Consider the following 57671-nt stretch of genomic DNA (forward strand, 5'->3'; position numbering starts at 1 on the left):
ATACAACTTTGGTATCTATGTGTTAAAAGGTAAAAAGTTTAATGCGTTTGCCCTGTCAGAGCCTATAAAAGTTTTGTTCAGAGCCTATAAAAGTTCCGTTCAAAGCCTTTGAATGTGCGTTCAAAGCCTTTGAATGTCCGTTCAGAGCCTTTGAATGTCCGTTCAAAGCCTTTGAACAGAGATTTTAATGTGGTTTAACGATTTTAAAGTAACTACTTATGGCTATAGGGGGTGCTGAGTAGTTACTTTATTTCGCAACAACGTGAATTAAATATAATCATCGTTCAGAAAATAAAAATATTCTCTTTTTCTTTTCGCAAACTCAGAAAAATGCATTATCTTTGCATAAGATATATTAATTATTATCATGTCGATTCATTTAAACCAATAATAGCTTATGAGTGATAGTGTTGTAATTATTCCTACTTATAATGAAAAGGAGAATATCGAGAAGATTATCCGGGCCGTGTTCGGTCTGGAAAAAGACTTTGATATCCTTGTTATTGATGACGGAAGCCCCGACGGTACTGCTGCCATCGTGAAGGAACTGATGGCTGGTGAGTTTGCCTCCCGTCTCCATATCCTTGAGCGAAAGGGTAAGTTGGGACTGGGTACAGCCTATATCACTGGCTTCAAATGGGCGCTTGAGAAGGGGTATGAGTTTATCTTCGAGATGGACGCAGACTTCAGTCATGATCCCAATGACCTGCCACGACTCTACGCCGCGACTCACGACGAGGGATTCGATGTGGCTGTGGGCTCGCGCTATGTCTCGGGTGTCAACGTGGTGAACTGGCCCATTGGTCGTGTGCTGATGAGCTATTTCGCCTCGAAGTATGTGAGAATGGTCACGGGATTCAAGGTGAATGATACTACGGCAGGTTTCGTATGTTACCGCCGCAAGGTGCTGGAAACCATAAATCTTGACGAGATCCGTTTCAAGGGTTATGCCTTCCAGATAGAGATGAAATACACTGCCCACAAGATTGGCTTCAAGATCAAGGAAGTGCCCGTAATCTTCGTCAACCGACGTGAGGGTACGAGCAAGATGAGCGGTGGAATCTTTGGTGAGGCTTTCTTTGGTGTGATGCGCCTGCGCTGGGATGGATGGTTTAAGAAATATCCCAAGAAGGTGTAGGGGGCGAAGACTGAAGAGAAGTGGAAATACAGGAAATAGTACATATTTTTGAGCGGTCGCCCCAGGCGAAGGCGCTCCTGAAATTATTGGATAGAAAAACGCAGAAGACCGTTTTCCTCAGTGGATTGGTGTGCTCTTCTGCGCCTTTGTTTTTTGCCGCTGTCAAAGAGCGGTTGGCACGCCCGGTGCTCTTTGTGCTCAATGATGCCGACGAGGCGGGTTACTTCTATCACGACCTGGTGCAGATACTGGGGCAGGATCAGGCTTTCTTCTTTCCTTCTTCCTATAGGCGTGCCGTGAAATATGGGCAGAAAGACGCTGCCAACGAGATATTGCGTACCGAGGTGCTGGCACGACTGGCATCCTCGCAGCCACTCTATGTCGTTACTTACCCCGATGCTCTGGCAGAAATGGTGGTGTCGAAGAAGAATCTCGACGAGCGTATCATTAAGCTCGCAGTGGGAGACCAGGTGTCGCTGATGGACATCTCGCATCAATTGCGCGACTTCGACTTCATGGAGACAGATTATGTCTACGAGCCTGGTCAGTTTGCCATTCGAGGCAGCATTCTCGATATTTATTCCTACAGCTGCGAGTTTCCTTTCCGCATCGACTTCTTCGGTGACGAGATAGACACCATACGTACTTTCAGCATTGAGGACCAGTTGTCGCGCGACCGGCGTGAGAGTGTGGAGATTGTGCCCGAACTCTCGCTTGCTGAGGGTGAGAAACTGCCCTTCCTGCATTTCCTCGACAAGCGGGCTGTGGTGGCGATGAAGGACTTTATGTTCGTCTATGACCGTATAGACCAGATATACAAGGAGGGCTTCTCCTCGCAGAGCATGGTGGAACAGATGGAGGGAGCCACCGAGGTGGAGGCGGAACGGATAAGACGCGCCATGAAGAAAGAGCTGAACCTGTCATCGGCCCTGCAGTTTCAGCAGGGGGTGGCGGAGCGCCAGCGCATAGAGTTTGGCATCGCCGAACAGGGTGTGGCGGAGCGCAAGACAGAGGAGGCTGCCGACGTGGTGCCGTTCCATATCGTGCCTCAGCCCCTGTTCCATAAGAATTTCGACCTGATAGGCCAGATGATGGAAGACTATCTTCTGCAGCAGTACACCTTATATATATTGGCCGACAGCAGCAAGCAGCAACAGCGACTCAAGGATATTTTTGAGAGTGAGGAACTGAAGCGCTATCAGGTGAGGTTTGTGCCCGTGGACAAGACCCTACACGAGGGCTTCGTCGACAACGACAAGAAATGCTGTTTCTTTACCGACCATCAGATCTTCGACCGATTCCATAAGTACAGTCTGCGATCGGACTCAGCACGTGCCGGCAAGATGGCGCTCACGATGAAGGAGTTGCTGGAGATGGAGCCGGGCGACTATATCGTGCACGTGGATTTCGGCATCGGAAAGTTTGGCGGACTGGTGCGTGTGCCGGTGGGCAACAGCTATCAAGAGATGATACGCATCGTCTACACGAACAACGACAAGGTGGATGTATCCATCCACTCGCTCTATAAGATCAGCAAATACCGTAGCGGCGATACGGGCGAGCCGCCCCGACTGTCGACCCTCGGCACGGGTGCCTGGGACCGACTGAAGGAGAAGGCGAAGAAGCGCATCAAGGACATCGCGCGCGACCTGATCAAACTCTATGCCCGCCGCCGTAGGGAGAAGGGATTCGCCTTCAGCGCCGATTCCTATCTGCAACATGAGTTGGAGGCCTCGTTCCTATACGAGGACACGCCCGACCAGAACAAAGCCACCATGGACGTAAAGGCCGACATGGAGAGCGCACGACCCATGGACCGACTGGTGTGCGGCGATGTGGGCTTCGGAAAGACGGAGGTGGCGATACGCGCAGCCTTCAAGGCGGCATGCGACAGCAAGCAGGTGGCTGTGCTGGTGCCTACCACGGTGCTGGCTTTTCAGCACTACCAGACTTTCAGAAACCGACTGGAGGGAATGCCGGTAAAGGTGGACTACCTGAGTAGGGCACGCTCCGCCAAGGAGACCAGACAGTTGCTGGAAGACCTCAAGGAGGGCAGGACAGACATTGTAGTGGGGACACACAAGCTGATTTCCAAGACAGTGAAATGGCATGACCTCGGTCTGCTCATCATCGACGAGGAACAGAAGTTCGGTGTCAGCACCAAGGAGAAGCTGCGCCAGCTGAAGGTGAATGTCGACACGCTGACGATGAGTGCCACACCTATTCCCCGCACTCTGCAGTTCTCGCTGATGGGTGCACGCGACATGAGCATCATGCGCACGCCGCCGCCCAACCGATACCCGATACAAACAGAGGTGGTGACCTTCAGCGGTGATACTATGGCAGATGCCATCAACTTCGAGATGAGCCGTAACGGACAGGCGTATGTCGTCGTCGACCGTATATCGAAGCTCATGGAGTTGAAACTGATGATAGAAAAGTACGTGCCCGACTGCCGCGTGGCGATAGGACACGGACAGATGAAGCCCGAGGAACTGGAGAAGGTCATTATGGGATTCATGAACTACGACTACGATGTGCTGCTCTCGACAACCATTGTGGAGAACGGTATCGACATATCGAACGCCAATACCATCATCATCATCAATGCCCATCACTTCGGTCTTAGCGACCTGCACCAAATGAGAGGCAGGGTAGGGCGTAGCAACAAGAAGGCTTTCTGTTATCTCGTGGCTCCGCCGAAGAGTACACTGACACTCGATGCTCGCCGCCGACTGGAGGCATTGGAGACCTTCTGCGATCTGGGAAGCGGGTTCAACCTCGCCATGCAGGACCTCGACATTCGCGGTGCCGGCAACCTGCTTGGCTCGGAGCAGAGCGGATTCATGGAAGACCTGGGGTATGAAACCTATCAGAAGATTCTGTCGCAGGCTGTCACCGAACTGAAGAATGAGGAGTTTGGCGACCTGTATCAGGAGGAGATGGATGAGGGACAGCAGCTCACGGGTGACGACTTCGTGGACGACTGTTCTATCGAGAGCGACTTAGAGATGTATTTCCCCGACACCTATGTGCCGGGAAGCAGCGAGCGAATGTTGCTCTACAGGGAACTGGACCGCATAGAGAATGACGACGACCTGGCTGCTTACCGAAAGCGAATCATCGACCGCTTTGGACCTGTGCCCCGTGAGGGTGAGGAACTGATGCACGTGGTGAGCTTGCGACGCCTCGGCAAACGCCTGGGCTGCGAGAAGATCATGCTCAAACAGGGTACTATGCAAATGCAGTTTGTAAGCAACGTACAGAGTCCGTTCTATCGCAGCACGATGTTCTCGAAGGTTCTCAACTATGCCACGAGTCACGTACAGCAATGTGCGTTGAAAGAGAAGAACAACAAGCGATTCCTTCGTATCGCCCGCATCACGAGTGTGGAACAGGCTGTCGCCATTCTCCAGGAAATACAAAAGTAAAATCAAGAATACAAGAATAAGATAAAGTGTAAGACTAAGACTAAGAATAACAATAACAATCAATATCAACTTAAAAATTATGAGACAGAAAAAGTTCATCCTACAGGAAAAAGACATTCCTACACAGTGGTACAACATTCAGGCAGAAATGCCCAACAAGCCATTGCCACCACTTAATCCGCAGACCCACAAGCCCATGACGGCTGAGGACTTGTCCCACGTGTTCAACCTGGAGTGTGCCAAGCAGGAGCTCGATACAGAACATGCCTGGATCGACATCCCTGAGGACGTGCAGGAGAAGTACACCTACTATCGTTCCACTCCGCTGGTGCGTGCCTACGGTCTGGAGGAGGCACTGGGTACTACTGCCCACATCTATTTCAAGAACGAGAGTGTCAATCCTTTAGGCTCTCATAAGATCAATTCGGCCTTGCCACAGTGTTACTACTGCAAGCAGGAGGGCGACACCAACGTCACCACCGAGACGGGTGCAGGACAGTGGGGCGCAGCCTTGTCGTATGCAGCCAAACTCTACGGACTGGAGGCGGCTGTGTATCAGGTGAAGATCACCATGCGTCAGAAACCTTATCGCTCCAGCATCATGCGTACCTTTGGCGCTACTGTGGAGGGTTCTCCATCAATGAGTACACGTGCCGGAAAGAACATCATCACACGCGACCCTAATCATCCTGGTTCACTCGGTACTGCTATCAGCGAGGCTGTCGAACTGGCTACTACCACTCCGGGCTGTAAGTACACACTGGGTTCGGTGCTCAACCATGTGGCTCTGCATCAGACGATCATCGGACTGGAGGCAGAAAAGCAGATGCAGATGGCTGGCGAATATCCCGATCAGGTGATTGCTTGCTTCGGTGGCGGAAGCAATTTCGGCGGACTGGCTTTCCCATTCATGCGTCATAATCTGAGCGGAGAGAAGAACACTGAGTTTATCGCAGCCGAGCCAGAGAGCTGTCCTAAGCTGACAAGGGGTAAGTTCGAATATGACTTCGGCGATGAGGCTGGCTACACTCCGCTGCTGCCGATGTTCACCCTGGGTCATGACTTCAAGCCTGCCAACATTCATGCTGGTGGTCTGCGTTATCATGGTGCCGGTATGATCATCTCGCAGTTGCTCAAGGACGGATATCTGCACGGTGTGGACATTCCACAGTTGGAGTCGTTCCAGGCTGGTATGCTCTTTGCCCGTACCGAGGGAATCATTCCTGCTCCAGAGAGCTGTCATGCCATCGCTGCCACTATCCGTGAGGCGCTCAAGGCGAAGGAGAAGGGCGAGGAGAAGGTCATCCTCTTCTGTCTGTCTGGTCATGGTCTCATCGATATGCCTTCATACGACAGCTATATCAATGGTGACTTGCAAAACTATTCTGTCAGCGATGAAGAAATAGGAAAATTCCTCAAGGATGTGCCACAGGTAGAGATGTAGGCCAAGGCGTAAGTGTGCTTATGCTGATTTTTCAATATATATATGTGAGAGAAGGCGCAACTTCATCAGGCAATGATGCGCCTTCTCTTTCTGCTTCTAATAACTTGTTATAACTTGAAATTTTGAATCATTAGACTTATATTTATGTTTAGTAAAGAAAAAATACTGTTATTGCTGCTCGTTGTGATGTGCAACTTGGGCAGTCTGTCTGCTGTCCATGCCGCAACAGATCCAACCATGACGTCAGCTTTGAAACCATCGGGGACTTTACCCGTCATGTATGTTAACACTCAGGATGCACAGCCTATCACTTCCAAAGAAACTTATGTGTCAGCCACGGCCTATATTGATGCCTTGGGATTGGAGGGGTATGAGAATATGGCTTCTGCAGATAAACCAGAAACCTTGATAATTAAAGGACGTGGTAACTGGACGTGGAAAGGGTTTGACAAGAAACCTTATCGCTTGAAGTTTGATAGTAAGGTGAACCCTGTGGGTATGGTGAAGAGCAAGCACTTCTTGCTCATGGCTGGTGCCGATGATGATTTGGGTTTTCTCCGCAATCTGGTAGGCTATGAATTGAGCCGTCGTGTGGGCTTGCCTTATACCACAGATTCACAACCTGTTGAATTGGTGCTCAATGGAAAATATCAGGGCTTGTATTTCGTAACCGAAAAGATACGTGTTGATAAAAAACGAGTTAACATCGTAGAGCAGGCTGACAAGGCGACTGATCCTGAGGCTATCACGGGCGGATGGCTCGTGGAGATAGACAATTATGATACAGATCCTCATATCAATGTGAAGTTGGGCAGCCAGAACATGGTGCTTACTTATCATACCCCAGAGGCGCTCTCCGCAGAGCAAGAGAACTATTTGCAGACACAGTGGAATGCCATCGCCAAGGCTATCTGTAGCAATAATGAAAACGATACGGAATGGGAAAAGTATGTAGACATCGAGTCTTTGGCAAAGGTGTATATCGTGCGTGAGCTGTTGCAAGATGAGGAGGGATTTCATGGCAGTTGCTATCTCTACAAGGAACAAGGTGCAGATACCAAGTGGACTTTTGGCCCTGTATGGGACTTTGGTAATGCTTATAATGAAACCAATTTCCGTCATTTTATCTTCCAGGGAGATAAGTTTGAGCAGTTTATCATTGATTGTGCCTGGAATTTTAAGCACTTCCGCGACAAGGTGAAGGAGGTATGGCAGGAGTTTTATGCCAATCAATATGCAGAGATGAACGCTTATATTGATGGTGTGGCGGCAAAGATTTCCGATGCTGCAGCTAACGACTATCTATGTTGGAAGAATAGCAGCAATGTCGCCAAGAACCAAGATGAACTGGCCAAGGCTGCCGTTTTTAAGAACTATATGCGCCAAAAGGCCACATGGCTTGTTGAGCAATGGGGTGGTGGCGAGGCTCCTTCTGACAAGATGAACATCTATGTGACTTGCGACGAGGATCGTGTGCCTTACCTCTTTGCTTGGGGTGAAGGAAACAACGGAGGATGGCCAGGCAATCAACTGACCGATACCAGGATGATAGGTGGCAAACTCTTCTATCATATTTCTTTGCCTTATGGAACCAATATCATCTTCAGCTATGGTGATCAGGAAACGCAGACGGAGGATATCTTGAATGTGTCTCGCGACACCTATTATCGCTTCTATCAAGCTCCAAAGAGTGAGCATAAGGAGAAGAAAAATGGCCGTTTCGAAGATATCACACAGAAAGTGCTCACAGGCATCAGTGCAATAGTTACGTCAAAGCCGCAGCCCGCGAAAGCTGCGATATACAATATGAACGGACAGCGTGTGGATGATAGCTATCATGGTCTTGTCATCTGCAATGGTAGGAAATATATATCCAAATGAGGTCTGTAAATTCTGTGGTGTGATTCTTCTGTATTGACAGCCATGTGGCAAGAGATATGTAAATAGAAAAGCCAAATGTTTCATGCAAGTAAAACATTTGGCTTTTTTGATGTTTGAGGGATAGATTCCTACAAACGATGATGGCGATATCAGAAAGTAGCGATATTGCACATATTCGTTGATTCTTATGAATTCAGAAGTTCCTCTATTTGCTTGGCGATATTCTCAAACTTCTCGGTAGGCTCAAAGCGGGCAACAACCTGACCTTTCTTGTTGATGAGGAACTTGGTGAAGTTCCACTTGATGTCGGCACTCTCCTTGTAGTTGGGGTCGGCCTCGCTCAGCATCTTGTCGAGGACAGGGTAAAGAGGGTGTGACTCGTCCCAGCCAGCGAAACCTTTCACCTCCTTGAGGAACTTGTAAAGAGGAGCGGCGTCATCACCGTTTACCTTTATCTTCTTGAAGCGTGAAAACTCTGTGCCGTAAGTAAGCTTGCAGAATTGATGAATACTCTCGTCGGTACCGGGTGCCTGCTGACCAAACTGGTTGCAAGGGAAATCGAGGATTTCAAAACCTTGTGAGTGATATTTCTCATAGAGATTTTCCAGTTCCTCATACTGTGGGGTGAAGCCACACTTCGTGGCTGTGTTGACGATGAGCAGCACCTCGTTGGCATACTCCTTGAGGGAAACGTCCTTTCCCTTTCTGTCCTTGACAGAGAATTCGTAAACGGTTCTCATTTTCTTTATGTATCTTTTTATAGTTTTAATCTCAGTTATCGTATCTTTAACGAGTGCAAAGATACGATTTTTCTTTCATATGTGTCTATAGTTACTGATATTTTTTTATAAAAAAATCCGGGAATTTCACAATCCCCGGATCACTTTGAATATTCCTTTCGTTGTTGAAGGAAAGGAGTATTCAAGAATTAAACTATCATTTAACTTTTCTAAGAACTGGTGCAAAGGTACTGCTTTCGTACAGAATCAAGGTGTAAATTCTCGTTTTTTTCGTGCACCAGGTATAAAAAAGTGTTATTACTTTGAATTTTCTCTATATTCGCTTGGAATGATACCCATTTCCTTTTTGAATACCTTCGAGAAATACTTAGGATCGCTGAAGCCCAAAGAGTAGGCGATGCTGCTAAGTGTTTCGTCGGTATTGCAGAGCAACTCGGTGGCACGCATGATGCGGATGTGGCGTACGAAGTCGATAGGCTTCATGCCCACAGCATTCTTGATCTTGCCGTAGAGCACGCTGCGGCTCATACCCATGGCTACGGCGATGTCATCGATTTTGAGGTCGGGATTGCTCATGTTCTCATTAATGAACTGTACGATCTTCTCGGTCAGAGCGTCCTCTTCCGTCATGCGCTTATTAGTAGCCGGGCTTCTGTTGTCGCCCTGTCCGGATGCTGTCTGTGGATATTCGTGCGTGATATGGAATTCGGCACCCTCGGCTCGTTGTATCTGTTTCAGCATGTCTTGCTGCAGGGCATGACGCTGATTGATGACAGCCTCGATGCGTCCCTTGAGGTAGGTGGCCGAGAACGGCTTGGTGAGATAACCGTCCACACCTTCCTCGAAGCCTCGCAGGTGGTCTTCCACACTGGCTTTAGCCGACAGTACGATGATAGGAATATGGGCGGTGTTGGTGTCCTGCTTGATGTAGTGTACCATCGTGAAACCGTCCATCACAGGCATGGTGACGTCGGTAAGGATGAAGTCGGGCATCTTGTTTCTTGCCATTACCAAGCCTTCCTTGCCGTTTTCGGCAAGCAGTACATTATAGTCTGTCTTGAGGATGGTGAAGAGGAACTGGCGCAGGTCGGGGTTGTCTTCTACGACGAGGATGGTGATGTCCTTTTCTGCCTGTTCAGTTTTGTCGTCCTCTTCTGTCTCTTCTACTTCCTTGAGATAGCCTTTGGCTGTCTTGTCGCTGATGCTGCCGTTGTTCTCGCTTGACACGAATGCCTGATCGCTTCCTTCGTCAAGATAGAAGTCGCTTCCGTTGTCAAACTTCAGCATCTTGTTGAGCATATTGAGCATCTCCTTGGCATTGCGCTGAACCATCTGCAGCAGGCTGCGGCTCTCGGTAGAGAGGTTGTCCTCCTTCTCTAACACCTCGTCTATCGGACCTCCGATGAGCGTGAGTGGAGTGCGAAGCTTGTGTGAAGCCTTGCTGAAGAACCTGTTCTTCATCTCGTTCATCTCGTGGTTGATGCGTTCCTTCTGCTGCTTGTTGTATGTGATGAAACACAAAGCCGTAACACCGGCAATGATGAGGATGATGAGCAGCTTGCCCCAGATGCTTTCCCAGAACGTCGGTTGCACGTCGAGTTCCAGCGAAGCCACGTGTTTGCTCCATTTGCCATGCGTATTGGTGGCGATGACCTTGAGCACATAGTTGCCATGTGAGATTCGGTTGAAGCCGATGCGGTTCTGTCCTCGAAGGTCGATCCATACGCCTTCGGGGGTATTTCCGTCGATGCGGTATTTATAGTACTGCTGGTACTTGCGTGTATAGTCGAGTGCGGCAAAGCTGATGGACAGGTTGCGTTTGTTGGCTGGGATGACTATCTTCTTCTGGTGCAGGATAGGTATGTACTCGTTGCTTCCGTTGTAGTGCAGCTCAGTGAAGATAATGCGGGGCTGATAGTCGGTCTGCTTCAGTCTCGCGGGGTTGAACGTCAGGCTGCCCGTAGCAGTGCCTACTGTGATGTTGTCGGTTACAGGGTCGTGAATGGGGCGTGCCTCCGAGAAGGTCATGTTGAGGTCGAAGTCGTTGGGACCGAAGACGGTCAGTTTCCTTGTCTTGGGGTTGTATTTATCGACACTCGACTCCCTGATGAGCCAGATGTTGCCACTGTTGTCCTCTATCATGCTCTGCACATTTCCCTCGCTGGTATTGATGAAATTGCTGTATCTCACCTTCAGATTGTCCTGCAGCAGGTTTTCGCTTGTTATCATGTCGAGGGTTCCTCCGATGCTCGATACATAGGTGTCGCCGTTGGAACGCATCAGGATGTAGTTGATGTCTGATGCGGTGAGCGATGTTGTGTCGTTCTCCCTGTAGGAAGTGGTATGGAATTGTATGTTTTTGGAAGGGTGCTTTTCTTCCTTGAAGGTGACGAGGCCGGCTGTGGTTCCGATGAGCATTTCGCCACTGGCGGTACAGGTGATTCTACGTACTTTACTGTAATGTTCCTTTGGCCATCTCAGTCCGTTACGAGAAGTAAGGAATGTGATGTTGCCCTGTGGGTCTTCACGCATAAGTGCCAAGCCTCCTCCGTATGTGGCTACCCAGATGTTGCCCTGTCGGTCGCTCACCACATCATAGATGCTGTTGCCCGGGAGGGAATTTCTGTCGGATGCATTGTAGCAGAAATGGCGCATGGTGTTTCGGTCATACAGATACAGTCCGTCGCCGTCTGTGCCTATCCACATTCTGTCCTTCATGTCTTGATAGATGGCATAAATACCTGTGCGTGAGAAGGGTGTCTGCTTCTGGCTGATCTGTCCGTTGGACTGCAGATAACCAATCTTTTTGAAGTGGCTGTCGCTGATCTTGAGGTGTCCCGACTTGAAACCATCCCAGTGGAATCCGTTGTTAGTGTAAGCCATGGCTCTTACTTCCGATTCTCCTTCTTCGAGCTTGGTCATGTTGTAGTTGTGGAACTTGAAGTTCACCTGCGTCAGGTCGTGTATGCCTATCAGCCAGAGTATGCCTTGATCTGAAACGACATATTTCGAGATATAAGGTATATAGAAGTTGCCTGACGAGTTGCTTTTCAGCATATAGGGAACGAGCTTTCCCGTCTTGCGGTCGTAGTAGCTGAAGGTGCCATAGTTGGGAATAGTCCACAGCGTGCCGTGCTCGTCTTCCATGATAAAGAAGCTGTTGCTTGTGGTACGGTCGGCTGGCGTTGGAGTGTCGGCATAGAGCCATCGGGCGGTCATTGTCTGAGGATTGATTACCGTCACGCCCTGTCCTTCGGTAAATGCCCATACCATGTTGTGCCCGTCTACGTAGGCTTTCTTCACTTCTGCTACGGGCTGGTTGGGATTCTGCACACTGATGACGTCGGTCTTGAATGTGCGTGGATTGTACACTACGAGTCCTATGTTGGTAGCGATAATCAACTGATAACCAGTATTCTTCAGCTCGTTGATGCGAGTGACGCCTGCTGGCATGGGAATCCAGGAGAGATGGTTTTGCTTGTCGTAGACAGCCACCTTGCCATCAGTCGTGGCGAGGAAGATGGTGTTGCCCACTTCTCTGAACCACTTGAAGGGCGTAGAGGTATGGAAGTTCTTGCCGTAGATGAATGTTCCCTTGTCGGTGAGAATCCACTCACGGCCTTGCTTGTCTTGCTTGATAAACCATACGTTGCCGCTTTGCAGTCCTTTTTCGCCCACCTTGATGAGCTCGGGCTTCATGCTCTCTATGTCCTTTCCTTGACCTACACGAATCAGGAAGTTCTGTTTGTGAGTCGTAATCCAGGTGTGTCCATTGGCGAGTGGATATATCTGGCTCGACTCCAAATGGATGCCGAAACGCTTGCAGAGCATTGTGCCAACCTTGATAAACTGGCATTGCTCTGTATCGAAGATGTATAGCTTGCGGTCGAAGGTGACTACCCACACATTGTTGTCTGGGCTTGGGAAGATGGCGAGTATGCGGTTGGTACTCATGATGTCGATGTCGTCGGGCTCGTCACGGAAAGTCTTGAAATGATAGCCGTCGTAATAGGACAGACCATTCAAGGTGCCAAACCACATCATATTGTCGTAGCCTTGTGCCAAATCGGAAATGGAGTTGGCTGCAAGTCCATCGAGGATTGAAAACTTTCTGACATCGCAAAAGGGTTCTGCTGATGAAAAGATTGTTATAAATGATAGTATAATTAAAAAATGTAAGCGTTTCATGCTTTTTTTAATAAAGTTTGGTACAAAGTTAGGCATTAAACTTGATATTTCCAAACATTTTAGGGAAAATCCGCTTTTTAATAGGGATTTTTCCTTAAAATAATCTACTATTCCCTTTGCCCTAAGAAAAGAATAAGGTATCTTTGCACCAGAATTTAACGAAAATATTAACTTATAAACAAAAGCGATATGAAAAAGATTACTTATTACTTCTCAATGATATTCATGGCTGTCATGATGCTCTCGCTCACTTCATGTGATGAGGATGCCGAAATTGCCTATGCCCTCAATGGTACATGGAGGGGAAATATGCAGACGCAGCTGGATTATGAAGGACGTTATTATCAGTCTAATATGTCTGAGGTAACTTTCAATTCGGGTTACGATTCTGGCGACGGTTACTGGATAGACTATTACAGCAATGCGCCCTGGGACTATGTAGCCAACCGCATTTACTGGAAGGTGAGTGGCACAACCATTTACATTACATTCCGTGACACACAGGAGAAGGCTGTCATCCGCAACTATCACCTTGACGACAATGGTTACTTCTGTGGCGATATAGATTTCAACAGTACGAACAGATGGATCAGCTTCGAGTTCTACAAGGTAGATACGCCCGATTGGGACAATTATTACTGGTATGATTCCGACGGCTGGAATAATTCTTGGGGAAATTACGGCTACGCCAAGACACGCAGTAATAACAAGGAAGAACAGCAGGAGAGTGCTCAGGAGCAGAACGACAGCACCATGCTACCGAAGCGATTCTTCCCGGAAAACAAATAAATTCTGATTAAACTACTATTGATATGAAAAAAGTATATTCTTTGCTGACAATGGCTGTGATAGCTGCCATGTCGCTTACAATGACCAGCTGCGATGGTGATGATTATTGGTATGATCCTTATGGCTGGTACGACCATTATGATGATTGGGGATGGAGCAACAATGATTGGAATAATGGTTGGCAAGGAGGTTCGCAGAATAATGGACTTGTTGATATGGCACGGTTGCTTACAGGCGAATGGTATGGACCAGTAACCTATTCTTATCTTTCAGATGATGGGCAGTCACGACAGACTAATGAGTTCTATGCCGATATGAAGTTCTTCCAATATGCTAACACTCGTGATGCTTTGAGTGGAGAGGGCGTGGAGACTGACTATAAGTATAACGATGATGGTTCTGTCGCGGATCAACAGACCTTGGAGTTTAAATGGTATATTGATGATAATTACGATATTTATATCCAGTATAAGAACTCTGGGGCTACGTTTGTCATGGACCATGGCTCTTCACAGGCAGGCTTCCACTTAGGGGCAGAAAAGGGATATGACGTGGATACTTTCTGGGGCTATATGATAGGTACTGGTAAGGTGAAGGGTGATGTGATACATATTGACTTAAAGCGTGTCAACCCAACCAGTCAGGCCAAGGCCTTCGGTTCTTCTAAAACCAATGAGAAGACCATTAAGAAGTCGTTTGGCATGGGTGCGACCATCAAGCCTCTCAAGGCAGACTCTTCTCGACTGAATAATCGGAGATAACGAAGGATGTTACGATAAATACAAAGTTGCCTTATAAAAAATCGCATGTTTCGGCAGTTCTGTAATGAACTTTTGAAACATGCGATTTTTTTTTGTCTTACTGAAGTATTACTTGTGTATAGGAAATCCAAGCTAAATGGCTATTATCCTTTGATTTCTTATTTTTCTATACTTCCCCAGTCGCTAAGTATTTTTTTGCTTTCAACATCCCGCTCGATATCGTCGGGAAGATTGCAGAAGAAGTCTATACCAGTCTTTGCTTCCAGATCCTTGATACTCATGGCGTAATCAGACAGTTTGTCGTCTCCATGATATACATTGGTGTGTGGGAACCACATACCGATAGACTTGTAGTAAGCCTGTCCGTTGACCATCTTCTTGACGAGGACTGCCACAAAGAAATACTTCGGTACGATGAGCTTTCCCTTTATACGGGTTAGAATGTGTTCCTCCTTATCGATAGTTCCGCCCTTGCAAACATACATCGTGTCTTTATCGTAGAGTTTGAAGTTATGTAGATAGTTCTCCATCTTGATCCAAATACCTGAATATGGATGGTCTTTATGGCTTCCGTTAAACACAGCATATTGTGGCTGCATATTGGTGAGATAGAAAGTTTGATAGTTGACTTTGGAATTATACATACGATCGTTCGAAGGACAGATGTGTCCGTGGTCAAAGCCAGAACTGTAGATGTAGTCTTTCTCCCATCTGTTAGAAGCTGCCAAATCTGGGTCGTAGGGATATTGGTTGTCCTGGCTGTAATAACGTTTTATATTATCGGGATTGCCGCTGTTCTGTTTGGTGATGATGTAGCAAGACCAGCGCTGCGATTTCTTGTCGCAATCCCATTCTACTGAATAGTTTACGTTGTCCGGGTCGTACTGCTTGCTGTTGCCGTCACGATAAACACGGATAATGCTGTTTCCGCCTTTCAGTTTAGGAAACTCCAGTCGGGTGACAGCCTTGTCGGTTGTTACCTCGTTCTTGTTGGTGTTGATTTCATTCGAACCATTTCCGTCTCCGTCGTCGCTGCTTCCGCAGGCTGTCATAGAGAGCACAGCGAGGAGAGCGAATAAATAAATCTTGATTTGTTTCATAACATAGTGAATGTTAAATGATAAAATAGATAATAAGATGTTAGGATGAATCTTATAAGAAAGAGTGGGGTGATAAAGAAAAGGTAAAAGGTGCGCACTAACGCATATGCAACTACGTTAGAACGCACCTTCTATCTCGTATTGATAATATATCCTTATATATAAAAAGGTATATTACTTCTTCAACTTGCCGTAACGGTTCATGAAGCGGTCAACGCGACCTGCTGTATCAACGAGCTTGCTCTTACCTGTATAGAATGGGTGAGAGGTGCTTGAGATTTCAATCTTTACTACTGGGTAAGTCTCGCCTTCGAACTCAACAGTGTCGTTGGTCTTGCAAGTTGACTGTGAGAGGAACATGTCGCCATTAGACATATCCTTGAATACTACTGGACGATAGTTCTCTGGATGAATACCTTTTTTCATTTTGTTTTTACTTTTATTTGGGTTATTAAAATTAGACGTTATGGGGATGTTGCCATCATTTCATGTCCTTGCGGTGCATGCCCATTATAGCCTTTTGACTTAACAGGGTGCAAAGTTACGACTTTTTCTCCTTACTGCCAAATATTTCCAGATGTTTTTCTCTCTTTCCCTCTCTTTTCCTGTAAATTACTCCACTTTCTCCAGTTGTTCAAGTACGGGCTGAAGACCTCATATTATCAGCACGCCCTGAATGGGCAGAAGCTCTTAGCCCAGGGCAACGCCCTGGGTTATCATATTCGCAAACTTGTCGCCCTGTAAGGGCAAAAGCTTAAAAAAATGCCTGAGTTTTAAAGCTTTTGCCCTTACAGGGCGCCTTGCTGATTGCCTTTATACCCAGGGCGTTGCCCTGGGCTAAGAGCTTCTGCCCCTTCAGGGCGTGCTGCTGCAATGAACTGCTCTTTTCTTTGCGTTGCCCTGGGCTAAGAGCTTCTGCCTTTTCCCTTTGCTTTACCCTTCGGCCTGCGATTTTCAATTCTCTTTGGCCGGTGACCGTTGGTTCTGGGCGTGTGGCTCTTGCATGCGAAAGTTGAGTAATTTAGCAACCAAATGAAATAAAAATCCCCATTGCCTGATGAGAGGCAATGGGGATAGTTAAAGTTATTTGTAATTGAGTGGATTACTTGGCATAAACAATTTCGATTGACTTGATGCGAAGTTGTACACCACCACCTGTTGTACCTGTAAACACATTGGTGTAGGTTGCAGTCTTGCCCGAGAAGTTTATGGTTGCAGTTTCGTTACCAACACAGTCTGTGTTCTTGTTGTTGTCATGAGTGCAAGTCAAGATGATTTTAGCAATGTTTTTGGAGCCTGTTATGGTCATTATGTTGTTGGCATAAATGCGAAGTTCTTTTGCTTTTTCGTTGTAAGCTGGCTTTGTCTTGTTGCCATTTGAATCCAATTTGAAAATAGTGCCGTCAGAGAGTGTGAACTCTGTTGGGTTTGCATCTAACTTCAATGTACTAAGATCTTCTACTTTTAAGCTTTCTCCAGCTGTGGCTCCACTATTCGTCAATGTAACAGTAAGTCCATTTACTGAGATACCTTCGGTTGTAGAAGGTGTATCTGGAGTTCCCGGCTCTACAGTAGGAGTACCTTCCTTAACAGTCAATTCCTTTATCTGCCATGTACCTGATTTAGCCTCGCATGCATAGTGTAAAGCGATAACGATATCCTTCTTACCCTTGTAAGGAGTAAGGTCGTAGGTATATGTAGACCAAGTTTTCCAGTCAGTTCCTTCGGTTAGAGTACCAGTGATATCGGTCCATTTTGTTGTTGTAGGATCGCCAGTGTAGTTCTCTGTAATGAGCACCTGGTTCTTCACGCCTTCTGTAGGAACACCATTGAACGTTGCATAACGCAAGATATAAGAGAATTTCAAGGTTGCGCCCTTTGATGTAGAGAGGTCAATAGCTTTTGAAACGAGGTAGCTCTCTGAAGGTGTTATTACCTTACTTACGTTCTCATAACCTGTAGCCTTAGCATAGCCGTAAGAATCAATCACCCATGGGGTACCCTTAATGTTCTTCAGAGTAAATGTACCGAAGTTCTTGCTGAATGTCTCATTGATGTAGCCATCAGTTGGAGTATCAGGAGTGGTAGCTCCACCTACGCCATTAAGAGAAACAATGTAGTTGCCTATTTGGAACTCTTTGGTTCCGCTATATACGACAAGGTTACCGCAGATAACCACTTCATCGCCCTGCTTCAAAGCATCTTCGCCAGAGAACTTAGTGCGGTTAGGACCAGCATAGCCATTGTAAACATAGAACTGGTTGGTAGGAGTACCGTCGTCTGAAATGTAATATTTCAAGCTACCGTAATTTGCATCGAAACTGCCCTGTTCTACAGAAACAACTTTACCTTTAACGTATTTCAACTCAGATTCGCTTCCACCATCTTCGATGTACTTTACTGCACCTGCCACATTGAAAGGGTCGGCAGCAGTACCAGTACCTGAAGGCAGAACTTTCTGAGATTCATCCTCTGTAGGCATATTGTAAGGAGCAGGAACGTCCTCGCAGCTGCTGAATGTTATGGCTGCCATAGCCAAGAACAAGCATGAATAAATGAACTTTTTCATATTGATTATTCTTTTTATAGTTTTCTACTTGAGTTAGTTTTATTTGATGGAAACGATATAGTTTCCACTGTCGATTTCCGGAGTTACACCTAGGTAGAGTATGAGCTTGCCGCAGATGACAACTTTCTGTCCCTTCTTGATCAAGTCCTTGTTGGCCTCGGTGTACTTCTCGTTGTTGAGATAATAGTTGCGGAATACCTTGATGGTCTTGGCAGGATCGCCAGTTCCGTCAGCATTCATACCCTTGCCGTCTACAGAGATGTAGAATTCTGCATTACCATACTGTAGATTTACCTTTGGCTCAGAACAGATGACGCCTTCTGTATAGACCATAGCATCGGTAGTCTTTCCGTCGTTTATCAATTTGAGAGCTTCCTCCACGGTGTAAGGGCATTGCTCTGTACCCTTGAGTAACTGCACGTCGTCAATTGTACGGATAAGAATCTGCCATGTATCGTTCTTGCTTCCTGCATAACGTGTGAAGATACCTGTAACACTCTGTATACCTTCTGGCAGGAGAGCATTGGCAAACTTGGCATAGGCAGAAGTGCGAATCACCAGGTTGTTGGTGCTGATGCCAGAGAATCCGCGGTTTACGCAGTTGGCATTGTCTTTATCTGCCGTAGCGGCAAACACCTTCTTGCCGGCATCGGCGAAGGTTACACCCTCTATTCTCATCAGCTTGCCTGAGCAAGACTTCAGATAGTCGGCATCCTTGATCTTAGTCTGGTCGAACACCTCAACCATTGCCTCAGCCTTGGCCTCGTCGGCCTCGCCGATAATCTTGTAGTGCTTCTCCCATACGTAGCGGTCTACCTTACCGATAGACTGTGAGCCCTTGTTGGTGTTGGTATAGACACCGCCCAACTCAGCCTGCTTGCCGTAGCCACCGATGTAGAGGCCCTTGCAGTCGATAAGCACTTGCTGACCTACAGGCAGTTCGCCATAGAGTCCGCTCTTGCCGATGCAAACCAAGATACCGCCCGTCTTGTCCTGCAGGCAAATCTGGTTGTAGAGGTTGCCTCCGAGGTCGTTACCAGTAACGATACCCAATATCTTGATGTCCTCGTCCACCTGCTTGTACAGGCCACGTTCTATCTGTGTAGCATATTTCTCCTTCAGTTCGGAGATGGTGATGACATTGGTAGCCTCCAGTTTGTTGTTGCCGATGGCAGGGCCGGTATAATCCTTTTCTCCCACGGAATCAGCATAACCGTCGCCCATGCATGAAGCCAAGAGCAGGGCAGCAAATGCCATTGCGATATATTTTAACTTTTTCATATCTTTCTCTTCTTTTAGAATCTGTATGATACCTGGAACATTCCGTTGGTTCCGAATACGTAATACTTCTTAGGGTTCTTAGAGAACTTGTAGACGCGATCCTTGGCCTCGTTTTCCTTGTTGAGGGTGTAGTCGCTTCGGCTCTGCTCGTAACCACCTGAAACAATCTTGCGGTTGTTGAGGATGTTGGTTACCATGAGGTTGAAGTTCAGACTACCATGCTTGAGGCGGATACTCTTGCCGATGCTTCCGTCTACCATCCATCCGCCGTGGCCCTTAGCCTGGTCAACAGAACCAGGGAGAGGCTCGTCGTTGAAGAGCATGTCGCGGTTCTTCAGAGAAGACTTGTAGCGATAGCTTGGTGAGTATGACAAATAGATGCGGTCGTACCAGTTGGCGTTGAGGTTGACGAACCAGCCGCTCTTATGGAAGTCGAGTGCAAGGCTACCGATAGTAAGAGGAGTTCCGCTTTCGCGCATGTCCTTAATATATGCGTAGTCCTTAACCACCTCTGCCGACTTGGAGAGCATGTAGTTCACGTTGGCATTGTTGATGTTCTTGGCGTCGCTGATGGTTCCGATGGCCTTGAAGTTAAGGAAAGAAGCCACCTTGAAGTCGAGACCTGCCTCGATACCATAGTATTCTTTCTCCAATCCTGTCATGCTGAGGTAGGTGAAAGAGTTCTCGTCATCGTTGTAGAAGTTCTGCCACTCAGTGACGTGGTCGAGGCGGCTATAGTATGCGTTGACGTTGGCGTGTACCCAGGCATTCTGATACTGATAGCTGAACTCGCTGCTGAAGACATGTTCGTCGCCAAGGTTGAGCACGTAGTCGTTGCAAATCTCAGGAGAGATGAATGCTGTGTTGGCCATTGGTGGACGCCACTCGTAACCTACACCAATCTTGAATACATGACCCTTGCCGGCATCGAAGTTGATGCTACCCTTGGCACCGCCCTCACCGAAGCGTGCGATGCGGCTATTGCCCTCAGAGTTGTTGGGGGCCATACCATTGCGCATATATCCATGGCGACGCATATTGGTCTGTCCGAGCTTAGCGCTGATCATGGTCTGGAAACGTCCCATCTCAGCAGTGTAGGAAGTCCAGAGCAAGCCCTTCATTACCTCAATCTTATAGTCGTAACCGAACTTGTCGCCTTCGTAAACGAGAGAGCCGAGGTTGTTAGGTCCGGCAGTGTTGAGGTCGTATTGTACTCTTGGGTCGCTGGCAGGATAGGTGCCGAGCGCATAAGTATTGATGTTATGGAAGAAAGAAGCACCCAGCAAGTCATCCATGGTCTGATAGTGACGGTTGCTGTTGCTGCCCAATACCAGTCCGCCTACGAGCGTAGAGCGCTTGGTAACCTTAGCCGACAGGGTGGAAGCCATGTTGAACATCAGGTTGTCGCTGTGCTTGGCCTGGATGAAGTAGAGTGCATCATGGCCCTGGTTGGCAGCCTGAGTGTTGGCATAATAGAGGCGTTCCCAGTTAATCTGTCGGTTGGCCTTGCTTGCTGTCCAATAGTTGTAAGAGTTCTGCCAGCTTTCGAGTGCATACTGATTGTTGCCAACAGCGTCTGGATTCCATACATTGAAGTAGCTACTTGGCAGATTCTTCCAGTAGTCTGGCTGTGGGTTCTCAGCGTTGGCGTAGTTGAGCTTGGTGCTCTTGTACATAGAGTACTTGCCAAAGACAGAGGTGGTGAGCTTCATCTTGTCGTTGATGTTCCAGTCCCATGTGGCGATGGCTGATGGCGCAAAGTCGTTCACAATGCGTGAGTTGCGCTTGTGGCCATTGTAGTAGCCCCAGTATGGGTTGTAATAGTAGTCGTTGGCGAGCCAGTAAGTCTCGTCGGTTGCTGCTCCCTGTGTAGAGCGCTCTGTAGGATTGCCCCATGTGGTGAAGCTTAGGGAGTGACCGTTGTCCCACTTCTTCTGCACACCGAAGTAGTAAGACAGCGCATTGTAGAAGGTTCCCTCTACATAACCGCGGTTTGCCCAACGATAGGTAAGACCCGCTGAGATGGCCCATCCCTTGTCGTTGAATCCACTGCTATAGGTATAAAGACCACGAAGCGTGTAGTTGCGGTTGGCAACTCCCACAGAAGCATAGTGGCCAGTCTGCATGCTTCCGGCACGGAAGTCATAGTTGTTGCTGCCTCCCATACCTGTCATGGAGTAGTTGTTGCCCTCGAAAGGCAAGGCAAAGTCAACGTTTCTTGAGAATCGGTTCAGACCTCCGATGTTAGAGAAGCGGAACTGACCAGACTCCATGTCGTTCATGGGAGCACCATTGATGTACACATCATTGTACTTCTGATTGAAGGCACGATAACGGAAACGCACTGGCGAGAACAGGTAGCCTGCCTCTGATGCGTAAACATTTGAGTTAGAATTCAGAATGGTGACGTTCTGTGACATATCGTCATCCTCACCCAACTGTGCTTCGGTGAATGTGAATGCATTCTCGTCCAATCCCTTTGCTATCTTCTGCTCGGTGGCGTTCTGAGCGAAGAGCAATGGACTGTAGCAGAGTGCAATCATTGCTAATTTTACCTTTTGTTGCATAGTCAATAGTTTAATTAATATAATGTGTGTGCAAAGTAAATAAATAAATTTTAAAAAAGAAAGTTTTTTTGATTAAATTTTCATTAAAAATTCACTTTTTCCACTTTTCTTACTGATAATTACAATTTAATAGCTACTTTTGCAGTAAACAAATTTTAAAACTATAAATAATGAAACGACATTTGCTATTCTTGGCGGCTCTTTTGATAGTCAATTTGGCTGCCTCTGCCCAGAAGAAGTTCTCGGTTTACGCCGTTGGTTTTTACAATCAGGAGAATCTCTTTGACACCTGTCACGACGAGGGAAAGAAAGATTACGAGTATTTGCCTAACAAGGGCTGGAACGGCATGAAGTACACCAATAAGTTGCGTAATATGTCGAAGGCTTTGGCGGATATGGGAACAGACGTGCTTCCTAATGTGGGGTGTGCCTTCATCGGACTTTCCGAGGTGGAGAACCATAAGGTGCTTGATGCCTTGGTAGACCAGGCACCTCTTAAGGCCCGCAATATGAAATATGTACATATCGAGGGTCCCGACCGTCGTGGCATCGACTGTGCGCTGCTCTATAATCCTTCGCTCTTCAGTGTGAAGAATGTGAAGCTGTTGCCTTATGTGCAGGAGTTGGCAAAGGACAGCGCCTTCTTCACCCGTGGCTTCCTCACCGTAAGGGGAGAGATGGCTGGTGATGATGTGGCGGTGATCGTATGCCACTGGCCAAGCCGTTTCTCAGGTCCTTTCTATCGTGAGTCGGCTGCGCGACAGGTGAAGGTGATCAAGGACAGTCTTCTGAATGTGAACCAAGAGATGAAGATCTTTGTGATGGGCGATATGAACGACGATCCAGTGAACAAGAGCATGCACGTCTATCTGCAGGCTAAGCCCGAAATCAGTCAGGTGGGAGCTGGCGATATGTACAACCCCTGGTACAACGTTCTGGCAAAGGAAGGCAAGGGCACCTTATTCTATAGTGGCAACTGGAACCTCTTCGACCAGATAGTGATTACTCCTAATCTGCTCAACAAGGATGCCAAGAAGAAGGACTACTCTTCGCTGAAATACTGGAAGAGCCATATCTTCCGTCGCGATTACCTCATCCAGCAGGAAGGTCAGTACAAGGGAGCTCCGCTGCGTACCACAGCGGGCGGACGCTGGCTCAATGGCTACAGCGACCACTTGCCTGTAGTGATGTATCTCGTGAAGGAGAAGAAGTAACTTTTTACGGTAAAAAAGTAAAAAGGTAAAAAAGTAAAAAGGTAAAAAATGATAGAAAATCATCCTTTTGAGCCGTGGCTGCCATCGAATGCCCATCTGCTGATGCTCGGCACTTTCCCGCCTTCGCCCAAGCGCTGGTGCATTCCTTGGTATTATCCTAACTATCAGAACGATATGTGGCGCATCTTCGGGCTTATCTTCTTCGGAGATAAACTTCATTTTGTCGATGCAGAGAACAAACGCTATCGTGAGGCAGAACTGAAGAGCTTTCTGCAGGAGAAAGGTGTGGCTATCTACGACACGGCTCAGAAGGTGATACGTACCAAGAATACGGCTTCAGACAAAGACCTACAGGTGGTGGAGCCCTCCGACCTTGATGGTATGCTCAGAGCATTGCCCCAATGCAGGGCTGTGCTTACTGCAGGACAGTTGGCTACCCGCATCTTCTCCGAGCATTACGGCATTACAGCCACTCCGCCTATGGGAGGCTATGTGGAGTTCGGTTTCGATGGACGTATTCTCAGACTCTATCGCATGCCGAGCAGCAGCAGGGCTTATCCCTTAGCCGTGGAAAAGAAGGCTGAATATTATCGCAAAATGTTCGAAGATGTGCTCTAAGTGTATGTGCTACCAAAGTGTAGCTCTTTTAACTTCTATAACTTCAGAACCTGATAAAGTTCAATAAAAATTAAAACTATGGATAAAGACAAAATAACCATCATCGGTATAGCCGGAGGAACCGGCTCGGGCAAAACCACGGTAGTGAGAAAAATTGTTGAGGCTTTGCCTCCTCACTTTGTGGCTGTAGTGCCTCTTGACTCTTACTATAACGACACAACGGGCATGACAGACGAGGAGCGTCATGCCATCAACTTCGACCATCCTGATGCTTTCGACTGGAAGTTGTTGCACAAGCAACTCAACGATTTGCGTAACGGAAAGGCTATCGAGCAGCCTACCTACAGTTACCTCAAGTGCAACCGTGAGGCAGAGACGATTCATGTAGAGCCCAAGCCTGTCATTATTATAGAGGGTATTATGACGCTGCTCAACAAAAAGTTACGCGATTTGATGGATCTAAAGGTTTTTGTGGATGCCGATCCCGACGAGCGGCTGATCAGAAACATTCAGCGCGATACTATCGACCGCGGACGCACGGTCTCTATGGTCGTAGACCGCTATCTGAAAGTGCTCAAGCCCATGCACGAGCAGTTTATTGAACCTACCAAGCGCTATGCCGACATTATTATTCCTGAGGGCGGTGAGAATGTGAAGGGTATCAATATTCTTTGCCGCTATGTGGAAGGTTTGGTGAAAGATATAGAAGCTAAGTAATTTGTCTGTATTTTTATGCTGTATATTCATACGGTAATAGCCAAAAAAACGTTTCCCAGTTAGGTTTTTTAATCCGCCTAATTGGGAAAATATTTTTTCCTAACTATGAATTTTTTTTTCATAGTTAACTAAGCTATGGCTGTGAATATATATGCAAAAGTATTCTTGCTGTCTTATTCTTGTTTTATAGCAAGAAATAGAACGTGCAGCACAAATAATAACCTCCGCTTTAGCGACTGTGAAAGCGGAGTTTAACATATTATTTCCCTTTGCCGTAGAATTGTGCAAAGATACAAAATACAATTTGTGGGAATGTCGAAGAGTGTTGCAGACTGTCGTTAAGTACATGACCTAAAGAAGCGCTTCCTTAGACCCTAAAGAAGCGCTTCGTTACACCTTAAGGAAGCGCTTCGTTAACACCTAATAAAGCGCTTCGTTAAGTCTCATAGAAGCGCATCATCAGAATGGATGCTTGCGCTTCCTTAAAATTGCCTTATTTTATCACCACTTTCTTCTTGCCGATGATGTAGATTCCCTTCGTCAATTTGCTTGCATCATTGCCGAGGTAACGACCATCGAGGGAGAAGATCTGCTTTGTAGTCATATCAGTTTCATCTACAGAAGGGAGCTGGATGGCGCTGATATTATTAAGATAGTCGAAGGTGATGACTCCATTTTCTTCCTTGATATTATAGATAGGCTTCTCTAAGGTGCTGTTGTTGAGTACGACACTCAAAAGTTCGGTCTTATTTGTAGCACCTGGGAAAGGATCGCCTTGGAGACTTTCCTTGTACTGATCGTCTGTCCATTGTTTGCCATCACCATGGTTGTAGTCAGAGATTACATAACCATCAGCTGGAACAATCATAACTTTTGGCTTGCCTATAGTGTTATTTGGATTGTCAAAGAGGTTGACATCTTTGTTGTTATAGTCAATTCGCCAAACCAACATACCTGTTTTGTAAACTAATGCTACACCTGTCCACCATCCGCCTATCTGGATGTTTTGTAACAAGAGGTACTCATTGTTTTCTCCCTTTATTTTATAAGCTACCCTTTCTTTGCCGTATGATTTGAGAGTAACAGTCTGCTTTTCATCGCTCAGTTCTATAGGTGTAGCCCATCCCATGGCATCCATTTCCCAAGGTGAATAAGGAGTGGGGCAGTAGCCGCCATTATAAGTATATTCTCCTCCATCCATCAAATCCCACATTTCTGGGTTTTGGTTATCTACTTTTGATGCGTCAACAGTAGGGTAAAGGTCGGGCAGACCGAGCGTATGAGAGAATTCATGGCAGAACAGTCCGATTCCGCTAAGTAAGAAACCGTTCTTTTGGTTCAATTCCCGTCCAAAGTTGAGTTCTGCATGAACTCCATATCTGCAGACCTTTTTGCCGTCATAGGTTCCGAAACTGTCATTACCAGGTCCAGACTTTGGCCAAATGTCATTTGGATTGCCCGACATGCTGGCAGGATAACCTGCATAGATGAGATACACGAGATCTACCATTCCGTCACCGTCTGCATCATATCGTGAAAAGTCAACATCTTTATCGGCTGCTTTACAGGCATCGCTGACAAGGGCATAGGTGTTGTCTTTGTCACCTTGTCCATAGTAAAGAGAAGAATGATTGAGTTTATACGGACCTACAACATCAAACTTTGGAGTGTATGTGCCCTTACTCATGTCGTAAAAATAGTCAGAAACACTTCCTTTGTTGCGTAACTTATTATTCTTGTATGAACCTGTATATGCCTCATAACCATCAGGTAAGTTGTTCTCATCCTTTCCTTTAAGAAAGTGCTCAAAAACATTCTTGGCTTTCTCTCCACTTTGGAAGGGTGTGTCAGAAAACTCAACCAGAATAACCAATGCTTTTGGACTGCCACTATGTGGGAAATACTTCACTCCGCTGTTTCCGGTACCCATTGCTTTTGCTGGTGATGCCTTTTTAATGGCATAACTTCTAAAGCGTGAAAGGTCTTGCTTTTTGATGGCTTTGATTTCTGCAGGCACACGTTTGTTGGCATTATGGGCAATATAGTTTGTTGCTTTCAATGTGCCGTATGAGGTAGTTTCTGCAATATAGTAGTTGTTTCCTTCTTGTACAAGAAGAACTCCATCCTCTGTGGTGAGCCAATTGAAATGTTCGTCACCGTATATTCTGACGTTTAATTCTGTTCCGTCGCTCTGTGTGACAGTGACTATGCCTGGGTATGCTTTTGCCGCAAATCCGCTAACGATGCCCATCAGAGCAAATGTGATGCTAAGTAAAATCTTCTTCATTTGTCTATAGAATTATTTAGTTATTATTCAAGTTTTGGTAGGTGATAGACAGTTACACCTATTTATAATAATATTGTCCTTTCTTCTGTGTCTGTCTGCCAAACTCGATGGCATGATGTGGACAATGATGATAGCAAGAGAAACAGGTGAGGCAGTCGTCGTGGTGGAGCCATACGGGTTGCTTGCCTTTGCCTCCAGAGATGTCACCCACAGGGCAGACGTTGGCACAGATGCCGCATTTCACGCATCGCTCTTCCACTACATGGAAACGCTTGTCGGTGATGAGCACATGCTCGAAGAATCCTCCTACTATGTGGGTGAAGAACCAGGGAAGCGGACCTTCCGTCAGATGGCTGATACCGGTCTTTCGCTCTCTCAGGTCTTCGCAGATGGCTTTCAGCTGCTGTGCTGCCTTCTCCTTCTTGCGCTTCTCCTTCTCGGAAGGATCTACATCCATGAATGGTAAGCCCACATACGACTCAGGCATGATGAGCGAATAAGCTGAGTCGGGCTGGCTGATGCCCATCGCCTGCAACTGATGGTTGGCCTGCAGGCATTTGTTGAGTGTGTCGATCGTTTTCCCGATGCTGTCGCCTGCAGTGCATACTGCATAGCAGAAAGGTTTGCTGTCAGGAGAAATACCATCGCCGAAGGGTTTCAGTCTCAGTCGGCTGACGAACGAACGCACCAGTCTTGGCACTCTCCAGCCATGAACGGGGAAAACGAAACCAAGCCGTTCACCTTCTTTCAAGGCAAACGGCTCGATGTCTTTATCGGCTGAAAGATAGTCGGAATAGTCGGCTATGTTGATCAGTCGTTCTTGCGTGGCAGCCCCAATCTGAATGGCGGCCCAGCGTGTATTTCCTGTTCCTGAGAAATAGAATATCATTACTACTTCTTGACTTCGGTCATGACACCTTCTATATACAGACGAGTCATCTCTACAGTGCCGTTGGTACGTACGGTGATGCTCTTCTTGAAGTGACCGGGCCATGTGCCGTCGCTTTTGTAAGTTACCTCAATCTGGCCCTTCTGACCAGGAGCTATTGGAGCCTTGGTGTACTTGGGCACGGTGCAGCCGCAGCTTGCCAATGCCTGATTGATGATAAGAGGCTTGTTGCCTACATTGGTAAATGTGAATGTAGTCTTGTGGATCTTCTCTGTCTCAGGGAATGAGCCAAAGTTGTGAGTCTGCTTGTCAAACTTGATTTGAGCCTGTGCGTTGGCGCTCAGAGCGCAGCAAACTGTCATACATATAAAGAGTACAAACTTTTTCATTTTCTTTCTTTTTTAAAAATGTAACGTTTTCTGTTCTTTTAAGTTTTGGATGCAAAATTACACATAAAGTTTAGTATGTCTCTACTTTTTTACATCTTTTAGCATCTCTTGTGGCGTATTTACCTCAGTTTAATAGCTTTTCGCCTTATTTTGGCAGATATTTCTTCAGAAATTGTCCTGTGATGCTGCCTGGGCAGGCTGCCACTTGCTGAGGTGTACCGCAGGCTACCAGGTTGCCACCCTTGTCTCCTCCGTCGGGGCCTAAGTCTATGATATAGTCTGCACACTTGATGACATCGAGGTTATGCTCGATAACCACCAGTGAGTGTCCGCGCTCTATCAGGGCGTTGAAGGCATGGAGCAGACGTCGGATGTCGTGGAAGTGAAGACCGGTGGTAGGCTCGTCGAAGATGAAGAGTGTGGGTTCCTGTTCCTCCTTGCCGATGAAGTAGGCGAGTTTGACACGCTGGTTCTCACCTCCCGACAGGGTGCTTGAGCTCTGACCGAGCTTGATATAGCCCAGGCCCACTTCCTGCAGAGGCAGAAGTTTTCGTACGATGATGCGGCACTGGTCGAAGTCGTCGTCGCTATGCGAGTTTTTCTCGTCGCTGAAGAACTCGATGGCTTCGTTCACAGTCATGTTGAGCACATCGTTGATGTCCTTTCCTCCATATCTCACGTCCAGTATGTCGTGCTTGAAGCGCTTGCCGTGGCATGCTTCGCAGGTCAGGGTGAGGTCTGCCATAAACTGCATCTCGATGGTGACATATCCGGCACCCTTGCATTCCTCGCATCGTCCGCCTTCGGTATTAAAGGAGAAATACTGTGCTGTAAAGCCCATCTGTTTAGCCAGAGGCTGGGCGGCAAAGAGCGTGCGGATGGCATCGTAGGCTTTCAGATAAGTGGCAGGATTGCTGCGTGTACTCTTGCCTATAGGGTTCTGGTCGACAAACTCGATGTGTCGGATGCTCTTCCAGTCGCCTTCCAATGAGGCAAACTCGCCAGGAGCATCAGCCACGAGGTCGAGTCGGCGGCGGAGGGCAGGGTAGAGTATGCCCTTGATGAGCGACGACTTGCCCGAGCCCGACACACCTGTCACTACTGTAAAGACATTGAGAGGTATCTCCACATCAATGCCTCGCAGGTTGTTCATGCGAGCCCCTCGGATGGTGATGCACATGTTCCATGCCCTTTGTGAGGCAGGACATTCTATCTCCTCGTCGTGGGTGAGGTAGCGTATGGTGTAGCTCTTGGGGTAGCGGTCCAACAGTTTCTGTTGGGCGGCCTTGTCGGTAGTATCGTACTCGGAGGCAGGTCCGGCATAGACCACCTCGCCACCTAAGCGTCCTGCATCGGGACCTATATCTATGAGATAGTCGGCAGCCCGCATGATTTCCTCATCGTGTTCCACGACAACCACGGTGTTGCCCAACTGTTGCAGTTCGCGAAGTACCTTGATGAGGCGGTCGGTGTCACGGCTGTGCAGTCCGATACTTGGCTCGTCGAGGATGTACACACTGCCCACGAGCGAAGAACCCAGGCTCGTGGTCAGGTTGATGCGTTGGCTCTCACCACCCGACAGACTGTTGCTGAGTCGGCCTAAGGTGAGGTAACCCAATCCTACATCGAGCAGGAACTGCAGGCGGTTGTTGATTTCGGTAAGCAGTCGTTTGCCGATGCTCTGCTCGTGTTCTGTAAGCTCCAACTTGTCGAACCAAGCTTTCAGATTGGTAATCGACATTTCCACCAGTTCGGTAATGCTTCTTCCGCCTATCTTCACATAGGTGGCTTCCTTCTTGAGTCGTGTGCCATGGCAGTCGGGACAAACTGTCTTTCCACGGAAACGGCTCAGCATCACTCGGTATTGTATCTTGTACTGGTTCTCTTTCACCATTTGGAAGAAGGCTTCGATACTCACCTGCTCGTGGATGTCCTTTTTGCGGTCGCAAGGCAATCCGTGCCAGAGCATATCCTTCTGTTTCTGTGTCAGATTAAAGTAAGGCTCGAAGATTGGGAAGTCGTACTGTGCAGCACGGCGGATGAACTCTTTTTGCCACATGCCCATCTTCTCGCCACGCCAACAAACCACGCACCCATCATACACACTCATTGAGGTGTTGGGGATGACGAGTTTCTCGTCGATACCTATCACACTTCCGAAGCCCTCGCAGGTAGGACAGGCCCCTAAGGGAGAGTTGAAGGCAAACATATTGTCGGAAGGATCTTCGAAGGTGATGCCGTCTGCCTCGAAGCGGGTAGAGAAGTCGTAGCAGATATGGCTGGGAAGGAACAGAAGGCGGCAGGCACCATCGCCCTCATAGAAGGCAGTCTCAGTAGAGTCGGTGAGTCGGCTGATGTCGCTCTTCTCCTCGCTTACCGATGAGCGGTCGATAACAAGGTAGATGTCCTGAGCTTCGGCTTTTCCGTCGAAGTCCTCGATACGTACGAACTCATCTTTCACCAAGATGCGCGAGTAACCTTCCTGCAGATACATCTCCAACTGGCGGTCAAGAGTGCGTCCTTCTGCCACATGGATAGGGGCAAGAATCACAAACTTGGTGCCAGGAGAATACTGTCGGGTGCAGGCCAGGACGTCTTCAGTGGTATGTCGCTTCACCTCCTCGCCGCTGATGGGTGAGAAGGTTCTTCCTATGCGTGCATAGAGCAGGCGCAGGTATTCGTAGATCTCGGTAGTGGTTCCTACTGTGGAGCGAGGATTGCGCGAGATGACTTTCTGCTCGATAGCAATAGCTGGCGGCAAGCCTTTGATGAAATCACATTCGGGTTTGCTCATTCTGCCCAAGAACTGGCGGGCATAGCTTGACAATGACTCTACATAGCGACGCTGGCCTTCGGCATAAAGAGTGTCGAAAGCCAATGACGACTTGCCCGATCCCGATACGCCTGTTATGGCTACAAACTTGCCCTGAGGAATCTTGATGTCGATATTCTTCAGGTTGTTGGCCCTGGCTCCTTTGATCTCAATATATTTTTCTTTTGCCATTTAGTAACTTTTTTTATTTCCTCCTTTTTTACCTTTTTACCCTTTTACTTTTTTACCCTTTTACTTTTTTACCTTTTTACCTTTTTACCTTTATTCATGATGATATGGCTCACCTTTTATAATAGTGCATACCCGATAGAGGGCTTCGGTGAAGATAAGTCTTACCATCTGATGGGAGAAGGTCATCTTGGATAGCGAAATCTTCTCGTTGGCACGGTCGTATACCGCCTGAGAGAATCCATACGGACCACCAATGACGAAGACGAGTCTTCGTGAAGTAGCCTGCTTGCGCTCTATCCATTTGGCAAACTCGATGCTGCGAAACTCCTGTCCATGTTCGTCCATCAGCACTACTGTGTCAGAAGGCTGCAGCTGTTTCAGTATCAGTTCGCCTTCGCGCTCTTTCTGTTGCTGTTCACTCAGACTCTTTGTGTTTTTGAGTTCGGGAATGGTGGTGATGGTGAAAGGCATGTAATGGGTGATACGCTCGGCATAATCCTTGATGCCAGCAATGAAATGCTTGTTGATGGTTTTGCCCACCAGTATGAGTTCAGTCTTCATTTTCCGTCTTTTACTTTCGTTCTTCGTCCTTCACCTCATCCTTATAATAACCCTTGCCGATGCGCTTGGGATTTTTAGGAAACCATCCTTTCTCGCAACGTTGTTTCTGCTCGAAGAGCTCACCGATACTCCAAAGACAGGAGGCTCCCAAAACGCCATGAATAGCCGACAGAAGAACGTCCTCTATCAGGAATGCCGCAGCGATGGTGGCTAATCCCAGAACGAGAAATACCCACCAGTAGCGGGTGCCAGTGTAGTATTCGGTCTTGATGACAATAGGGTGGAAGATTCCTATAATGAGAAATGTGCTGACGGCAATGATGATGCCTGTGAAATGTAATTCCATGTTTAATATTTTTATTGTTACTGATATTGTTACTGAAAATGGTACAATCTTGTCCAAAAGATGACCAAATATATTTTAGAATGCAAAAATACAAAAAAATCTTCAATCTTGCTTTTGTTTCTCGGATATTTTATATATCTTTGCAAAAAGAACTAAAATAACAATTATATAATACCATTAACTATGGCTAATAACACAGAATTAATTAAGCAGTGTGAAGAAAGAGCTCAGCAGTGGCTCACACCTTCATTCGATGAAGAAACCCGTAAGGAAGTAAAGGCAATGCTCGACGCAGAGGACAAGTCTTCTCTCGTTGATGCATTCTATCAGAACTTGGAGTTCGGTACTGGTGGTTTGCGCGGTATCATGGGCGCAGGTACCAACCGCATGAACAAGTATATCGTCGGCATGGCTACCCAGGGCTTTGCTAACTACATCCTCAAGGCTTTCCCTGGTGAGGAGAATCTGTCGGTAGTGGTAGGTCACGACTGTCGTAACAACTCTCGTCTCTTCGCTGAGACCGTAGCTGCCATCTTCTCTGCCAATGGCATCAAGGCTTATCTCTTCGAGAGCCTCCGTCCTACACCAGAGATTTCTTTCGCTATCCGCGAGCTCGGTGCCAAGGCTGGTGTCAACGTAACAGCTTCTCACAACCCTAAGGAGTACAACGGTTACAAGGCTTACTGGAGCGACGGTGCTCAGGTTCTGGCTCCACACGATACAGGTATCATCGAGGAGGTAAACAAGGTTACTATTGACCAGGTGAAGTTTGAGGCTAACTGGGATAAGATCAAGATTATCGGTGGTGAGATGGATTACGACTACATGACAGCCGTTCATTCTGCTATGATTGACCAGGATGTCATCAACCGTCAGAAAGACCTCAACATCGTTTATTCAGCTATGCACGGTACAGGTCGTGTCATCGTACCTCTCTGTCTGCGTTCTTGGGGCTTCCAGAATATCAATGTAGTTCCTGAGCAGATGGTTGTAGATGGTAACTTCCCAACAGTAGTTTCTCCTAACCCAGAGAATGCAGAGGCTATGACCCTCGGTATGAAACTCGGTACTAAGTTGAATGCTGACCTCGTGGTTGCTACCGACCCTGATGCTGACCGTCTGGCTATCGTTTGCCGTGACGATAAGGGTGAGTGGATGATTATCAATGGTAACCAGACCTGCATGATGTTCTGCTACTACATCATCGAGAACAAGAAGAAGTTGGGCAAGTTGAAGCCAACAGACTTCCTCGTGAAGACCATCGTAACTACAGAGGTTATCGCTGAGATTGCCAAGAAGAACAACGTAGAGTTGCGCGACTGCTACACTGGCTTCAAGTGGATTGCACGCGAGATTGCTATCTCTGAGGGCAAGCAGCAGTATATCGGTGGTGGTGAGGAGAGCTTCGGTTTCTTGCCATACGACAAGGTTCGTGATAAGGATGCTCCTGCTTCTATCTGCCTGATTTGCGAGATTGCAGCCTGGGCTAAGGACCATGGCAAGACTCTCTACGACCTCTTGATGCAGATTTATGCAGAGTATGGCTTCAGTAAGGAGTTTACCGTCAACGTGGTTCGCCCTGGCAAGACTGGTGCTGACGAGATTAAGCAGATGATGGCTGATTTCCGTGCCAACCCTCCAAAGGAGTTGGGTGGCAGCAAGGTGGTTACCTGGAAAGACTATCAGACATTGGAAGAAAAGCATGCTGACGGCAGTGTGGAGAAACTCAACATGCCGACAACAAGCAATGTGTTGCAGTGGTTCTGTGATGACAATACTAAGGTAAGTGTTCGTCCTTCAGGTACAGAGCCAAAGATTAAGTTCTATATTGAGGTGAAGGATTCTACCTTCAAGTGTGCTGGTTGTTACAACCGTTGTACAGCAGCTGCTATGGAGAAGATCGAGGCTATCAAGAAGAGCTTGAACTTGGAATAGACAGGTTTTTAGTTATGGAGGTAATACCTCTATAGTATCTCTTATTTATAACTGCGGGTGACTGAGAAGTTGCCTGCAGTTCTTATTTTGTATAAAAGACTGAACTTTAGCAAGTTTAGAAGTTGTAGAAGTTAAAGAAGTTATCACGTTAAACCACACTCCCTTCGGTTTTGAATAGAAAAGCTTCGAAAAATGAAAGCGGCTTCGATAGTCAATAAAGCCTATTGCGTAGAGCAATGAAAGCGGCTTCGTAAGCAGTTGAAGCCTATTGCATTATTCTGATATTTTGCGAAAGTTGAGTAAAAGAAATAACCCAGGGCGGAAAGCCCTGGGTTTATTGTTGTACTTTGGGTGCTTTTGCAGCTATCCCATTGTGAGGTCTTTGCTCTTTACTCAGACTTAATCGAAAAGTTCGGCAAAGGCTTCTGCTGTCTTTCCTTCGTAAACCACCATGTCGGTAACAGGTTTGTAGCTGAAGTCGACAAAGCGAAGCAGCTGGGCTCCTACAAACTGATGGTCTTTAGAGATGCAGGTGTCCAATCGCATGTTGCCCATATCGCTCTTGCTGTACTTCTTGCCCTTGTTGCGCTGTTCCATAATGGTGTTGTTGCCGCCATTGAGCAGTTTCTCTAATTGTCCGCCTACTTCTACCGAGTATTCATTCTGGTTAACTTTGATGACACTCTGTGAAGGTTTATAGACAGCCTGAGTGAAAAGTCCGAAGCATGTTTTCTTTATTTCGATTTCTGGAAGCGCCTTCAGTTGGTCGCACATTTCCAAATGGTTGATACTTGCCATAATTTAAGTTGTTTATATATTGTCTGTTTTTTTTGAATTTGATATAACTCACCAGTCCTATGCCCGTCTTCGAACATAGGTAAACAGTGAGGTTGATGACTTCCCGAAAAGGAAAAACTCGTGATTCTTTTTTGTACAGGCAAGTGTCAGCAAAGAAGATGCCGCAGGCAAATGACATAATATTTGCTTGCAACATCAAAATGGATAGGCGCCGATTCCTGGCGCTCGTGTCCACGGTAGGTGGTTAAAAGAAAATGATAAAAATGATTCTTGAGTGGTAGCTTGTTGGGCGTTGATGTTTCGGAAGCCCAGCATGGTATCACTCTCTGTGGTCGGGCGTTACAGATGCGATAAATGTTGCTCGAATCGGTAAGTACCGCCTGTTGTTGAGGCTTATGCTCTTCTACTTTCTGCAGTCTGTCTTTAGTGACAGGCGCAGCATGGCTCTCTCCATAGCTTCCGAAAGCCATGGCAAGTACCAGTGTGATGAAAAGTAGAATGCGTCTTAGCATATATTGTTCTTTCTATTCTATACTTTATATATAGGCACTTCGCCTACACATTATATTATATATAATCCACAAAGCCTATATCTTTTTATATATAGCTTCTTAGGGTACATTGGTTTATAGTGTGATTTCACCCGCAAGCGATTGTTGTAACTTCTCACGTACTATCTTGTTGTCGCTGTATCGGCCTTGCAGGTACATCAGCTTGGTGACAGCTGCTTCCACGGTACTGTCGCGTCCACTGATAACGTGGGCTATCTTTAGCTGGAAGCCGGCTCCGTATCTGCTCATTTCCACACTTCCCGTAAGACATTGACTGATATTGATGATGTTGACACCGCGATGGGCAGCCTGGTCGAGCAGACGCATAATCCAAGGTGCCTGAGGAGCATTGCCCGAGCCGTAAGTTCGCATCACAATGCCTCGTAGAGTAGGTGACTCGAGTACATGACGCACGATGGCATCCTGTATGCCTGGAAAGAGACTGAAGACGATGACGTTCGGATCGAGCTTCAGGTGTGGAACCATAGGCTTGTCATAGTCTGGCGTCAGGATGTGATGGTCGTGGAAGGAGAAGTTGATGCCCACATCGCAGAGATGGGGATGGTTGAAGGAGTCGAAGGCATGAAAACCTTCCGCATTAATCTTGATGGCTCGGTTGCCTCGCAGCAGTCTGCCATTAAAGAAGATGCATACCTCTGGAACCATAGGTCTTCCTTCCTTGTTCTTCATCGAAGCCAATTCTATAGCAGTCATGAGGTTCTCCTTTCCGTCGGTTCGCAACTCACCAATAGGCAGCTGGCTTCCTGTGAGGATGACAGGTTTGGTGAGGTTTTCCAACATAAAGGAAAGGGCTGATGCTGTATAGGCCATGGTGTCGGTTCCATGCAGGATGACAAAACCGTCATATTCTTCGTAATTATTGGCTATCAGTCCTACTAATTCTGCCCACCGCATAGGATCCATATCACTGGAGTCGATAGGTGGGTCGAATTTACGTACATCGATGTCGGCTTGTATGAGCTGGAATTCGGGCATTGAGGAAACTAAATGGTTGAAGTCAAGAGGCTCAAGGATACCAGTCTCGACATTTTTTCCCATGCCGATGGTTCCTCCTGTGTATATAATCAAAATCCGAGCTGCCGCCATATCTTGTACTTTTAATCTTTTTATTCCTTAAACTTATTGTAGGGTTATGCATTTTTTTTGTTTCTACCTCCTCTTTTAGTGTAGAGATGGTGAAAATAAATGTTTCCTGTCTGCAAAAATACAATAAAAAATAGTCAGAACAAAAAAAAGTTGGAAAAATATGTGCGTCGTATGCAAAAAAGCATTACTTTTGCATTTGATTTAATAAAAATACTAAGTTGTTATGGTAAAAATCACATTCCCAGACGGATCTGTTCGTGAGTATGAGCAGGGCGTAACTGGTTTACAAATCGCCGAGAGTATCTCACCGGCTCTCGCTCGCAACGTTGTATCTTGCGGTGTAAATGGTGAGACAGTAGAGTTGAACCGTCCTATCAATGAGGATGCTAATGTAGAACTCTATAAGTTTGAAGATGAGCAGGGCAAGCATACCTTCTGGCATACTTCTGCCCACTTGCTCGCAGAGGCTCTTCAGGAGCTTTATCCAGGCATCCAGTTTGGTTTCGGTCCAGCCGTAGAGAGCGGTTTCTTCTACGATGTGATGCCAGCTGAGGGTCAGGTGATTTCTGAGAATGACTTCGCTAAGATTGAGGCTAAGATGATGGAGCTTGCCAAGAAGAACGAGCCTGTGGTTCGTAAGGAGATTGCTAAGGCTGATGCACTCGCTGAGTTCAAGGCCGACGGTCAGCAGTACAAGTGCGAGCACATTGAGCAGGACTTGGAGGATGGCACCATCACCACATATACCCAAGGTAACTTCACCGACCTCTGCCGTGGTCCTCACTTGATGAGCACTGGTCTTATCAAGGCCGTGAAGATTACAAGTGTGGCTGGTGCTTTCTGGCGCGGTGATGCCAAGCGTGAGCAGATGACCCGTATCTACGGTATCAGCTTCCCTAAGAAGAAGATGCTCGATGAGTACCTCGTGGTTCTCGAAGAGGCTAAGAAGCGCGACCACCGTAAGATCGGTAAGGAGATGGAACTCTTCATGTTCTCTGAGCGTGTAGGTAAGGGTCTTCCTATCTGGTTGCCAAAGGGTACACAGCTCCGTCTGCGTCTGCAGGAGTTGCTCCGTTCTCTCCTGAAACCTTATAACTATCAGGAGGTTATCTGTCCAGGTATTGGTGGCAAGAGCCTCTATGTGACATCTGGTCACTATGCTCATTATGGCAAGGATGCATTCCAGCCTATCCAGACTCCTGAGGAGGATGAGGAGTATATGCTTAAGCCAATGAACTGTCCTCACCACTGCGAGATCTATGCTCGTAAGCCTCGTTCTTACAAGGATCTTCCTTTGCGTATTGCAGAGTTCGGTACCGTGTTCCGCTATGAGAAGAGCGGTGAGCTCCACGGTTTGACTCGTGTCCGTACATTTACTCAGGATGATGCCCACATCTTCGTCCGTTCAGATCAGGTGAAGTCTGAGTTCGAGAATGTAATCGACGTAATCTTGAAGGTATTCAAGATCTTCGGTTTCGAGAACTACGAGGCGCAGATTTCACTCCACGATCCTAAGGATACCGAGAAGTACATCGGTTCTGAGGAGATTTGGGCAGAGAGCGAGAACGCTATCCGCGAGGCTTGCAAGGAGAAGGGTCTTGAGACTCGTGAGGAGGTTGGCGAGGCTGCCTTCTATGGTCCTAAGCTCGACTTTATGGTAAAGGATGCCATCGGTCGTCGCTGGCAGTTGGGTACTATCCAGGTGGATTACAACTTGCCAGAGCGTTTCAAGCTGGAATATACCGCTGAGGATAACTCAAAGAAGACTCCTGTGATGATCCACCGTGCACCATTCGGTTCATTGGAGCGTTTCACAGCCGTTCTCATCGAGCATACAGCCGGTCACTTCCCATTGTGGTTGACTCCAGACCAGGTTGCTATTCTTCCTATCTCAGAGAAGTTCAACGATTATGCCCAGAAGGTACGTCAGTACTTCGACAAGCAGGGCGTTCGTGCTTTGGTAGATGACCGTAACGAGAAGATTGGCCGTAAGATTCGTGACAACGAGTTGAAGCGAGTTCCTTATATGGTTATCGTAGGTGAGAAGGAAAGCGCTGAGGGTTTGGTTTCTATGCGTAAGCAGGGTGGTGGCGAGCAGGCTACCATGTCAATGGAAGAGTTTGCTCAGCGCATCAATGCTGAGGTAGCTGAGCAGTTGAAGGCTGCTGAGGAGTAGGCCTTTTCAAGCTGATATATATATTAGTCACGCAGATTTCGCAGATTTCGCAGAATTTCTTTGGGTATTCTTTGTGGGGGTATTCGGAAAATTGGCGTAGTTTGGGTAATCTGCGTGATTTTTTTAGGGAAATACTTGTTGTTTCATAGATGACGGGAACCTCATCGCTACAATATACTTAATGCTTAAGAATATCGCAAGAATGAAAAGACTACGTCATCTACGAAATCTGCGATCCCTAAAACAAGCCTTGTAAGTGAATTTTGCGTGATTTTTTTATTACCAGCAGCAAAATATGTGGCAAAAATTAAAAATAACTCTTTGAAAATTTGGAGAGTTGACTAAAAAATCGTAACTTTGCAGCCGTTTAATAAAAAATTGACATTAGAATAGTTAATGAAGAATGACAAAATGAAAAATCAGTATCGCGTAAATGAACAGATACGCGTACGTGAAGTAAGAGTAGTGAGTGAAGGCGGATCTGAAGTGATGCCAACACGCAAAGCCCTTGATATGGCTCGCCAAGAAGGAGTAGACCTCGTGGAGATTTCTCCAAATGCACAGCCACCTGTTTGTCGTATAGTCGACTATTCTAAGTTCCTTTACCAGCAGAAGAAGCATGCAAAGGAAATGAAGCAGAAGCAGGTGAAGGTAGAGACAAAGGAGATTCGTTTCGGACCTCAGACTGATGAGCATGACTATCAGTTCAAGTTGAAGCATGCACAAGACTTCCTTAACGAAGGTAACAAGGTGAGAGCCTATGTGTTCTTCCGTGGTCGAAGCATCCTTTTCAAGGAACAGGGTGAAGTTCTTTTGCTTCGTTTTGCCAACGACTTGGAAGAGTATGGCAAGGTAGAGCAAATGCCTAAGCTTGAAGGTAAGAAGATGTTCCTCTATCTCAGTCCAAAGAAGGCTGGTGTAGCCAAGAAGAGCCAGCAGAAAATGGATCGTGAGAAGCGTGAGGCTGAAGCCAAGGCTGCTGCGCAGGCAGAACGTGATGCCAATGCAGAGAAGAATGGTTTGCTTGCCAACGCTAAGGGTGGTGATGCCCTGAAGAAACTCGCAGAGAACAACGAGGATTAATAGAGAAAAAAGAGATGCGTAACGCCGTGGTATATGCGTTGCCATCCGTTAAATAAATAACAATTTAAATTAAAAGTAAAAATGCCAAAAGTAAAGACTAATTCCGGCGCAAAGAAGAGATTCCGTTTCACCGGTACAGGTAAGATCAAGCGTCATCACGCTTATCACAGTCACATCTTGACTAAGAAGACAAAGAAGCAGAAGAGAAACCTCCTTGGTGAGACTCTCGTAGATCGTTCAAATCTGAAGCAGGTACGCGACTTGCTCTGCCTTCGTTAATTATTAACTTTTTAGTCGAACTTTTAAAGAAAGAAAATTATGCCAAGATCAGTAAATCACGTTGCATCTAAAGCAAAAAGAACAAAAATCTTGAAGCTCACTAAGGGTTATTATGGAGCTCGCAAGAATGTATGGACAGTAGCTAAGAACACTTGGGAGAAGGGTCTTACCTACGCTTATCGTGACCGTCGTAACAAGAAGCGTAACTTCCGCGCATTGTGGATTCAGCGTATCAACGCTGCTGCGCGTCTTGAGAACATGAGCTATAGCCAGTTGATGGGTGCTCTGCACAAGGCAGGTATCGAGATTAACCGTAAGGTTCTCGCTGACCTCGCTGTAAACAACCCTGAGGCTTTCAAGGCTATCGTTGACAAGGTTAAGTAATCGAGTCACTACATTAAGCTAAAATAAAAGTTGCATTTCTCACGTTTTATTCGTGGAAATGCAACTTTTTCTTTTAGTATGAAACTACGAGGATGTTCTGTAAATCATATTGTTGTTGTGTGTAGGGGGCTGTTGCTCCTGTCTATGATTGCTTAGATGTTCTTTTTTTGAGGCATTTTTGGAAAAAAGTTAATGAAAAATTTGGTGGAATCAAAAAATAGTACTACCTTTGCAACCGCAAATCAGAAATGCAGTTGATACTGTGTACAAGATGAGCTAAAAAGAATATAAACGGGGTGTAGCGCAGCCCGGTAGCGCTCCTGGTTTGGGACCAGGTGGTCGCAGGTTCGAATCCTGTCGCCCCGACTTATTCTTAGTTCATTTATGTATTGTATTTCGGGGTGTAGCGCAGCCCGGTAGCGCTCCTGGTTTGGGACCAGGTGGTCGCAGGTTCGAATCCTGTCGCCCCGACTTATTCTTAGTTCATTTATGTATTGTATTTCGGGGTGTAGCGCAGCCCGGTAGCGCTCCTGGTTTGGGACCAGGTGGTCGCAGGTTCGAATCCTGTCGCCCCGACTTATTCTTAGTTCATTTATGTATTGTATTTCGGGGTGTAGCGCAGCCCGGTAGCGCTCCTGGTTTGGGACCAGGTGGTCGCAGGTTCGAATCCTGTCGCCCCGACAATAAGGCTAAGAAGAATTTTCTTCTTAGCTTTTTTGTTATATGTAAATTGATACACTAAATAGTTTTCAGTATGATAATAACAATAGCAAGGCAGTGTGGTTGTGGTGCTGCAAATGTTGGTAAGTTGCTTTCGAAGCATTATGGTATTCCTTTTTATACTCGTAAAAACTTGCTGGAGATGGCTGACAAAAGAGGTATGCTTGACGAGATGGAATCTTTTTTTGATGAACGTCCTGTCGATGAGTTGCTCTTTGCCATTTCTTCTTTTGGAGAGAATAGACGCGACTTGACGGAAAAGCCATTGCATGCTCTTGCTGCAATGATAGGAGATGAGGACTGTATCATCATTGGAAGATGTGGTAATTATATTTTCAGAGAACGCAAGGATCTGGTATCGCTCTTCTTGAAAGGAGGTCTTGATGAGCGTGTGGATGCAGTTCAACAGGAACAACATATTTCTTTTGCGGATGCCAAGGATTTCGTAGAACATACAGATGAGTGCCGTGAGGCTTATCACAAATATTATACGGAGTTGACATGGGGTAATGCTCAGGATTATGATTTGTGTGTTGACAGTGTGCGTTTGGGTACAGAGAAAACAGCGAGATTTATTGAGCAGTATATTCAAGAAATAAAAAACAAATAATGTTTTCTTAGAAAACCATATAGTTAACAATGAAATATCTCATACAGTTTTTGATTATCATCGCTTTTTCTTTTATGGGTGAATTGCTCCATTACTGCCTGCCGTTGCCCATTCCAGCGAGTATTTATGGTATTGTCTTGCTCTTTATGGCTCTTGAACTGAAATGGATCAAAGTGAAGGATATTCGTGAGACAAGCAGCTTTCTGATTGCAGTCATGCCGGTAATGTTCATCCCCGCTGCTGTAGGACTCATAGATTCGTGGTCGGCTATCAGCAATGCCTGGTTGCAATATGTAGTAGTTACAATCGTCAGTACGTTTGTTGTAATGGGAGTGTCGGGAGTTCTGACGCAATATGTTATACGAAAAGGAAAGGAAAAGAAAAAATGATGTCTGTATTTCAAGATTCGGTATTTTTCGGTGTGCTGCTTAGTTTGGCATCTTACAGCATTGGTCTGGCTTTGAAAATTAAGACGGGTTGGTCTTTGATGAATCCTCTTTTGATATCTATCGTGTTGGTAATTGTGGTTCTGTTGATAACAGGTGTCAACTACTCTTCGTATAATGCCAGCGCCAATTGTATCAGTTTCCTTCTCACTCCGGCAACCATATGTCTTGCTGTGCCTTTGTATCAGCAGGTGGAACTATTGAAGCGTAATTATAAGGCAGTGCTGATAGGAATCTCGTCGGGTGTGCTTGCCAGTTTGTGCTCTGTATTGATTCTGGCAATACTTTTTCATTTCGATCATGCCGCTTATGTCACTTTCTTGCCAAAGTCAATCACGACGGCGATAGGTATTGGTGTGGCAGAAGAGTTGGGAGGACATGTCTCTGTATCGGTAGTAGTCATTATCATTACAGGAGTGTTGGGAAATATCTTTGCTGAGATCTTCCTTAAACTGTTGCGTATAGAAGAACCAATTGCCAGGGGTATAGCCATAGGTTGTTCGTCTCATGCACTTGGTACAGTCAAGGCCATGGAAATGGGAACGATAGAAGGAGCTATGAGCAGCCTCTCTATTGTGGTATGTGGTGTGATGACCGTTATAGGCGCTTCTATCTTTGCCTTGTTCTTGTAGGGTAAGTTGGTGGTGAGTGCACGAAGGGAACTTTTGGTGTGCATTATTTCTTAAATAGCCTTAACTTCTCACATGTGAAATGGCATAAAGCAATAAGATGGGAATTTTTTCGTTATATAGATAATGAAAAAGATTAAAGCTATATTTTATATAATATGTGTAGTCTTCGGACTGATGACAGCCTCGTGTGTAGATGATGACAGTTTTACAACATCTGCAAGTGATGTGCTGTCTTTTTCCGTGGATACGTTGAGTCTGGACACAACTTTCTCTAACGTACCTACACCTACTAAGACCATGTGGGTTTATAATCGCGCGGGCAAAGGTATCAGATGTCAGTCTGTGCGACTGGAAAGTGGTAATCAGAATGGTTTCAGAGTCAATGTAGATGGTACTTATCTTGGACAGACTTCTGGTTTTCAGACTCAGGATGTGGAAATACGCAAGGGAGATAGTATCAGGGTGTTTGTTGAGCTTACTTCCAAATTGCAGCATACTGATGTGCCCAATCTGGTAGAAGACAATCTGATATTCCTGCTTGAGAGTGGTGTGCAACAGAAGGTGAACCTCAATGCATATTCCTGGGATGCCGAGTTTTTGAAAGATAAGATAATTGCCAAGGGGGTAAACGAAGTCTTTTCGAATCAGGGAAAACCGATTGTCGTATATGGAGGCATCAAGGTAGACAGTACTGCCACATTGACAATCAAGCCAGGTGTGAAACTTTATTTTCATGAGAATGCCGGACTTGATGTATATGGAACACTGAAGATAGAAGGTGAAAAAGGCAACGAGGTTTTGTTGAGGGGAGACCGCATCGACAATATGTTTGACTATCTGCCTTACGACCGTACTCCTGGTCAGTGGCAAGGTTTGCGACTTCGTAGTTCCTCGGTTGGAAACAAAATTCAGTTTGCGGATATCCATAGTGCGTATAATGGTATAATGGTTGATTCTTGTCATGACGAGACTGTCTCAAAATTGTCAAAATTAGAACTGTTGCAGTCTACTGTTCATAATTGCCAGGGATATGGAGTCATGGTAGACTCTGCTGCCATTGTCAAGATAGAGAATTGTCAGATATCCAATACGCTGAATCATTGTCTTTATGTCTATGGCGGTTCGGTAACTATGAATTATACAACCTTGGCTCAGTTTTATCCATTTGATTCTCGCCGTAAGTCGGCATTAGGATTCAAGGCGCCTGTATATCAGTTGGATGTAACCAACTCTCTTGTCACGGGCTATGCTGATGATGAAGTGGTATGGACGCCAGTAGAGGAACAACCTCTGAAAGCTAACTTCAGTTACAGTGTATTGCGTACAGTGGAGATGAATGACAAGGATAAGGAAAAGTGTCCTGATGTAGTCTTTGGTGACAGTATTCTCTATGAGAAAGGCGATTCTATAGAGCGTGAAGGTAAGTACATTTTCTTCGGAAAAGAACATTTCGTGAAATTTGATACAGATAATTTAGTATATGACTTCCGTCTTCTAAGTAAGTCGGCAGCTGTGGGATGGGCAAATCCTAAGTCTTCGGCACCTGATAGAGACGGCACAGAACGAGAACAAGAAAAACCTGATGCAGGTTGTTATCAGCATCGGGAAAAGGCAGAAGAAAGCGAAAGCGGCAAATAACAGAAATTGGCAAAGGAAAGGACATATATGCAGAACTTGCTATATAAGAGCAAAGGGTTGGCTACGAGATGGCTAACCCTTATTGCTTTTGTTTTCGTTTGCCTTTTGACACATGCCCAAAGCGCTCCAACCCACAACAAGCAAAAAGATGCAGAGCAATTGGGTAAGGCTTTGGAATACTTCGCTTCCCAGAAATATCATGAGTGTCTGCTTATCCTACAGGGACTGGATAAGCAATATCGTCTGAACCCTCGTTATAAAGCATATTTGGGTGTATGCTATTATTACGAGTGGGACTATGAGAATGCCGTAAAACATCTGACTGTCGCAATTCCCAAGTTGGTGAACTTCGCACCCCATGAGCGTTCTTTTTACTATTGGGCCTTGGCTGAGAGCTATTTTAATCTCAGGCATTACGAGAAAGCTGTACCCTGCTATCAAGATATGCTCAAACTGTGCTATGAAAAAGAGCGTGCCGAGGCATATTACCGTTTAGGTTTCTGCTTTCTGTTTGGCGAAGACTGGGCTGATGCATGGAGCAACTTTTATGCAGCCCAGAACTGTTTTCGTAAATATCGGCCAGGCGAAGAACCGGCTCGTATGGCGCAGATAGGAAATATGCTGAAGGCACTGAATGGCAAAGTGGCAGGCGAGGCTTTAGTGCATATTGGCATCAACAAAGCTAAAGGGAAGTAAGTCCTTGATGCTTTCAAACACATAGATGCCCTCTGTGCCGTATAGCAAGATGCGTACAGGTCGCTGGTAACGGTCTTCTATCTCGAGTACTACTTGTCGGCAGGCACCGCAAGGTGATATGGGCGACTTCAGCAATCCATTGACATTTCTTGCGGCTATGGCAAGGGTTGTGATAGGCTGATCGGGATGATTGGCCTGTGCGGCAAATATGGCTGTACGCTCAGCACACAGTCCAGAGGGGAATGCTGCATTCTCCTGATTAGCTCCAATAACAACATTTCCGTTTTCTAACAAGCAGGCTGCTCCTACGTGAAAGTTGCTGTATCGTGCATATGAATTATTTGTCGCGTCAATGGCTTTTTGTACCAATGCTTGTTCTGCAGGGGGCAGTTCGTCGGGTTGTACTAATAGATAATTGATGGCTGTTGTCAGTTTTTTCATATCGGTTTTCTCGTTTAATGGTTACTTAAAGAATTTTTATCTTTATTTGGTATAGAAATCTATGACGCGGCTGATAGCCTGTTGGCAGACTGGGCAGAACTCAGGATTCTGATTGGTTCTCATGCGGCAGTCTTGTGTGCCTCGGTATACGCCTTTGAGGCTGTAGCCAGCTCCTTCGTAGACGCCTACTTTGGTCATCACGTCTTTGGCTTTGCGTGAGAGTGGGGTAGGAATAGGCGTGCCAGGCTTGATCAGGTTTTCCCATTTTCCTTTGAAATCGACCAGTGTTGTGATGTTCGATTCCCATGGTTCCACATCGTGTGGATACATCGGAATGGCCTCGTCCTCGTATGCGTATTCATCAGCCAGTCCGGCAAAAGAATGTCCGAACTCATGTACTACTACGGGCTTGAACCATTCGTTGTGGGTCATTGAGAGATTGTAGGAGTTCAGAATTCCGCCTCCGCCATATTTCTCAGTATTTACTAATATAATAATGTGTTCGTAGGGAGTGCCAGCAAGCCAGTTGTGTACATCTTTGAGATGGAGTGTAGTAAGATATCTGTCACTGTAGAACGTATCGAAATGTGAACTGAGTGCAGTGTTCTTCCAGATGCCTTTGGATGGCTCGCTTGTTCCGCTTTCTTCTGAATCCGACTTGACGGCTATGATGTTAAACTTGTCTTTCTTGCTTTTGAATGGTTCGTGCGCAAACAATGCATCGGTAGCTGTCTGTGCATCTTTAATGAACAGTCCCATTTCTTCCTGCTTGTAGCCTTCTGCCAGATAGGCAATATGGATGCAATTGGTGGTGTCGGCTGCTTGATGAAGTGTTACAAAGGGAGTTGGATTCTCGCCTTTGTGTCTTATCAGGATGTCGTCGGGCACTATCTGATGGGTGAGTGTACTCATGATTTCGCGACGGTTGTTGCGCAGGTCGATGGTTACATCAATCGTGTCTTTAGGCATGGGTACTAAGAAGATGTTCTCGAAACTCTTGGTCTGCGTTTTGGCTTCTGGGTAGGTGAGCCATTCCTGAAAGAGTGTAGAGAAGGAATTGCGATAGATTATATTGCCGGATTGATGGTCGCGGACCGTGATTTGCCCATTACCTTCCATTGGCAATTCGTTGAGCCGATGCTTCTTCCCATACCATCGTGGCATGACATTGAGCTCGTCGACTGCAATCATCTGCTTTTGTGAGTTGCCGGCAAAGATATAGTCGATTCGTAGAGTTTTATCTACGAAGTATTTGCCAAAGTCCTGTGCACTTGTGATGCCTGGCATCATTGTGAGGATTATGAGAAGTGTCAATATGCTTTTTTTCATCAGACTGTCTTGTTATTTTTGTTTATCTTTATCTTACTTTCAACTGTGCGCCCGGACGGATTTGGTAGTCCGGTGACAGATGGTTCATCTTGTACAGGTACTTCAGACGTATGCCGTATTTCTGTGAGATGGTGTACATGCTCTCACCTGGCATTACTGTATGAGGACGGCGCTTGTACTGTTTGGGTGCCTTTTTGCGTTTCTTCTTCAGATAGATGACGTCGCCCTTGTGCAGAATGGCCTTCTTGTCTCTTTCGTTGTATTTAGCCAACTTTCGCCAACTGATGTTCACTTCTCTTCCTATGCTTTTGAAGGTATCGCCTTCACGAGCATAAAGATAATAGTTGTCGTTGAAAATGTGTATGGGGTGTAGTGTCCCTTCTGCATTGATGGGAACATCTGTTCCGCTGTGAGTTGCCATAAAGCGGTCGTAGCTTTTGGCTTTGTCATAGTCTTGTAGCCTGTAAAGTTCTATGATTTGAATGAGTTTGTTGGCATATTGGGGATTAGTGGCATAACCGCACGACTTAAGTCCATGAGCCCATCCTTTGTAATCTGTGGTGTTGAGACTGAAAAGGCGTGAATAACGAGGTTGCTTGGCCAAAAAACGGCTGTGGTCTTCATAACTCTCTTTGGCATCCTGATACACTCTGAAGCATTCGCCGCGTGCGTCGTCGTCGTGGTATTGGGTAGGACCTGTCCAGTTATGGCATTTGATGCCAAAGTGGTTGTTGCCTTGTCTTGCGAGATCGCTCTGTCCAGCTCGGCTCTCAAAGAGTCCCTGGGCAAGAGTGATACTTGCGGGTATGCGGTAACGAAGCATCTGCTCGATGGCGAGATCCTTATACTGGTTGATGTATGTCTGATAGCTTTGATTCCATTTCATTTGTGCGCTACTGGTGGCGCACATAAGTAGCATGGCGAAGCTTATGATATGTTTACGTATGCAGTTCATATTGCAAAAATATAAAAAAATACGGATAACAGGTGTTTTTTTTAAGTATTTTCACTAACTTTGCACAGCAAAGAACCAAAAAGGTAACTATAGTGACAAAAATTATCATTTCTTTGGGATCTAATACGTTTCCCGAGCAACATATAGAACAAGCCATCTGTTTGCTGCGACAAGCTTTTGGTGAACTCATGGTTACTCGTCAGCTGTGGACAGAACCTATCGGAATGGAGTCTTCCTGTAAGTTTTTGAATATGCTGGTGATGGTTTCTTCTGCAAGGTCAATGCAGCAGGTGCAGGAAGAACTGAAGCGGATAGAAGTTCTGTGCGGAAGAAAACCTGAAGATAAGGCTAAGGGGACTGTGGTTGTTGATGCAGACTTGCTGCTTTACAACGACAAGCGCTGCCATTTGAATGACTGGCAACGCGATTACGTGAAAATATTGATGGCTGAGTTGGATGCTTCCTATGCAGATTTTTCAGCAAGCAATGATATTGTGTGATGTGTCTGTCAGAGTTGTGGGTTAGGGTTGTCTTTTGTGAAGATGAGTTCTACTACTTCACCTTTTTCCAATGACTTTCTGACGTTGATGATGCGCTGATTGCTGCTGCCACGGAAGAACAGTTCTTCATCGCGCAAGTCTTTGATAAAGGGACCGTCTACCAGTACATCTATCTGTTGGAGCAAGGCGAGTTGCTTGGGGTTTTTCAGTAAGTTTTCATATTTGTATCCGGTAAAACACCAAATGGTTTTGTCACTTTCTTTGCGTATCGCTTTTGCCAGTTCTGTAAATCCTTCTGCCTGGAACATAGGATCGCCACCAGAGAAAGTGACATTGGCAAAGGGATCGCTCATGATTTCTTTCATGATGTCGGCTGTCGATGTCATGGTTCCGTTTTTAATGTCCCACGACTGTGGGTTGTGGCATTCGGGACAATGGTTAGGACAACCTGCACAATAAATAGAGGTCCGGAATCCCGGACCGTCTACCATTGTGTCGTGTACGATGCTTAAAATGCTAATCATCTTTGTGTTATGCAATTGTCAGAATTTTCAATTTTTGTATCTTCATCACTCAACTTTCGCAAATGGGGAAGTTAAAGAATTTAAAGAAGTTAGAGAAGTTAAAGCCATATGCTTTATAGCTAAATATACAACCAAAAAGGCTATTGGCTATAACTTCTAACGACCGAAGGAAGTGATAACTTCTTTAACTACTATAACTTCCGTACATGCGAAACTTCAGTCACTTATTGCTTGGGTGTGTCAATATGGGTTACGCGGTCATGGAGTTCGGCCAACTTTCCGCTGTTCCAACGATCGGTAGTACCTACAAGATAACCGGTAATTCGCTGAAGCTTGTCGATGTGGTGGCTTCCGCACTTAGGGCATACTTCCAGATTGGCATCTGCATTCTCATATCCACAGTCAAGACAGCGATTGCGGTTGTGGTTTACTGATCCATATCCCATGTTATATTTGTCCATCATATCAACTACACTCGAGATGACTGAAGGATTATGGGTTGCGTCACCGTCAATTTCTACATAGAAAATGTGTCCACCACGTGTGAGGTCGTGATAAGGTGCCTCAATCTGTGCCTTTTTCAAGGCTGTGCACTTATAGTATACTGGAACGTGGTTGGAATTAGTATAGTAGTCGCGGTCGGTCACGCCAGGGATAATACCAAACTCCTTGCGGTCTTTCTTTGTAAACTTACCGCTGAGTCCTTCGGCTGGTGTGGCGAGAATAGAGTAGTTGTGATGATACTCCTCGCTGAATCCATTGGCTCTGTCGCGCATATAGGTCACAATCTTGAGTCCGAGTTCTTGTGCTTCCTCGCTTTCACCATGGTGGTGACCAATAAGGGCTACAAGGCATTCTGCCAGACCGATAAAGCCTATACCCAAAGTTCCATGGTTGATGACACTTTCTATAGATTCTTCTGGTTTCAGTTTCTCGGCACCTATCCAGAGATATTTCATCAGCAGCGGGAACTGCTTGGCCATTGCTGTCTTCTGGAACTGGAAGCGTTCATCAAGTTGCTTGGCTGTAATCTGCAGGATGTTGTCCAATTTTGCAAAGAACATGTCGATGCGCTGCTTTTTGTCCTCTATGCCCATGCATTCGATGGCAAGTTTAACAATATTGATGGTAGAGAAACTGAGGTTTCCACGTGCAATACTTGTCTTTTCTCCCCAACGGTCTTCGAACACGCGGGTGCGGCAACCCATTGTGGCAATTTCCCACTTGTAGCGTTCAGGATCATCTGCATGCCATTTCTCATTTTGGTTGAATGTGGCATCGAGGTTGAGGAAATTGGGGAAGAAGCGACGTGCTGTCACCTTGCAAGCTAATTGATAGAGATCATAGTTGCGGTCTTCTGGGAGATAGTTCACGCCACGTTTTTTCTTCCAAATCTGGATAGGGAAGATGGCTGTCTCACCGTTGCCCACACCTTCGTAGGTGCTTTCCAGAATCTCGCGCATGATGCAGCGGCCTTCAGCACTGGTGTCTGTACCGTAGTTGATGGATGAGAATACTACCTGGTTTCCACCACGTGAGTGAATGGTGTTCATGTTGTGGATGAAAGCCTCCATTGCCTGATGTACGCGGTTTACAGTCTTGTTGATGGCATGCTGTTCCAATCGCGCGTCTCCTTCCAGTCCCTCGAGGTCTTTCTGCAGATAATCGTCAATCTCTATATTATAAAGGTGTTTTAAATCCTTTCCTGTCAACTTTTCGAGATTTTTCACCTCTTCCTGATACGACATGCGTACATAGGGAGCAAGATAGAAGTCGAATGCAGGGATGGCCTGACCTCCGTGCATCTCGTTCTGGCATGTTTCCAGCGAGATACAGGCCAGGACGGCTGCTGTCTCTATGCGCTTGGCAGGACGGCTTGAGCCATGACCGGCTGTGAATCCATGCTGCAGGATGACATCGAGTGGATGCTGTACGCAGGTAAGACTCTTGGTGGGATAGTAATCCTTATCGTGTATGTGGAGGTAGTTGTGCTTGACGGCGTCGCGCGACTCTTCGCTCAGAAGATAGTCGTCTACAAATGGTTTGGTGGTTTCTGAAGCAAACTTCATCATCATGCCGGCGGGTGTGTCGGCATTCATGTTGGCGTTTTCACGGGTGATATCGTTATTTTTGGCATTCACAATACTCATGAATATATCGCGAGTCTTTGCTTTACGGGCAATACTACGCTGGTTGCGGTAGGCAATATAGCGTTGTGCCACGTCCTTGCGGGCGCTCTTCATCAGCTCCAGTTCTACTGCATCCTGAATGGCCTCTACGCTCATCTGGCTTTTGCCACGATAAGCCACATGGTCGGTTATTTGCTCAATGAGGGAGCTGTCTTCACCCTTGTCGGTATGGAGCATTGCCTTGCGGATTGCTGCCATGATTTTTTGTTCGTTGAAACCAACGATGCGTCCGTCGCGCTTAACTACAGTTTGTATCATTTTCTTGTTTTACTTTAAGGTATGTATTTAATTTGCTTAATACTAATTTATTACGTCAAAAGAAGGTGTAGAAACCTTAGTTTTGGACAATGCAAAGATAGTAAAGATATTCCAAAGTTGTACGTTTTGGATAACTTTTCTTGTGTTAAAATATGTCAAGTCGCTGAAAATCAGGCGTATAAAAAATCGTTTTGGACAACTCTGTAAAATGGCGGTTGTCCAAAACGAATAACTTCTTGTTTATCAGTCCTTTCCTGTAGATGTGTATGGAAGAGGGCTTTGGTTGAGGTGTTTATATGCTCTATTTTTGTTGACGCTTGTAGTCGAGTGCCGCACCTATGGCAGTGCAGAATTCAGAATACTTGGGTACATGGAATCTTACTCCGTACACCTTCTCCATAGCTGGATAAACTTCTCGGCACAAGGGTAAAAGCGACAGGTTGCCTATGAGTACGAAATCTTTGATGCCCGATTCGAGCGAAGACAGAATAGTGGCAGAACCGATGCATTGCAGCACCATCCAGATAAGGCCCTTTGCGATGTCTTCTCGAGAAGCATTGGTCTTGGCATTGCTGAAGAGTGACGCCACGGCACTCATAGGAAGTCCAGGAAGAGGTTTGGCGCTGATGTCTTTGATCAGGAGATTGATTTTTGATACATCTCCGTCTTTTGCAAGGTTCGTTATCTGTTTAATGTCATCGGTTTTAAGCATTATTCGGCTCAGACCGGCAAGTGTACCTCCACCGATTCCAATTCCTCCGATGTGCTTGATGTTTTCACCATCGCATTTTACCAAAGAGGTGCCTGTGCCCATGCTCACAACGATCATTCGGTCAAGTTTGCTTTCGTATTTTGCTCCCAATCCGTCTGCTATGAATTCTTCGCTTTTTGAGGTGGGCAAGCCGTATATGTGTTCGTCAATATAGGCTGCGCCTACTCCGGTAAGCATGACATGCTCTATTTCGTCCAACTTGATTTTGTTGTCGTGCAGATACTTGCCAAAGGCTCCGTAGAGCGAAGTGATGGGGTCGGTTGCCTTGATACGGATAGGGCTGATCACCATGCCCTTCTCGTCAATTCCTACAATCTTTGTTGTTGATATTCCAACGTCAATTCCGATTACTATTTTCTTCATTCGTGACTTTAAGTTTCTTTTTTTTGCTATTTACAAGACTCCCATCTTGCAGAAAGTGATGAGTACAGCATATCCTATAATCATACTGATGACTCCTATGCTGAGACCTGCCTTCACCATGTCGGTTTGCTGTATCAAGCCGGTAGAGTAGGCGATGGCATTAGGAGGAGTGGAGATTGGGAGCGACATGGCGCATGAAGCGGCAACAGCCACACCTATTATAATGGTAGAAGTGCCACCTATGGCGTCGAGCGAATGTCCCATACCGGCACAAACCACGGTAAGGATAGGTATCAGCAATGCTGCTGTTGCCGTGTTGCTGATAAAGTTACTCAGTGTAAAGCATACGAGTCCTGAAACTATCATGATGACAAATGGGTTGAATTCGCCGAAAGGAATGCTCTTAACTGCTGCTTCGGCAAGTCCTGTTCCGTTCATGGCAAGTCCAAGTGCAAATCCGCCGGCAACCATCCAGATCACGGCCCAGTCTATTTCCTTCAGGTCGTTGGCTGTAATTACTCCCGTGAAGGCAAATACTGCTATTGGCAGCATGGCCACGGTGTTGGCGTTGATACCAAGATAGTTCTTGCCGAAAATCCAAAGCAGGATAGTGAGTACAAAGGTGCCTGCCACAACGATTGTTCGCCAGTTGAACTCGATTTCGCCTTCAATCTTCAGGTCGATGGTTTTCTGTGAGAATGGGAACATCTTGCGGATGATAAACCATGCAATGACGAGCATCACGATCACCATCGGGCACATAATCATCATCCAGTCGCCGAAACCGATATCGAGGTTCAGACCGTCTGGAGCTGTCAGTACCTTATAGGCAAATGCGTTAGGAGGTGTTCCGATTGGCGTTCCCATACCGCCCAGGTTGGCTCCGATGGGGATGGCCATGGTGAGAGCTATTCGCCCCTTGCCATTGGCAGGCAGAGCCTTGAATACCGGTGTCAGGAAAGTAAGCATCATGGCAGCGGTGGCGGTGTTGGATATAAACATGGAGAAAATACCTGTGATGAGCATGAAGCCCAAAAGCACATTTTCAGAACGCTTGCCGAAAGGAGCGATGAGTGTCTTGGCCATGAGTACGTCGAGGCGACTTTTGGTAGCAGCTATGGCCATGATGAAGCCTCCTAAGAAAAGGATGATGGTTGGGTCGGCAAAACATGCCATGATACCTTGGTATTCCAGCAGGTTTCCGTATTCACCCTCAGAACCTTGCATGATGTTGAAGGCTGAGTTGGACGCGCCAAACAGCAATACGAAAATGATGACCACGGAAGTGGCCCATGCCGGTATGGCCTCTGTCAGCCATAACATCACAGCCATCACAAAGATTGCGATGATGCGTTGTTGTACTACGGTCAGGCCTTCTATGCCAAAACAGTCAATAGGTAGATTCCATACCAAGACAGTAAGTAGGGCAGTGATGAGGAACATGAGCCCTTTCTTGCGATTGAAATCGCCTGTCAATGCTTTTTTTACAGTTTCTTTCATGTTTATAGTTGAACCTTTATGTTTCTTATGGACTTCGACTATGTATTTTTAGTTTAGGGGCAAAATTACATATATTTTTTGATATGGCAATAGAAAAGTATTTTTTTTTGCTTTTTTTTGTGTAATGTATGTGGAAGTTTGAAGATAATTCATTATATTTGCAGCGACAAGTAATGCTTTGGGCATTGTTGAGAGAATGTGAATATCTAAATTTTATAAACAATTTATTAACTGTTATATATCATGAGCAATTCGAATTTGATCCTCTTAGTGGTTTTGGTAGTAGTCTTTGCTATTATTGTTTTCTCTTATCTTCACAAGCGTCATCATGAGTACAAAATGGCTGATATAGAGAAGGCGGTTCGCAAGGCATATGTTGGTGAGGCTACCTCTGTTAGCAAAGAGGAACTTGTCAAGGTGGTTAAGACTTATTTTCACTGCTCGTCTAAAGAGGCTTTATATATAATAGGTGTAGCTCGCCGTAAAAAGATCGTTGACATTGCTGACGGAAAGGTTTCGCTGCTTTAAATCGGGTGCAGTAGGCTTTTGCAGGCTTTTTCGAGGCTGTTGCATTATTTTTTAAGAATGACAATACATGACGGGGAAGTTTTCTTCGGCCATAAAATTCTTTGGCTTTTGCTGATGGGCGTTTTTTGTATTCTTTGACAGAATGATGAGGCTTAATAGATGGCAGGCCTTGGTCTTAATAGATGACAGGCTTTGGTCTTAATAGAAGGCTTGCTTTGCCCGTTATTGTTGTACGTTTCGGTCTTAATAGACAGGTTTAGTCTTTGTTTGGCTGATTGGGCTTAACAGAAATGTTTTAAGATCTCGCAACAAATCCAGAAAAAGGTGACAGGAAAGCCTTTGTATATTTATTCGCCAGTAAGCTATACTTAATTGTGAAAAAATAATTTTGTAGTTGGGAAAAAATATTTTTCCAGTTGGGGCGATATTGTTTTGCAGTTGAGATTTTTATTTTTTTTGCAATTACTGCATGAATATACTAATGACACTTTTTGCCGTTAACCTCCCATGAAAAACAAAATAATGCTAAATTCGTGCTTTTTTTTCGATTTAACGGCTTTTATTGAATTATTATTTGTACCTTTGTCGAGAATTAGCATTTGGCAAAAAACGCTTAGAACGCAAAAAAATAGCCTTAGAGGCGATTTTGTCGCAAAAATGAAGAATAAAAACAATTAAAATACAACGTTAAATTTAAATGGACGAAAATCAGACTCTTGATCATGACAGAATCATGAAAATCAACATCGAGGAGGAGATGAAGTCATCCTACATCGACTATTCTATGTCGGTGATCGTGGCTCGTGCCCTTCCTGATGTGCGTGATGGTTTCAAGCCTGTACATCGCCGTATCCTATACGGTATGTTGGGTATTGGAAACACCAGTGACAAACCTTATAAGAAATGTGCCCGCGTAGTAGGTGAGGTGTTGGGTAAGTATCACCCTCATGGCGACAGTTCTGTTTACGGTGCCCTTGTTCGTATGGGACAGGAATGGAACATGCGCTATACCCTTATCGACGGACAGGGTAACTTCGGTTCTGTGGATGGCGACTCACCTGCAGCCATGCGTTATACAGAGTGCCGCCTCTCCAAGATGGGAGAACACATCATGGACGACCTGGACAAGGAAACCGTTGACATGATGAACAACTTTGATGACACCCTGCAGGAGCCTACAGTGATGCCTACCAAGATTCCTAACCTCCTCGTCAATGGTGGTAATGGTATCGCCGTAGGTATGGCTACCAATATTCCTACCCACAACCTGGGTGAGGTGATTGACGGTTGCTGTGCCTACATCGACAATCCTGATATCGATACCGATGGATTGATGCAGTATATCCCTGCTCCCGACTTCCCAACAGGTGCCACTATTTATGGTATCCAGGGAGTGAAGGATGCTTACGAGACAGGTCGTGGCCGTATCGTGGTTCGTGCTACAGCCGAAATAGAGTGTGGCGACAGTCACGACAAAATCGTTATTACCGAGATTCCTTATGGTGTCAACAAAGAACAGCTCGTGATGGCCATTGCCGACCTTGCGAAGGAAGGCCGTGTAGACGGAATCGCCAACGTGAACGATGAGTCTGGTCGTCAGGGTATGCGTATCGTGGTAGACGTGAAGCGTGACGCCAACGCCAATGTTCTGCTCAATAAACTCTTCAAGATGACTGCGCTACAGAGCTCGTTCTCTGTGAATTGTATCGCCCTTGTGGGTGGCCGTCCTCGCCTGTTGAGCCTGAAGGAGTGCGTGAAGTATTTCGTAGACCATCGTCATGATGTGACGATCCGTCGTACTCAGTTCGAATTGAAGAAGGCACAGGAGCGTGCTCATATCCTGGAAGGTTTGATCATCGCCTGCGACAATATCGACGAGGTGGTACATATTATCCGTGCCAGCAAGACTCCTTCTGATGCTCAGCGCAACCTGGAGAAGCGTTTCGAGTTGGATGAACTGCAGAGCAAGGCGATTGTGGATATGCGTCTGAGCCAGCTCACAGGCTTGCGCTTGGAGCAGTTGCACAACGAGTTTGACGAGTTGATGAAGACCATCGACTATTTGAACCAGATTCTCAATGACCCTGAGCTTTGCAAGAAGGTGATGAAGGACGAGTTGAACGAGGTGAAAGAGAAGTATGGTGACGCACGCCGCACCATGATCAAGCCCGACGACCACGAGTTCAATCCAGAGGACTTCTATCCCAACGACCCTGTAGTCATCACCGTGAGCCATCTTGGCTATATCAAGCGTACTCCATTGTCAGAGTTCCGTGAGCAGGCACGTGGTGGAGTAGGTGCCAAAGGTGCCCGCACACGCGACAAGGACTTCACCGAGTATATTTATCCTGCCACCATGCACCAGACGATGCTCTTCTTCACCAAGAAGGGACGATGCTATTGGCTGAAGTGTTACGAGATTCCTGAGGGCGACCGCAACTCTAAGGGCCGTGCCATCCAGAACCTTCTCAATATCGACAGCGATGACCAGGTGAATGCTTTCCTCCGTCTCAGAGGTTTGAACGATGCCGAGTTCATCAACAGTCATTATATAGTATTCGCTACTAAGAACGGTACGGTGAAGAAGACTTGTCTGGAGGCTTACTCACGTCCTCGTGCCAATGGTGTGATTGCCATCAATATCGTAGAGGGCGACGAGGTGGTTGACGTTCGTCTGACCAATGGTCACAACGAGCTGATTATGGCCAACCGCAATGGTCGTGCTGTACGCTTCGATGAGAATACTATCCGAACGATGGGACGTACCTCAACGGGTGTTCGTGGCATGCGTCTTGATGGTGACGATGATGCGGTAGTAGGTATGATCGTTGTCAACGATCCTGAAAAGGAAACCGTCATGGTGGTGAGCGAACGGGGTTACGGCAAACGTTCGGATGTGATGGATTACCGTGTGACCAACCGTGGTGGTAAGGGTGTGAAGACCCTGAATATTACCGACAAGACCGGCCGACTGGTAGCTATCAAGAATGTGACCGACGAGAACGACCTGATGATCATCAATCAGAGCGGTATTGTTATCCGACTGGCTGTGTCTGAGTGCCGCGTCATGGGACGTGCCACACAGGGCGTACGCCTCATCAACCTGGCCAAGAAGAATGATGTCATTGCCAGCGTATGCAAGGTGATGAGCTCGGAACTTGAGGCTTCGGTAGAGGAGGAGAGCAAGGCTGCATGGGCCAAGAAGAGCGAGGAGATAGAGGGTGAGACAGCATCTGCAGAGAGCGAGGAAACTCCCGATACAGAGGAAACTCCCAACATCGACTTCGAATAATGTGAATTAACAAATTAACACAAACTTAATTGATAAAGAACATGAAAAAGT

The 57671-nt window shown here is 46.3% G+C and carries 46 protein-coding genes and 4 tRNA genes (1 of these 50 running past the window's edge); 27 read left to right on the forward strand and 23 right to left on the reverse strand.

Going from position 1 to position 57671, the window contains the following annotated elements:
* Positions 1-397: 397 nt before the first annotated feature.
* From F7D20_RS09965 to F7D20_RS09980, 4 genes are all read left to right on the forward strand, one after another.
* A complete protein-coding gene (locus F7D20_RS09965; RefSeq protein WP_022252749.1) occupies positions 398-1138 on the forward strand; it encodes a polyprenol monophosphomannose synthase in 741 nt (246 codons plus the stop codon).
* Positions 1139-1158: 20 nt separating this feature from the next.
* The gene (gene mfd / locus F7D20_RS09970) at positions 1159-4569 is read left to right on the forward strand and encodes a transcription-repair coupling factor (protein ID WP_367383928.1); all 3411 of its coding nucleotides are present in this window, start codon (positions 1159-1161) and stop codon (positions 4567-4569) included.
* A 79-nt stretch (positions 4570-4648) separates the two neighbouring features.
* Entirely contained in the window at positions 4649-6013 is a 1365-nt protein-coding gene (locus tag F7D20_RS09975) for a TrpB-like pyridoxal phosphate-dependent enzyme (RefSeq protein ID WP_158463914.1), read from the forward strand.
* A gap of 144 nt (positions 6014-6157) precedes the next feature.
* Entirely contained in the window at positions 6158-7894 is a 1737-nt protein-coding gene (locus tag F7D20_RS09980) for a CotH kinase family protein (RefSeq protein WP_158463915.1), read from the forward strand.
* Positions 7895-8079: 185 nt separating this feature from the next.
* Here F7D20_RS09980 and F7D20_RS09985 read toward each other — a convergent pair whose 3' ends face one another.
* Together F7D20_RS09985 and F7D20_RS09990 are read right to left on the reverse strand one after the other, a co-directional pair.
* Positions 8080-8634 carry a glutathione peroxidase gene (locus tag F7D20_RS09985; RefSeq protein ID WP_158463916.1) on the reverse strand — a complete coding sequence of 185 codons (555 nt, stop codon included), beginning with the start codon at positions 8632-8634 and terminating at the stop codon, positions 8080-8082.
* A gap of 297 nt (positions 8635-8931) precedes the next feature.
* Positions 8932-12699, reverse strand: a complete 3768-nt coding sequence (locus F7D20_RS09990; protein WP_228114169.1) for a response regulator — start codon at positions 12697-12699, stop codon at positions 8932-8934.
* Positions 12700-13011: 312 nt separating this feature from the next.
* On the opposite strand from F7D20_RS09990, the gene F7D20_RS09995 reads away from it, so the two are divergent.
* Positions 13012-13611, forward strand: a complete 600-nt coding sequence (locus F7D20_RS09995; protein WP_158463918.1) for a hepatitis A virus cellular receptor 1 — start codon at positions 13012-13014, stop codon at positions 13609-13611.
* A 23-nt stretch (positions 13612-13634) separates the two neighbouring features.
* Positions 13635-14372 carry a hypothetical protein gene (locus F7D20_RS10000; protein ID WP_158463919.1) on the forward strand — a complete coding sequence of 246 codons (738 nt, stop codon included), beginning with the start codon at positions 13635-13637 and terminating at the stop codon, positions 14370-14372.
* Positions 14373-14530: 158 nt separating this feature from the next.
* On the opposite strand, the gene F7D20_RS10005 is transcribed toward F7D20_RS10000, so the two are convergent.
* The 5 genes from F7D20_RS10005 to F7D20_RS10030 all read right to left on the reverse strand — a co-directional run bounded on the left by F7D20_RS10005 (position 14531) and on the right by F7D20_RS10030 (position 21889).
* A complete protein-coding gene (locus tag F7D20_RS10005; RefSeq protein WP_158463920.1) occupies positions 14531-15472 on the reverse strand; it encodes a DNA/RNA non-specific endonuclease in 942 nt (313 codons plus the stop codon).
* Positions 15473-15646: 174 nt separating this feature from the next.
* Positions 15647-15898, reverse strand: a complete 252-nt coding sequence (locus F7D20_RS10010) for a type B 50S ribosomal protein L31 (protein WP_006847266.1) — start codon at positions 15896-15898, stop codon at positions 15647-15649.
* 676 nt (positions 15899-16574) lie between these two features.
* Positions 16575-18041, reverse strand: coding sequence for a choice-of-anchor J domain-containing protein (locus F7D20_RS10020; protein WP_158463922.1), 1467 nt, complete (start codon positions 18039-18041; stop codon positions 16575-16577).
* Positions 18042-18080: 39 nt separating this feature from the next.
* Positions 18081-19322 (reverse strand): DUF5689 domain-containing protein, encoded by a 1242-nt coding sequence (locus F7D20_RS10025; RefSeq protein WP_158463923.1) that lies wholly within the window; start codon positions 19320-19322, stop codon positions 18081-18083.
* A 14-nt stretch (positions 19323-19336) separates the two neighbouring features.
* Complete coding sequence (locus F7D20_RS10030) at positions 19337-21889, reverse strand: TonB-dependent receptor (RefSeq protein WP_158463924.1); 2553 nt, start codon at positions 21887-21889, stop codon at positions 19337-19339.
* A 170-nt stretch (positions 21890-22059) separates the two neighbouring features.
* Here F7D20_RS10030 and F7D20_RS10035 point away from each other — a divergent pair, with 170 nt between their 5' ends.
* From F7D20_RS10035 to udk, 3 genes are all read left to right on the forward strand, one after another.
* The gene (locus F7D20_RS10035; protein WP_022252738.1) at positions 22060-23103 is read left to right on the forward strand and encodes an endonuclease/exonuclease/phosphatase; all 1044 of its coding nucleotides are present in this window, start codon (positions 22060-22062) and stop codon (positions 23101-23103) included.
* 48 nt (positions 23104-23151) lie between these two features.
* The gene (locus F7D20_RS10040; RefSeq protein ID WP_158463925.1) at positions 23152-23721 is read left to right on the forward strand and encodes a uracil-DNA glycosylase family protein; all 570 of its coding nucleotides are present in this window, start codon (positions 23152-23154) and stop codon (positions 23719-23721) included.
* A gap of 78 nt (positions 23722-23799) precedes the next feature.
* On the forward strand, positions 23800-24438 hold the full coding sequence (gene udk, locus F7D20_RS10045) for a uridine kinase (protein ID WP_158463926.1): 639 nt from the start codon (positions 23800-23802) through the stop codon (positions 24436-24438).
* Positions 24439-24931: 493 nt separating this feature from the next.
* On the opposite strand, the gene F7D20_RS10050 is transcribed toward udk, so the two are convergent.
* The 6 genes from F7D20_RS10050 to F7D20_RS10075 all read right to left on the reverse strand — a co-directional run bounded on the left by F7D20_RS10050 (position 24932) and on the right by F7D20_RS10075 (position 31914).
* Complete coding sequence (locus tag F7D20_RS10050; RefSeq protein WP_158463927.1) at positions 24932-26725, reverse strand: M6 family metalloprotease domain-containing protein; 1794 nt, start codon at positions 26723-26725, stop codon at positions 24932-24934.
* A gap of 58 nt (positions 26726-26783) precedes the next feature.
* Entirely contained in the window at positions 26784-27614 is an 831-nt protein-coding gene (locus tag F7D20_RS10055) for an EFR1 family ferrodoxin (RefSeq protein WP_158463928.1), read from the reverse strand.
* Between the two features lie 2 nt (positions 27615-27616).
* Positions 27617-28003, reverse strand: coding sequence for a DUF1573 domain-containing protein (locus tag F7D20_RS10060; protein WP_158463929.1), 387 nt, complete (start codon positions 28001-28003; stop codon positions 27617-27619).
* 145 nt (positions 28004-28148) lie between these two features.
* Positions 28149-31007 (reverse strand): excinuclease ABC subunit UvrA, encoded by a 2859-nt coding sequence (gene uvrA, locus F7D20_RS10065; protein ID WP_158463930.1) that lies wholly within the window; start codon positions 31005-31007, stop codon positions 28149-28151.
* Between the two features lie 90 nt (positions 31008-31097).
* Positions 31098-31568, reverse strand: a complete 471-nt coding sequence (rlmH, locus tag F7D20_RS10070; RefSeq protein ID WP_158463931.1) for a 23S rRNA (pseudouridine(1915)-N(3))-methyltransferase RlmH — start codon at positions 31566-31568, stop codon at positions 31098-31100.
* Positions 31569-31578: 10 nt separating this feature from the next.
* The gene (locus tag F7D20_RS10075) at positions 31579-31914 is read right to left on the reverse strand and encodes a DUF4491 family protein (protein WP_158463932.1); all 336 of its coding nucleotides are present in this window, start codon (positions 31912-31914) and stop codon (positions 31579-31581) included.
* 183 nt (positions 31915-32097) lie between these two features.
* On the opposite strand from F7D20_RS10075, the gene F7D20_RS10080 reads away from it, so the two are divergent.
* Positions 32098-33849 (forward strand): phospho-sugar mutase, encoded by a 1752-nt coding sequence (locus F7D20_RS10080; protein ID WP_158463933.1) that lies wholly within the window; start codon positions 32098-32100, stop codon positions 33847-33849.
* A 399-nt stretch (positions 33850-34248) separates the two neighbouring features.
* Here F7D20_RS10080 and F7D20_RS10085 read toward each other — a convergent pair whose 3' ends face one another.
* The 3 genes from F7D20_RS10085 to F7D20_RS10095 form a co-directional block, all read right to left on the reverse strand.
* Positions 34249-34647: a hypothetical protein gene (locus F7D20_RS10085; protein ID WP_158463934.1), complete on the reverse strand. Its 399-nt coding sequence runs from the start codon at positions 34645-34647 to the stop codon at positions 34249-34251.
* Between the two features lie 146 nt (positions 34648-34793).
* Entirely contained in the window at positions 34794-35159 is a 366-nt protein-coding gene (locus F7D20_RS10090) for a hypothetical protein (protein ID WP_158463935.1), read from the reverse strand.
* A gap of 114 nt (positions 35160-35273) precedes the next feature.
* Complete coding sequence (locus F7D20_RS10095) at positions 35274-36305, reverse strand: asparaginase (RefSeq protein WP_158463936.1); 1032 nt, start codon at positions 36303-36305, stop codon at positions 35274-35276.
* A gap of 223 nt (positions 36306-36528) precedes the next feature.
* Between F7D20_RS10095 and thrS the strand changes: the two genes are divergently transcribed.
* The 13 genes from thrS (at position 36529) to F7D20_RS10160 (ending at position 44969) form a co-directional block, all read left to right on the forward strand.
* Positions 36529-38481 (forward strand): threonine--tRNA ligase, encoded by a 1953-nt coding sequence (thrS, locus tag F7D20_RS10100; protein WP_158463937.1) that lies wholly within the window; start codon positions 36529-36531, stop codon positions 38479-38481.
* Between the two features lie 396 nt (positions 38482-38877).
* A complete protein-coding gene (infC, locus tag F7D20_RS10105) occupies positions 38878-39564 on the forward strand; it encodes a translation initiation factor IF-3 (RefSeq protein WP_158463938.1) in 687 nt (228 codons plus the stop codon).
* 81 nt (positions 39565-39645) lie between these two features.
* Positions 39646-39843, forward strand: coding sequence for a 50S ribosomal protein L35 (gene rpmI / locus F7D20_RS10110; RefSeq protein ID WP_022111351.1), 198 nt, complete (start codon positions 39646-39648; stop codon positions 39841-39843).
* A gap of 39 nt (positions 39844-39882) precedes the next feature.
* Complete coding sequence (gene rplT / locus F7D20_RS10115; protein WP_022111350.1) at positions 39883-40227, forward strand: 50S ribosomal protein L20; 345 nt, start codon at positions 39883-39885, stop codon at positions 40225-40227.
* A 292-nt stretch (positions 40228-40519) separates the two neighbouring features.
* Positions 40520-40593: transfer RNA gene (locus F7D20_RS10120), tRNA-Pro, on the forward strand.
* 31 nt (positions 40594-40624) lie between these two features.
* A tRNA-Pro gene (locus tag F7D20_RS10125) sits at positions 40625-40698 on the forward strand.
* 31 nt (positions 40699-40729) lie between these two features.
* Positions 40730-40803: transfer RNA gene (locus F7D20_RS10130), tRNA-Pro, on the forward strand.
* Positions 40804-40834: 31 nt separating this feature from the next.
* Positions 40835-40908, forward strand: a tRNA-Pro gene (locus F7D20_RS10135).
* A 73-nt stretch (positions 40909-40981) separates the two neighbouring features.
* On the forward strand, positions 40982-41557 hold the full coding sequence (locus tag F7D20_RS10140; RefSeq protein WP_022251610.1) for an AAA family ATPase: 576 nt from the start codon (positions 40982-40984) through the stop codon (positions 41555-41557).
* Positions 41558-41586: 29 nt separating this feature from the next.
* Positions 41587-41946 carry a CidA/LrgA family protein gene (locus F7D20_RS10145; protein ID WP_022251611.1) on the forward strand — a complete coding sequence of 120 codons (360 nt, stop codon included), beginning with the start codon at positions 41587-41589 and terminating at the stop codon, positions 41944-41946.
* Entirely contained in the window at positions 41943-42635 is a 693-nt protein-coding gene (locus F7D20_RS10150) for an LrgB family protein (protein ID WP_158463939.1), read from the forward strand. Before F7D20_RS10145 ends, F7D20_RS10150 begins: the two co-directional genes overlap by 4 nt.
* A gap of 123 nt (positions 42636-42758) precedes the next feature.
* Positions 42759-44273, forward strand: a complete 1515-nt coding sequence (locus F7D20_RS10155; protein WP_158463940.1) for a right-handed parallel beta-helix repeat-containing protein — start codon at positions 42759-42761, stop codon at positions 44271-44273.
* A 105-nt stretch (positions 44274-44378) separates the two neighbouring features.
* The gene (locus F7D20_RS10160) at positions 44379-44969 is read left to right on the forward strand and encodes a tetratricopeptide repeat protein (protein ID WP_158463941.1); all 591 of its coding nucleotides are present in this window, start codon (positions 44379-44381) and stop codon (positions 44967-44969) included.
* On the opposite strand, the gene cdd is transcribed toward F7D20_RS10160, so the two are convergent.
* Genes cdd through F7D20_RS10175 form a run of 3 tightly spaced genes read right to left on the reverse strand, consistent with a single transcriptional unit; the run spans position 44931 to position 47625 of the window.
* On the reverse strand, positions 44931-45410 hold the full coding sequence (gene cdd, locus F7D20_RS10165; RefSeq protein ID WP_022251615.1) for a cytidine deaminase: 480 nt from the start codon (positions 45408-45410) through the stop codon (positions 44931-44933). The two genes, F7D20_RS10160 and cdd, sit on opposite strands and share 39 nt — an antisense overlap.
* Positions 45411-45452: 42 nt before the next feature.
* Positions 45453-46739, reverse strand: a complete 1287-nt coding sequence (locus F7D20_RS10170) for a M64 family metallopeptidase (RefSeq protein WP_158463942.1) — start codon at positions 46737-46739, stop codon at positions 45453-45455.
* 28 nt (positions 46740-46767) lie between these two features.
* Entirely contained in the window at positions 46768-47625 is an 858-nt protein-coding gene (locus F7D20_RS10175) for a glucosaminidase domain-containing protein (protein ID WP_437182668.1), read from the reverse strand.
* Positions 47626-47786: 161 nt separating this feature from the next.
* On the opposite strand from F7D20_RS10175, the gene F7D20_RS10180 reads away from it, so the two are divergent.
* The gene (locus F7D20_RS10180; RefSeq protein ID WP_158463944.1) at positions 47787-48194 is read left to right on the forward strand and encodes a 2-amino-4-hydroxy-6-hydroxymethyldihydropteridine diphosphokinase; all 408 of its coding nucleotides are present in this window, start codon (positions 47787-47789) and stop codon (positions 48192-48194) included.
* Between the two features lie 8 nt (positions 48195-48202).
* Here the strand turns inward: F7D20_RS10180 and nrdG are convergent, their stop codons facing one another.
* From nrdG to F7D20_RS10200, 4 genes are all read right to left on the reverse strand, one after another.
* Complete coding sequence (gene nrdG / locus F7D20_RS10185; protein ID WP_158463945.1) at positions 48203-48718, reverse strand: anaerobic ribonucleoside-triphosphate reductase activating protein; 516 nt, start codon at positions 48716-48718, stop codon at positions 48203-48205.
* Positions 48719-48942: 224 nt separating this feature from the next.
* A complete protein-coding gene (locus F7D20_RS10190) occupies positions 48943-51165 on the reverse strand; it encodes an anaerobic ribonucleoside triphosphate reductase (protein ID WP_158463946.1) in 2223 nt (740 codons plus the stop codon).
* A gap of 301 nt (positions 51166-51466) precedes the next feature.
* Positions 51467-52300, reverse strand: a complete 834-nt coding sequence (gene coaW, locus F7D20_RS10195; RefSeq protein ID WP_022251621.1) for a type II pantothenate kinase — start codon at positions 52298-52300, stop codon at positions 51467-51469.
* A 30-nt stretch (positions 52301-52330) separates the two neighbouring features.
* Positions 52331-53800 carry an SLC13 family permease gene (locus tag F7D20_RS10200; protein ID WP_158463947.1) on the reverse strand — a complete coding sequence of 490 codons (1470 nt, stop codon included), beginning with the start codon at positions 53798-53800 and terminating at the stop codon, positions 52331-52333.
* A gap of 243 nt (positions 53801-54043) precedes the next feature.
* On the opposite strand from F7D20_RS10200, the gene F7D20_RS10205 reads away from it, so the two are divergent.
* From F7D20_RS10205 to F7D20_RS10215, 3 genes are all read left to right on the forward strand, one after another.
* On the forward strand, positions 54044-54328 hold the full coding sequence (locus F7D20_RS10205) for a hypothetical protein (RefSeq protein ID WP_158463948.1): 285 nt from the start codon (positions 54044-54046) through the stop codon (positions 54326-54328).
* Between the two features lie 697 nt (positions 54329-55025).
* Entirely contained in the window at positions 55026-57620 is a 2595-nt protein-coding gene (gene gyrA, locus F7D20_RS10210; protein WP_158463949.1) for a DNA gyrase subunit A, read from the forward strand.
* Between the two features lie 41 nt (positions 57621-57661).
* A protein-coding gene (locus tag F7D20_RS10215; protein ID WP_158463950.1) for a hypothetical protein crosses the window boundary here: on the forward strand, positions 57662-57671 show its beginning. Its footprint extends 1190 nt past the window's final position; the window shows 10 of its 1200 coding nt (coding positions 1-10); the start codon lies at positions 57662-57664; the stop codon falls past the right edge of the window.

The organism is Segatella copri, assembly GCF_009495355.1.
GTDB lineage: Bacteria > Bacteroidota > Bacteroidia > Bacteroidales > Bacteroidaceae > Prevotella.

Excerpts from the sequence above, each read along its gene's own strand:
- F7D20_RS10080 (WP_158463933.1), top strand. The coding sequence starts at position 32,098 with ATGGCTAATAACACAGAATTAATTAAGCAGTGTGAAGAAAGAGCTCAG.
- F7D20_RS09980 (WP_158463915.1), top strand. The coding sequence starts at position 6,158 with ATGTTTAGTAAAGAAAAAATACTGTTATTGCTGCTCGTTGTGATGTGC.
- F7D20_RS10175 (WP_437182668.1), bottom strand. The coding sequence starts at position 47,625 with ATGAAATGGAATCAAAGCTATCAGACATACATCAACCAGTATAAGGAT.
- udk (WP_158463926.1), top strand. The coding sequence starts at position 23,800 with ATGGATAAAGACAAAATAACCATCATCGGTATAGCCGGAGGAACCGGC.
- F7D20_RS10020 (WP_158463922.1), bottom strand. The coding sequence starts at position 18,041 with ATGAAAAAGTTCATTTATTCATGCTTGTTCTTGGCTATGGCAGCCATA.
- cdd (WP_022251615.1), bottom strand. The coding sequence starts at position 45,410 with ATGAAAAAACTGACAACAGCCATCAATTATCTATTAGTACAACCCGAC.
- rpmI (WP_022111351.1), top strand. The coding sequence starts at position 39,646 with ATGCCAAAAGTAAAGACTAATTCCGGCGCAAAGAAGAGATTCCGTTTC.
- F7D20_RS10085 (WP_158463934.1), bottom strand. The coding sequence starts at position 34,647 with ATGGCAAGTATCAACCATTTGGAAATGTGCGACCAACTGAAGGCGCTT.
- F7D20_RS10005 (WP_158463920.1), bottom strand. The coding sequence starts at position 15,472 with ATGAAACAAATCAAGATTTATTTATTCGCTCTCCTCGCTGTGCTCTCT.
- F7D20_RS10050 (WP_158463927.1), bottom strand. The coding sequence starts at position 26,725 with ATGAAGAAGATTTTACTTAGCATCACATTTGCTCTGATGGGCATCGTT.
- F7D20_RS10190 (WP_158463946.1), bottom strand. The coding sequence starts at position 51,165 with ATGATACAAACTGTAGTTAAGCGCGACGGACGCATCGTTGGTTTCAAC.
- F7D20_RS10035 (WP_022252738.1), top strand. The coding sequence starts at position 22,060 with ATGAAACGACATTTGCTATTCTTGGCGGCTCTTTTGATAGTCAATTTG.
- F7D20_RS10090 (WP_158463935.1), bottom strand. The coding sequence starts at position 35,159 with ATGCTAAGACGCATTCTACTTTTCATCACACTGGTACTTGCCATGGCT.
- F7D20_RS10155 (WP_158463940.1), top strand. The coding sequence starts at position 42,759 with ATGAAAAAGATTAAAGCTATATTTTATATAATATGTGTAGTCTTCGGA.
- F7D20_RS09995 (WP_158463918.1), top strand. The coding sequence starts at position 13,012 with ATGAAAAAGATTACTTATTACTTCTCAATGATATTCATGGCTGTCATG.
- F7D20_RS10025 (WP_158463923.1), bottom strand. The coding sequence starts at position 19,322 with ATGAAAAAGTTAAAATATATCGCAATGGCATTTGCTGCCCTGCTCTTG.
- F7D20_RS10170 (WP_158463942.1), bottom strand. The coding sequence starts at position 46,739 with ATGAAAAAAAGCATATTGACACTTCTCATAATCCTCACAATGATGCCA.
- F7D20_RS09985 (WP_158463916.1), bottom strand. The coding sequence starts at position 8,634 with ATGAGAACCGTTTACGAATTCTCTGTCAAGGACAGAAAGGGAAAGGAC.
- nrdG (WP_158463945.1), bottom strand. The coding sequence starts at position 48,718 with ATGATTAGCATTTTAAGCATCGTACACGACACAATGGTAGACGGTCCG.
- coaW (WP_022251621.1), bottom strand. The coding sequence starts at position 52,300 with ATGAAGAAAATAGTAATCGGAATTGACGTTGGAATATCAACAACAAAG.
- uvrA (WP_158463930.1), bottom strand. The coding sequence starts at position 31,007 with ATGGCAAAAGAAAAATATATTGAGATCAAAGGAGCCAGGGCCAACAAC.
- F7D20_RS10150 (WP_158463939.1), top strand. The coding sequence starts at position 41,943 with ATGATGTCTGTATTTCAAGATTCGGTATTTTTCGGTGTGCTGCTTAGT.
- F7D20_RS10000 (WP_158463919.1), top strand. The coding sequence starts at position 13,635 with ATGAAAAAAGTATATTCTTTGCTGACAATGGCTGTGATAGCTGCCATG.
- F7D20_RS10205 (WP_158463948.1), top strand. The coding sequence starts at position 54,044 with ATGAGCAATTCGAATTTGATCCTCTTAGTGGTTTTGGTAGTAGTCTTT.
- F7D20_RS10055 (WP_158463928.1), bottom strand. The coding sequence starts at position 27,614 with ATGATATTCTATTTCTCAGGAACAGGAAATACACGCTGGGCCGCCATT.
- F7D20_RS10075 (WP_158463932.1), bottom strand. The coding sequence starts at position 31,914 with ATGGAATTACATTTCACAGGCATCATCATTGCCGTCAGCACATTTCTC.
- F7D20_RS10145 (WP_022251611.1), top strand. The coding sequence starts at position 41,587 with ATGAAATATCTCATACAGTTTTTGATTATCATCGCTTTTTCTTTTATG.
- F7D20_RS09975 (WP_158463914.1), top strand. The coding sequence starts at position 4,649 with ATGAGACAGAAAAAGTTCATCCTACAGGAAAAAGACATTCCTACACAG.
- F7D20_RS10030 (WP_158463924.1), bottom strand. The coding sequence starts at position 21,889 with ATGCAACAAAAGGTAAAATTAGCAATGATTGCACTCTGCTACAGTCCA.
- rlmH (WP_158463931.1), bottom strand. The coding sequence starts at position 31,568 with ATGAAGACTGAACTCATACTGGTGGGCAAAACCATCAACAAGCATTTC.
- F7D20_RS10200 (WP_158463947.1), bottom strand. The coding sequence starts at position 53,800 with ATGAAAGAAACTGTAAAAAAAGCATTGACAGGCGATTTCAATCGCAAG.
- F7D20_RS10140 (WP_022251610.1), top strand. The coding sequence starts at position 40,982 with ATGATAATAACAATAGCAAGGCAGTGTGGTTGTGGTGCTGCAAATGTT.
- F7D20_RS10060 (WP_158463929.1), bottom strand. The coding sequence starts at position 28,003 with ATGAAAAAGTTTGTACTCTTTATATGTATGACAGTTTGCTGCGCTCTG.
- thrS (WP_158463937.1), top strand. The coding sequence starts at position 36,529 with ATGGTAAAAATCACATTCCCAGACGGATCTGTTCGTGAGTATGAGCAG.
- F7D20_RS10040 (WP_158463925.1), top strand. The coding sequence starts at position 23,152 with ATGATAGAAAATCATCCTTTTGAGCCGTGGCTGCCATCGAATGCCCAT.
- F7D20_RS10010 (WP_006847266.1), bottom strand. The coding sequence starts at position 15,898 with ATGAAAAAAGGTATTCATCCAGAGAACTATCGTCCAGTAGTATTCAAG.
- F7D20_RS09965 (WP_022252749.1), top strand. The coding sequence starts at position 398 with ATGAGTGATAGTGTTGTAATTATTCCTACTTATAATGAAAAGGAGAAT.
- gyrA (WP_158463949.1), top strand. The coding sequence starts at position 55,026 with ATGGACGAAAATCAGACTCTTGATCATGACAGAATCATGAAAATCAAC.
- infC (WP_158463938.1), top strand. The coding sequence starts at position 38,878 with ATGAAGAATGACAAAATGAAAAATCAGTATCGCGTAAATGAACAGATA.
- rplT (WP_022111350.1), top strand. The coding sequence starts at position 39,883 with ATGCCAAGATCAGTAAATCACGTTGCATCTAAAGCAAAAAGAACAAAA.
- F7D20_RS10095 (WP_158463936.1), bottom strand. The coding sequence starts at position 36,305 with ATGGCGGCAGCTCGGATTTTGATTATATACACAGGAGGAACCATCGGC.